This window comes from Carnobacterium gallinarum DSM 4847 (genome assembly GCF_000744375.1).
GTDB lineage: Bacteria > Bacillota > Bacilli > Lactobacillales > Carnobacteriaceae > Carnobacterium > Carnobacterium gallinarum.
On sequence record NZ_JQLU01000005.1, the window covers coordinates 1 to 57,671 of the forward strand.

At 35.1% G+C, this 57,671-nt stretch carries 52 protein-coding genes, 3 tRNA genes, 3 rRNA genes and 1 pseudogene (1 of these 59 running past the window's edge); 21 read left to right on the top strand and 38 right to left on the bottom strand.

All coding sequences use genetic code 11. From position 1 onward, the window contains the following. Positions 1-70: 70 nt before the first annotated feature. From BR43_RS04885 to BR43_RS04935, 10 genes are all read right to left on the bottom strand, one after another. A tRNA-Thr gene (locus tag BR43_RS04885) sits at positions 71-146 on the bottom strand. A gap of 12 nt (positions 147-158) precedes the next feature. After that, a tRNA-Leu gene (locus BR43_RS04890) sits at positions 159-243 on the bottom strand. Positions 244-283: 40 nt separating this feature from the next. Further along, positions 284-356: transfer RNA gene (locus BR43_RS04895), tRNA-Lys, on the bottom strand. Between the two features lie 110 nt (positions 357-466). Then, positions 467-582: ribosomal RNA gene (rrf, locus tag BR43_RS04905) — 5S ribosomal RNA — on the bottom strand. A gap of 225 nt (positions 583-807) precedes the next feature. Next, positions 808-3,728, bottom strand: a 23S ribosomal RNA gene (locus BR43_RS04910). Positions 3,729-4,090: 362 nt separating this feature from the next. Continuing rightward, positions 4,091-5,645 (bottom strand): 16S ribosomal RNA (locus BR43_RS04915). Together the 16S, 23S and 5S rRNA genes with 3 tRNA genes alongside form the textbook arrangement of a ribosomal RNA operon. A 543-nt stretch (positions 5,646-6,188) precedes the next feature. Further along, positions 6,189-6,719, bottom strand: a complete 531-nt coding sequence (locus tag BR43_RS04920; RefSeq protein ID WP_034560041.1) for a GNAT family N-acetyltransferase — start codon at positions 6,717-6,719, stop codon at positions 6,189-6,191. Positions 6,720-6,847: 128 nt separating this feature from the next. Continuing rightward, positions 6,848-8,194, bottom strand: coding sequence for a glucose-6-phosphate isomerase (locus BR43_RS04925; protein ID WP_034560042.1), 1,347 nt, complete (start codon positions 8,192-8,194; stop codon positions 6,848-6,850). Positions 8,195-8,329: 135 nt separating this feature from the next. Next, positions 8,330-8,722 carry a hypothetical protein gene (locus BR43_RS04930; protein WP_034560043.1) on the bottom strand — a complete coding sequence of 131 codons (393 nt, stop codon included), beginning with the start codon at positions 8,720-8,722 and terminating at the stop codon, positions 8,330-8,332. Between the two features lie 93 nt (positions 8,723-8,815). Continuing rightward, positions 8,816-9,193 carry a CvfD/Ygs/GSP13 family RNA-binding post-transcriptional regulator gene (locus tag BR43_RS04935; RefSeq protein ID WP_034560044.1) on the bottom strand — a complete coding sequence of 126 codons (378 nt, stop codon included), beginning with the start codon at positions 9,191-9,193 and terminating at the stop codon, positions 8,816-8,818. Between the two features lie 209 nt (positions 9,194-9,402). On the opposite strand from BR43_RS04935, the gene BR43_RS04940 reads away from it, so the two are divergent. Beyond that, positions 9,403-10,584 carry a MalY/PatB family protein gene (locus BR43_RS04940; RefSeq protein ID WP_034560045.1) on the top strand — a complete coding sequence of 394 codons (1,182 nt, stop codon included), beginning with the start codon at positions 9,403-9,405 and terminating at the stop codon, positions 10,582-10,584. A gap of 60 nt (positions 10,585-10,644) precedes the next feature. On the opposite strand, the gene BR43_RS04945 is transcribed toward BR43_RS04940, so the two are convergent. Together BR43_RS04945 and BR43_RS04950 are read right to left on the bottom strand one after the other, a co-directional pair. Next, a complete protein-coding gene (locus BR43_RS04945) occupies positions 10,645-11,508 on the bottom strand; it encodes an ROK family protein (RefSeq protein ID WP_034560046.1) in 864 nt (287 codons plus the stop codon). 195 nt (positions 11,509-11,703) lie between these two features. After that, positions 11,704-12,297, bottom strand: coding sequence for a peptidylprolyl isomerase (locus BR43_RS04950; RefSeq protein WP_034560047.1), 594 nt, complete (start codon positions 12,295-12,297; stop codon positions 11,704-11,706). Between the two features lie 190 nt (positions 12,298-12,487). On the opposite strand from BR43_RS04950, the gene BR43_RS04955 reads away from it, so the two are divergent. Both BR43_RS04955 and BR43_RS04960 read left to right on the top strand, forming a co-directional pair. After that, the gene (locus tag BR43_RS04955) at positions 12,488-12,988 is read left to right on the top strand and encodes a divergent PAP2 family protein (protein ID WP_034560048.1); all 501 of its coding nucleotides are present in this window, start codon (positions 12,488-12,490) and stop codon (positions 12,986-12,988) included. A 168-nt stretch (positions 12,989-13,156) separates the two neighbouring features. After that, a complete protein-coding gene (locus BR43_RS04960) occupies positions 13,157-14,149 on the top strand; it encodes an NAD(P)/FAD-dependent oxidoreductase (protein ID WP_034560049.1) in 993 nt (330 codons plus the stop codon). 168 nt (positions 14,150-14,317) lie between these two features. Here BR43_RS04960 and BR43_RS20675 read toward each other — a convergent pair whose 3' ends face one another. Continuing rightward, entirely contained in the window at positions 14,318-14,422 is a 105-nt protein-coding gene (locus BR43_RS20675; RefSeq protein WP_084679764.1) for a beta-galactosidase, read from the bottom strand. A gap of 146 nt (positions 14,423-14,568) precedes the next feature. Next, positions 14,569-14,808, bottom strand: coding sequence for a YuzB family protein (locus BR43_RS04965; RefSeq protein ID WP_034560050.1), 240 nt, complete (start codon positions 14,806-14,808; stop codon positions 14,569-14,571). A gap of 153 nt (positions 14,809-14,961) precedes the next feature. Here BR43_RS04965 and BR43_RS04970 point away from each other — a divergent pair, with 153 nt between their 5' ends. Continuing rightward, on the top strand, positions 14,962-15,465 hold the full coding sequence (locus BR43_RS04970; RefSeq protein WP_034560051.1) for a phosphatidylglycerophosphatase A family protein: 504 nt from the start codon (positions 14,962-14,964) through the stop codon (positions 15,463-15,465). Between the two features lie 98 nt (positions 15,466-15,563). Here BR43_RS04970 and BR43_RS04975 read toward each other — a convergent pair whose 3' ends face one another. The 4 genes from BR43_RS04975 to BR43_RS04990 form a co-directional block, all read right to left on the bottom strand. Continuing rightward, complete coding sequence (locus BR43_RS04975; protein ID WP_034560052.1) at positions 15,564-16,193, bottom strand: TIGR01906 family membrane protein; 630 nt, start codon at positions 16,191-16,193, stop codon at positions 15,564-15,566. Further along, positions 16,190-16,957, bottom strand: a complete 768-nt coding sequence (locus BR43_RS04980) for a TIGR01457 family HAD-type hydrolase (protein WP_034560053.1) — start codon at positions 16,955-16,957, stop codon at positions 16,190-16,192. Before BR43_RS04980 ends, BR43_RS04975 begins: the two co-directional genes overlap by 4 nt. Before the next feature lie 10 nt (positions 16,958-16,967). Continuing rightward, positions 16,968-17,783, bottom strand: a complete 816-nt coding sequence (locus BR43_RS04985; protein WP_034560054.1) for a YutD family protein — start codon at positions 17,781-17,783, stop codon at positions 16,968-16,970. A 92-nt stretch (positions 17,784-17,875) separates the two neighbouring features. Next, positions 17,876-19,255 (bottom strand): bifunctional metallophosphatase/5'-nucleotidase, encoded by a 1,380-nt coding sequence (locus BR43_RS04990; protein ID WP_034560055.1) that lies wholly within the window; start codon positions 19,253-19,255, stop codon positions 17,876-17,878. A gap of 228 nt (positions 19,256-19,483) precedes the next feature. Between BR43_RS04990 and BR43_RS04995 the strand changes: the two genes are divergently transcribed. Next, the gene (locus BR43_RS04995) at positions 19,484-19,963 is read left to right on the top strand and encodes a methylated-DNA--[protein]-cysteine S-methyltransferase (RefSeq protein WP_034560056.1); all 480 of its coding nucleotides are present in this window, start codon (positions 19,484-19,486) and stop codon (positions 19,961-19,963) included. A 44-nt stretch (positions 19,964-20,007) separates the two neighbouring features. Here BR43_RS04995 and BR43_RS05000 read toward each other — a convergent pair whose 3' ends face one another. Together BR43_RS05000 and BR43_RS19820 are read right to left on the bottom strand one after the other, a co-directional pair. Beyond that, positions 20,008-21,867, bottom strand: a complete 1,860-nt coding sequence (locus tag BR43_RS05000; protein WP_034560057.1) for an ABC-F family ATP-binding cassette domain-containing protein — start codon at positions 21,865-21,867, stop codon at positions 20,008-20,010. 128 nt (positions 21,868-21,995) lie between these two features. Continuing rightward, a complete protein-coding gene (locus tag BR43_RS19820; RefSeq protein ID WP_157463948.1) occupies positions 21,996-22,154 on the bottom strand; it encodes a hypothetical protein in 159 nt (52 codons plus the stop codon). Between the two features lie 393 nt (positions 22,155-22,547). On the opposite strand from BR43_RS19820, the gene BR43_RS05005 reads away from it, so the two are divergent. From BR43_RS05005 to BR43_RS05030, 6 genes are all read left to right on the top strand, one after another. Next, the gene (locus BR43_RS05005) at positions 22,548-23,276 is read left to right on the top strand and encodes an amino acid ABC transporter ATP-binding protein (RefSeq protein ID WP_034560058.1); all 729 of its coding nucleotides are present in this window, start codon (positions 22,548-22,550) and stop codon (positions 23,274-23,276) included. Between the two features lie 22 nt (positions 23,277-23,298). Continuing rightward, a complete protein-coding gene (locus BR43_RS05010) occupies positions 23,299-24,105 on the top strand; it encodes a transporter substrate-binding domain-containing protein (protein ID WP_034564841.1) in 807 nt (268 codons plus the stop codon). A gap of 39 nt (positions 24,106-24,144) precedes the next feature. Continuing rightward, the gene (locus BR43_RS05015) at positions 24,145-24,792 is read left to right on the top strand and encodes an amino acid ABC transporter permease (protein WP_034560059.1); all 648 of its coding nucleotides are present in this window, start codon (positions 24,145-24,147) and stop codon (positions 24,790-24,792) included. A 14-nt stretch (positions 24,793-24,806) separates the two neighbouring features. After that, a complete protein-coding gene (locus BR43_RS05020) occupies positions 24,807-25,460 on the top strand; it encodes an amino acid ABC transporter permease (RefSeq protein WP_034560060.1) in 654 nt (217 codons plus the stop codon). Between the two features lie 424 nt (positions 25,461-25,884). Then, positions 25,885-26,874 (top strand): ABC transporter ATP-binding protein, encoded by a 990-nt coding sequence (locus tag BR43_RS05025; RefSeq protein WP_034560061.1) that lies wholly within the window; start codon positions 25,885-25,887, stop codon positions 26,872-26,874. Further along, positions 26,871-28,388, top strand: coding sequence for an ABC transporter permease/substrate-binding protein (locus BR43_RS05030; RefSeq protein WP_034560062.1), 1,518 nt, complete (start codon positions 26,871-26,873; stop codon positions 28,386-28,388). Before BR43_RS05025 ends, BR43_RS05030 begins: the two co-directional genes overlap by 4 nt. 45 nt (positions 28,389-28,433) lie before the next feature. Here BR43_RS05030 and BR43_RS05035 read toward each other — a convergent pair whose 3' ends face one another. The 10 genes from BR43_RS05035 to BR43_RS20140 all read right to left on the bottom strand — a co-directional run bounded on the left by BR43_RS05035 (position 28,434) and on the right by BR43_RS20140 (position 39,843). Next, the gene (locus tag BR43_RS05035) at positions 28,434-29,405 is read right to left on the bottom strand and encodes a diaminopimelate dehydrogenase (RefSeq protein ID WP_034560063.1); all 972 of its coding nucleotides are present in this window, start codon (positions 29,403-29,405) and stop codon (positions 28,434-28,436) included. Between the two features lie 210 nt (positions 29,406-29,615). Further along, positions 29,616-30,626, bottom strand: coding sequence for a hypothetical protein (locus BR43_RS05040; RefSeq protein WP_034560064.1), 1,011 nt, complete (start codon positions 30,624-30,626; stop codon positions 29,616-29,618). Between the two features lie 354 nt (positions 30,627-30,980). Continuing rightward, a complete protein-coding gene (locus BR43_RS05045; RefSeq protein ID WP_034560065.1) occupies positions 30,981-31,727 on the bottom strand; it encodes a DeoR/GlpR family DNA-binding transcription regulator in 747 nt (248 codons plus the stop codon). A 107-nt stretch (positions 31,728-31,834) separates the two neighbouring features. Further along, positions 31,835-33,208, bottom strand: a complete 1,374-nt coding sequence (locus BR43_RS05050) for a PTS transporter subunit EIIC (protein ID WP_034560066.1) — start codon at positions 33,206-33,208, stop codon at positions 31,835-31,837. A 48-nt stretch (positions 33,209-33,256) separates the two neighbouring features. Beyond that, positions 33,257-34,183, bottom strand: a complete 927-nt coding sequence (locus tag BR43_RS05055; RefSeq protein ID WP_034560067.1) for a sugar phosphate isomerase/epimerase family protein — start codon at positions 34,181-34,183, stop codon at positions 33,257-33,259. A 390-nt stretch (positions 34,184-34,573) separates the two neighbouring features. Continuing rightward, positions 34,574-35,404: a GNAT family N-acetyltransferase gene (locus BR43_RS05060; RefSeq protein WP_034560068.1), complete on the bottom strand. Its 831-nt coding sequence runs from the start codon at positions 35,402-35,404 to the stop codon at positions 34,574-34,576. A 158-nt stretch (positions 35,405-35,562) separates the two neighbouring features. Next, positions 35,563-37,239, bottom strand: a complete 1,677-nt coding sequence (locus BR43_RS05065; RefSeq protein WP_034560069.1) for an FAD-dependent oxidoreductase — start codon at positions 37,237-37,239, stop codon at positions 35,563-35,565. Positions 37,240-37,322: 83 nt separating this feature from the next. Next, positions 37,323-38,384: an ACR3 family arsenite efflux transporter gene (gene arsB / locus BR43_RS05070; protein WP_034560070.1), complete on the bottom strand. Its 1,062-nt coding sequence runs from the start codon at positions 38,382-38,384 to the stop codon at positions 37,323-37,325. Positions 38,385-38,508: 124 nt separating this feature from the next. Then, a complete protein-coding gene (locus BR43_RS05075) occupies positions 38,509-38,814 on the bottom strand; it encodes an ArsR/SmtB family transcription factor (RefSeq protein ID WP_034560071.1) in 306 nt (101 codons plus the stop codon). Positions 38,815-39,618: 804 nt separating this feature from the next. After that, positions 39,619-39,843 carry a hypothetical protein gene (locus BR43_RS20140; RefSeq protein ID WP_034560072.1) on the bottom strand — a complete coding sequence of 75 codons (225 nt, stop codon included), beginning with the start codon at positions 39,841-39,843 and terminating at the stop codon, positions 39,619-39,621. Positions 39,844-40,367: 524 nt separating this feature from the next. Between BR43_RS20140 and BR43_RS05085 the strand changes: the two genes are divergently transcribed. Next, positions 40,368-42,920 (top strand): DUF5978 domain-containing protein, encoded by a 2,553-nt coding sequence (locus BR43_RS05085; protein WP_169741023.1) that lies wholly within the window; start codon positions 40,368-40,370, stop codon positions 42,918-42,920. A gap of 624 nt (positions 42,921-43,544) precedes the next feature. Here the strand turns inward: BR43_RS05085 and BR43_RS05090 are convergent. The 3 genes and pseudogenes from BR43_RS05090 to BR43_RS05100 all read right to left on the bottom strand — a co-directional run bounded on the left by BR43_RS05090 (position 43,545) and on the right by BR43_RS05100 (position 46,240). Further along, positions 43,545-43,925, bottom strand: coding sequence for a MerR family transcriptional regulator (locus BR43_RS05090; RefSeq protein WP_034560074.1), 381 nt, complete (start codon positions 43,923-43,925; stop codon positions 43,545-43,547). 64 nt (positions 43,926-43,989) lie between these two features. Continuing rightward, entirely contained in the window at positions 43,990-45,309 is a 1,320-nt protein-coding gene (locus tag BR43_RS05095) for an MFS transporter (RefSeq protein WP_034560075.1), read from the bottom strand. Positions 45,310-45,386: 77 nt separating this feature from the next. Continuing rightward, a pseudogene (locus tag BR43_RS05100) lies at positions 45,387-46,240 on the bottom strand (aldo/keto reductase). Between the two features lie 156 nt (positions 46,241-46,396). Between BR43_RS05100 and BR43_RS05105 the strand changes: the two are divergent. Next, positions 46,397-46,912 (top strand): GNAT family N-acetyltransferase, encoded by a 516-nt coding sequence (locus BR43_RS05105; protein WP_034560076.1) that lies wholly within the window; start codon positions 46,397-46,399, stop codon positions 46,910-46,912. Positions 46,913-46,959: 47 nt separating this feature from the next. On the opposite strand, the gene BR43_RS20580 is transcribed toward BR43_RS05105, so the two are convergent. The 4 genes from BR43_RS20580 to BR43_RS18975 all read right to left on the bottom strand — a co-directional run bounded on the left by BR43_RS20580 (position 46,960) and on the right by BR43_RS18975 (position 49,748). Then, positions 46,960-47,085, bottom strand: a complete 126-nt coding sequence (locus tag BR43_RS20580) for a hypothetical protein (RefSeq protein ID WP_281173952.1) — start codon at positions 47,083-47,085, stop codon at positions 46,960-46,962. Beyond that, positions 47,085-47,360 (bottom strand): SDR family NAD(P)-dependent oxidoreductase, encoded by a 276-nt coding sequence (locus BR43_RS05110; RefSeq protein WP_084679766.1) that lies wholly within the window; start codon positions 47,358-47,360, stop codon positions 47,085-47,087. The genes BR43_RS20580 and BR43_RS05110 overlap by 1 nt, the downstream gene beginning before the upstream one ends. Then, positions 47,338-48,078 (bottom strand): dihydrofolate reductase family protein, encoded by a 741-nt coding sequence (locus BR43_RS05115; RefSeq protein ID WP_034560077.1) that lies wholly within the window; start codon positions 48,076-48,078, stop codon positions 47,338-47,340. Before BR43_RS05115 ends, BR43_RS05110 begins: the two co-directional genes overlap by 23 nt. 590 nt (positions 48,079-48,668) lie before the next feature. Beyond that, the gene (locus tag BR43_RS18975; protein ID WP_051933819.1) at positions 48,669-49,748 is read right to left on the bottom strand and encodes a DUF4062 domain-containing protein; all 1,080 of its coding nucleotides are present in this window, start codon (positions 49,746-49,748) and stop codon (positions 48,669-48,671) included. 196 nt (positions 49,749-49,944) lie between these two features. Here BR43_RS18975 and BR43_RS05125 point away from each other — a divergent pair, with 196 nt between their 5' ends. The 3 genes from BR43_RS05125 (at position 49,945) to BR43_RS05135 (ending at position 53,377) form a co-directional block, all read left to right on the top strand. Further along, a complete protein-coding gene (locus BR43_RS05125; protein ID WP_034560078.1) occupies positions 49,945-52,560 on the top strand; it encodes a SpaA isopeptide-forming pilin-related protein in 2,616 nt (871 codons plus the stop codon). 98 nt (positions 52,561-52,658) lie between these two features. Continuing rightward, a complete protein-coding gene (locus BR43_RS05130) occupies positions 52,659-52,973 on the top strand; it encodes a YdcP family protein (protein WP_034560079.1) in 315 nt (104 codons plus the stop codon). A gap of 20 nt (positions 52,974-52,993) precedes the next feature. Further along, complete coding sequence (locus BR43_RS05135) at positions 52,994-53,377, top strand: YdcP family protein (RefSeq protein WP_034560080.1); 384 nt, start codon at positions 52,994-52,996, stop codon at positions 53,375-53,377. A 21-nt stretch (positions 53,378-53,398) separates the two neighbouring features. Here BR43_RS05135 and BR43_RS05140 read toward each other — a convergent pair whose 3' ends face one another. Beyond that, positions 53,399-53,770, bottom strand: a complete 372-nt coding sequence (locus tag BR43_RS05140) for a hypothetical protein (RefSeq protein WP_211252906.1) — start codon at positions 53,768-53,770, stop codon at positions 53,399-53,401. 128 nt (positions 53,771-53,898) lie between these two features. Between BR43_RS05140 and BR43_RS05145 the strand changes: the two genes are divergently transcribed. The 5 genes from BR43_RS05145 to BR43_RS05165 form a co-directional block, all read left to right on the top strand. Beyond that, positions 53,899-55,296, top strand: coding sequence for an FtsK/SpoIIIE domain-containing protein (locus tag BR43_RS05145; RefSeq protein ID WP_034564845.1), 1,398 nt, complete (start codon positions 53,899-53,901; stop codon positions 55,294-55,296). A 175-nt stretch (positions 55,297-55,471) separates the two neighbouring features. Then, entirely contained in the window at positions 55,472-56,674 is a 1,203-nt protein-coding gene (locus tag BR43_RS05150; RefSeq protein ID WP_051933820.1) for an XRE family transcriptional regulator, read from the top strand. Then, entirely contained in the window at positions 56,667-57,002 is a 336-nt protein-coding gene (locus tag BR43_RS05155) for a hypothetical protein (protein WP_051933821.1), read from the top strand. The genes BR43_RS05150 and BR43_RS05155 overlap by 8 nt, the downstream gene beginning before the upstream one ends. Positions 57,003-57,023: 21 nt before the next feature. Beyond that, positions 57,024-57,245: a hypothetical protein gene (locus BR43_RS05160; protein WP_034560081.1), complete on the top strand. Its 222-nt coding sequence runs from the start codon at positions 57,024-57,026 to the stop codon at positions 57,243-57,245. 12 nt (positions 57,246-57,257) lie between these two features. Further along, positions 57,258-57,671, top strand: partial view of a DNA cytosine methyltransferase gene (locus BR43_RS05165; protein ID WP_034560082.1) — the 5' portion only. The gene runs 510 nt beyond the window's last position; only the first 414 of its 924 coding nucleotides appear in the window; its start codon is at positions 57,258-57,260; the stop codon falls past the right edge of the window.

Genomic DNA, 57,671 nt, shown 5'->3' on the forward strand with positions numbered 1-57,671 from the left:
CCTTGGCAAGGTGATGTTCTACCACTGAACTACTTTCGCATGGTTATTTTGTTTATTTATTTTAAAAAAATGGTGCCGGCTAAAGGAGTTGAACCCTCGACCCTCTGATTACAAATCAGATGCTCTACCAACTGAGCTAAGCCGGCTAAAAATTTTAATGGTGCGGGTGAAGGGACTTGAACCCCCACGTCTTGCGACGCTAGATCCTAAATCTAGTGCGTCTGCCAATTCCGCCACACCCGCAAATATGGCAGTTAACTGCTCATTTTAAAATGAATAGTTATGAGACATGCTGGGCTCGAACCAGCGACCCTCTGATTAAAAGTCAGATGCTCTACCAACTGAGCTAATGTCTCATGGTGGGGGTTAACGGGTTCGAACGCTGACCCTCTGCTTGTAAGGCAGATGCTCTCCCAGCTGAGCTAAACCCAAAATAAATGTTTTTATAAATAAATGAATCAATCTCGCGTGGCAACGTCCTACCCTCACAGGGGGAAACCCCCAACTACTCTCGGCGCTGAAAAGCTTAACTGCTGTGTTCGGCATGGGAACAGGTGTATCCTTCTCGCTATCGCCACCACACTTTTTTTCCGCCAACTTACGTTGCGACTCTTCGGCTGTTTCTTTCACTTTGCTCCTCATGTACATTAGTACATTCCGATGCTCGCTCAGTTACATCCTCGATTCACTTGCAATTTGTTGAAAAAATGCTTTGCTGATTCATTATTTAATTGAAAGAAATTGTTCTCTCAAAACTGGTACTGTATTAAAGTAAGTTGTTCTGTTGCCTTCTTCACCGTTTCTTTCTTGGTTAAGTCCTCGACCGATTAGTATTGGTCCGCTCCATACATCGCTGTACTTCCACTTCCAACCTATCTACCTGATCATCTCTCAGGGGTCTTACTTGCCGAAGCAATGGGAAATCTCATCTCGAGGGGGGCTTCACGCTTAGATGCTTTCAGCGTTTATCCCTTCCACACATAGCTACCCAGCGATGCTCCTGGCGGAACAACTGGTACACCAGCGGTGTGTCCATCCCGGTCCTCTCGTACTAAGGACAGCTCCTCTCAAATTTCCTGCGCCCGCGACGGATAGGGACCGAACTGTCTCACGACGTTCTGAACCCAGCTCGCGTACCGCTTTAATGGGCGAACAGCCCAACCCTTGGGACCGACTACAGCCCCAGGATGCGATGAGCCGACATCGAGGTGCCAAACCTCCCCGTCGATGTGGACTCTTGGGGGAGATAAGCCTGTTATCCCCAGGGTAGCTTTTATCCGTTGAGCGATGGCCCTTCCATGCGGAACCACCGGATCACTAAGCCCGACTTTCGTCCCTGCTCGACTTGTAGGTCTCGCAGTCAAGCTCCCTTCTGCCTTTACACTCTACGAATGATTTCCAACCATTCTGAGGGAACCTTTGGGCGCCTCCGTTACTCTTTAGGAGGCGACCGCCCCAGTCAAACTGCCCGTCTGACACTGTCTCCCGCCACGATCAGTGGCGAGGGTTAGAGTGGTCATACAGCAAGGGTAGTATCCCACCAATGCCTCCATCAAAACTGGCGTCCTGATTTCTATGGCTCCTACCTATCCTGTACAAGCTGTACAAACACTCAATATCAAACTGCAGTAAAGCTCCATGGGGTCTTTCCGTCCTGTCGCGGGTAACCTGCATCTTCACAGGTACTATAATTTCACCGAGTCTCTCGTTGAGACAGTGCCCAGATCGTTACGCCTTTCGTGCGGGTCGGAACTTACCCGACAAGGAATTTCGCTACCTTAGGACCGTTATAGTTACGGCCGCCGTTTACTGGGGCTTCAATTCTGAGCTTCGCCGAAGCTAACCCATCCTCTTAACCTTCCAGCACCGGGCAGGCGTCAGCCCCTATACGTCATCTTACGATTTTGCAGAGACCTGTGTTTTTGATAAACAGTCGCCTGGGCCTATTCACTGCGGCTGACCAATTGGTCAGCACCCCTTCTCCCGAAGTTACGGGGTCATTTTGCCGAGTTCCTTAACGAGAGTTCTCTCGCACACCTTAGGATACTCTCCTCGACTACCTGTGTCGGTTTGCGGTACGGGCAATTTCTTTCTAACTAGAAGCTTTTCTTGGCAGTGTGACATCAGAAACTTCGGTACTTAAATTTCCCTCCCCATCACAACTTGTCCTTATAGTCGCAAGCATTTAACTCACGTCAAGACTTGTTGCTTAGACGCGCATATCCATCAGCGCGCTTTTCTTAGCCTACTGCGTCCCTCCATTGTTCAAACAAAAGAAACTGGTACAGGAATATCAACCTGTTGTCCATCGCCTACGCCTATCGGCCTCGGCTTAGGTCCCGACTAACCCTGGGAGGACGAGCCTTCCCCAGGAAACCTTAGTCATACGGTGGACGGGATTCTCACCCGTCTTTCGCTACTCATACCGGCATTCTCACTTCTAAGCGCTCCACCAGTCCTCACGGTCTAGCTTCGACGCCCTTAGAACGCTCTCCTACCATAGAACCAATGGTTCTATCCACAGCTTCGGTGTACTATTTAGCCCCGGTAAATTTTCGGCGCAGGGTCACTCGACTAGTGAGCTATTACGCACTCTTTAAATGATGGCTGCTTCTGAGCCAACATCCTAGTTGTCTAAGCAACCCCACATCCTTTTCCACTTAATAGTAACTTTGGGACCTTAGCTGGTGGTCTGGGCTGTTTCCCTTTCGACTACGGATCTTATCACTCGCAGTCTGACTCCCGGATATAAATCAATGGCATTCGGAGTTTATCTGAATTCGGTAACCCTAGAAGGGCCCCTAGTCCAAACAGTGGCTCTACCTCCATGATTCTTAATTCCGAGGCTAGCCCTAAAGCTATTTCGGAGAGAACCAGCTATCTCCAAGTTCGATTGGAATTTCTCCGCTACCCACACCTCATCCCCGCATTTTTCAACATACGTGGGTTCGGTCCTCCAGTGCGTATTACCGCACCTTCAACCTGGACATGGGTAGGTCACTTGGTTTCGGGTCTACGACCACATACTCATTCGCCCTATTCAGACTCGCTTTCGCTACGGCTCCGTCTTCTCAACTTAACCTCGCATGTAATCGTAACTCGCCGGTTCATTCTACAAAAGGCACGCTATCACCCATTAACGGGCTCTAACTATTTGTAAGCACACGGTTTCAGGTACTCTTTCACTCCCCTTCCGGGGTTCTTTTCACCTTTCCCTCACGGTACTGGTTCACTATCGGTCACTAAGGAGTATTTAGCCTTGCGGGATGGTCCCCGCGGATTCCGACGGAATTTCTCGTGTTCCGCCGTACTCAGGATACACAACAGAGTGAACTTTGTTTCAAATACGGGGCTTTTACCCTCTTCGGCAGACCTTTCCAGGTCATTTCTTCTACAAAACTCATTTATGACTCTTAATGTCGTGTCCTACAACCCCAACAAGCAAGCTTGTTGGTTTGGGCTCTTCCCGTTTCGCTCGCCGCTACTCAGGGAATCGAATTTTCTTTCTCTTCCTGCAGGTACTTAGATGTTTCAGTTCTCTGCGTCTACCTCTACTAGCCTATGTATTCAGCTAGCAGTAACATTCTATAAAAAATGCTGGGTTCCCCCATTCGGAAATCTTTGGATCAAAGCTTACTTACAGCTCCCCAAAGCATATCGGAGTTAGTCCCGTCCTTCATCGGCTCTTAGTGCCAAGGCATCCACCGTGCGCCCTTATTAACTTAACCTTATTTGTTGGTACTGCTTCAGTCTTCATCGTCTTGTTCTTTCATTCACTTCTTACGTACGTTAGTACGCTTCGAGGCTCATTGCAGTTCAATCCTAGAATTCTGTTGCATTCCTGCACAAATAGTTTATGTGGAAGGTTTTATTGCTAAAACAATCCTGTTAGTTAATGTTTATTCATTATCTTACGATAAGAACTAATTAAAAAACTCATTTAAAACGCGGTGTTTCTCGGTTTCTTACTTAACTTACTTTTTTAATACAGTATCCAGTTTTCAAAGAACAAGTTTCTATCTTGAGAAGTTAGACCTCTCAAAACTGAACAAAATAAAGACGAATGTGTTGGGTTCCGTTAATTCCTTAGAAAGGAGGTGATCCAGCCGCACCTTCCGATACGGCTACCTTGTTACGACTTCACCCCAATTATCTATCCCACCTTAGACGGCTGGCTCCTAAAAGGTTACCTCACCGGCTTCGGGTGTTACAAACTCTCGTGGTGTGACGGGCGGTGTGTACAAGACCCGGGAACGTATTCACCGCGGCGTTCTGATCCGCGATTACTAGCGATTCCGGCTTCATGTAGGCGAGTTGCAGCCTACAATCCGAACTGAGAATGGCTTTAAGAGATTAGCTTGGCCTCGCGACCTTGCGACTCGTTGTACCATCCATTGTAGCACGTGTGTAGCCCAGGTCATAAGGGGCATGATGATTTGACGTCATCCCCACCTTCCTCCGGTTTGTCACCGGCAGTCTTGCTAGAGTGCCCAACTGAATGCTGGCAACTAACAATAAGGGTTGCGCTCGTTGCGGGACTTAACCCAACATCTCACGACACGAGCTGACGACAACCATGCACCACCTGTCACTTTGTCCCCGAAGGGAAAGTTCTGTCTCCAGAATGGTCAAAGGATGTCAAGACCTGGTAAGGTTCTTCGCGTTGCTTCGAATTAAACCACATGCTCCACCGCTTGTGCGGGTCCCCGTCAATTCCTTTGAGTTTCAACCTTGCGGTCGTACTCCCCAGGCGGAGTGCTTAATGCGTTAGCTGCAGCACTGAAGGGCGGAAACCCTCCAACACTTAGCACTCATCGTTTACGGCGTGGACTACCAGGGTATCTAATCCTGTTTGCTCCCCACGCTTTCGAGCCTCAGCGTCAGTTACAGACCAGAGAGTCGCCTTCGCCACTGGTGTTCCTCCACATATCTACGCATTTCACCGCTACACGTGGAATTCCACTCTCCTCTTCTGCACTCAAGTTCTCCAGTTTCCAATGACCCTCCCCGGTTGAGCCGGGGGCTTTCACATCAGACTTAAAGAACCGCCTGCGCTCGCTTTACGCCCAATAAATCCGGACAACGCTTGCCACCTACGTATTACCGCGGCTGCTGGCACGTAGTTAGCCGTGGCTTTCTGGTTAAATACCGTCAGGGGATGAGCAGTTACTCTCATCCTTATTCTTCTTTAACAACAGAGTTTTACGATCCGAAAACCTTCTTCACTCACGCGGCGTTGCTCCGTCAGACTTTCGTCCATTGCGGAAGATTCCCTACTGCTGCCTCCCGTAGGAGTCTGGGCCGTGTCTCAGTCCCAGTGTGGCCGATCACCCTCTCAGGTCGGCTACGTATCATTGCCTTGGTGAGCCATTACCTCACCAACTAGCTAATACGCCGCGGGTCCATCCATAAGTGGTAGCCGAAGCCACCTTTCCTTCAAGAATCATGCGATTCCTGAAACTATGCGGTATTAGCATCCGTTTCCGAATGTTATCCCCCTCTTATGGGCAGGTTACCCACGTGTTACTCACCCGTCCGCCACTCACTTGGTTAGAAAGCAAGCTTTCCAACTTCGTGCGTTCGACTTGCATGTATTAGGCACGCCGCCAGCGTTCGTCCTGAGCCAGGATCAAACTCTCATATAAAAGTATGATTAAGACCGAAGTCTTATGCTCATTATTTTGACTTGCTAGCGAATATTTATTCACTTTTTTGTTTGTTCGCTTCAACCTTGTTGAAGCTCCCTACACATTTGGTTCGTCTTACTTTGTTCAGTTTTCAAAGGTCTAATTTGTTTCGTTTGTTGTTTTGACAACTTCTAAATATTAACACGTGGTCAATTCGTTGTCAACAACTTTTTCAAACTTTTTTTGAATATTTGTTAATCAGATGAATATTTATTCATCTGCGTCACCCGTTTATTCAAGGCGACTCCAAAATATTATCACATAAGCTGACTTGTTGTCAACACTTAATTTAAAAAGTTTTTCAATTGTTTTGTAAGAGTTAGTCGCTCTTAACGACATCAACTACTATACCAAGTTTCTATATATTGGTCAATAGAAAAATGTTATTTTTATACATTTTTTTTACAATCCGTACATTAATTCTTTACACAACTATATCAATTCGCTTTTCTTTCAAAAAACTCTCATATTCTTTCTAAAAATCACAATGATTGTTCGTTTTTATTTATACAAATATTCATAGAGATTAAAGTCTGAAATTTGCTCTCCAGCATCATGATTATAAATTGTCTTCAAAAAATTAAAGTTCGCCTTCTTGTACATCTGATTTAGCGGTTCATTACTTGCTAAACAATCCAAACGAATTCCTGTTTTTTGATTTACTTTCCCGTATTCTTTAATCCGTTCTAACATGTCCAGTGCAATTCCTTTACCAGCAAATTCTCGAACTAAATTTAAACGATGTAAATAGAAATAGGCTTCACTATCCTCTGTTCCCCATAACTCTTGATCCCATTCACTTTGATTTTGCCACAAAATAAACATTCCCACTGGTTTATTTTCTAATGTACAGTAAAAAACTTCCCCTTTTTCAATTGCATTTGCAGTATTATGATTGTCTTTTCCTTCAAGAATTCCATTCCATTGTTTTGAACCTATTGATTTTAGCCATTTAGCCGTATCTGTCAGCATTCCTTCTATTAACTGTAATTCTTCTAGTTTTGCTTGATGTAATTTGATTTTGTTCTCCATTATCTCATCTCCATATTTTAAATTCTTCTATAATAAAACAAAAAACACCCTAAACCTTCCAAAAGAAACACATGCCAATAAGAGCATGAATTCTTTTGGTTGGATTTAGGGTATTTATTTACAATGAATTATAGGCGTTCATTAAGCTCTTTTGCTAACTCTTCAAAGCCAGGTTTGCCTAGTAGAGCAAACATATTTTTCTTATACGCTTCAACTCCTGGTTGATCAAATGGATTCACACCATTTAAATAGCCAGAAATTCCAACTGCGATTTCAAAGAAATACATCAAATAACCTAAAGTATATGCATCTGTTTCAGGAATAGTTACCAATAAGTTTGGTACTTCTCCATCTGTATGAGCTAATAACGTTCCTTGGAAAGCTTTTGTGTTTACAAAATCAATTTCTTTCCCTTGTAAATAACCTAAACCATCTAAGTCTGCTTCAGTTACTGGAATTTTAATATCATGACGCGCTTTATCTACTTTAATTACTGTTTCAAAGATATTACGTCGTCCTTCTTGAATATATTGACCCAATGAATGCAAATCTGTAGAGAAGTTTGCACTTGATGGGTAAATTCCTTTTTGATCTTTCCCTTCAGACTCGCCGAATAATTGTTTCCACCATTCAGAGAAGTATTGTAGGCTTGGTTCATAGTTAATTAATAATTCAGTTACTTTTCCTTTACGGTATAAAGCATTACGTACTGCTGCATACTGATAAGCCTCATTTTCTTCTAGTTTATCACTAGAATAAGCCTCACTTGCATCAGCTGCACCTTTCATTAGAGCATCGATATCTGCTCCACTTGCTGCGATTGGCAGCAATCCAACTGGTGTTAAAACAGAGAAACGTCCGCCAACATCATCAGGAATAATAAATGATTCATAACCTTCAGCATTAGCTTCATTTTTCAACGCGCCTTGTGCTTTATCAGTTGTTGCATAGATACGTTTTTTAGCTTCGTCTACACCATATTTTTTAACTAATAATTCTTTAAATACACGGAAGGCAATAGCTGGCTCTGTTGTTGTTCCAGATTTTGAAATGATATTAACTGAGAAATCACGCTCTCCGATAACTTCAATTAAATCATGTAAATAGCTTGAACTAATACTATTTCCAGCGAAAAAGATTTGTGGAGCTTTACGATCTTCTTTACCTAATAAATTATAGAACGAGTGATTTAAGAAATCCAATGCAGCTTTAGCACCTAGATATGAACCACCAATTCCGATAACAATTAAAATCTCAGAATCAGATTGGATTTTTTTAGCTGCTGCTTTAATTCGTGCAAATTCGTCTTTGTCATAATTTTTTGGTAAGTCAATCCAACCAAGAAAATCATTTCCTTGACCTGTTCCCTTACGTAACATATCGTCGGCTGTTGTTACTTGTTGTTGTAGATAAGCGACTTCATGTGGTTGTAAAAATTGGTCAATCTTTGAATAATCAAACTGAATGTGTGGCATTGCAAACCCTCCGAATAGTAATTTTTTGTAAAAATTTTAACTCGTTACTTCTTCTCTACTTTATTAGTTTTCCATGAAAATTGCAAGAAAAAACAGCAATTCTTTTCAGAAATTGCTGCTTTAAAAATATATTGATTAAAATTGTGGTACTCCGGAAATTTCCCAAGTAGCTAGTGCTCCACGAATCTCCTCTGTACGCTGCCATGATAAGATGTCATGATTAGGAAGTTTAAGGAGACTTTCTAAATCAGTCAGACTCTCCGTTAGCTCAAATACAAATAGGGGAATACGTGTTTCTTCAACAACTGCATTGGTTAATTCAAATAAATTTAATGAAGAGACATCAATGGTTAACTTATGTTTTAAGTCTTCTAAAATACTAGCAAGTCCAGTTCTATCTTCTACTATTTTTGCTGCTGGAAAGGTGAAGTTATTCGCTTCTCCAGATTTATTTGACACTAAAAATACTGATTTCCCATTTTCATCCATTGTCATAATTGTTCCAGCAACCCATTGTTTCTCTGTCATTTTTGTATACACCCCACACTATAATTTTGAAATATTTACATTCTGTATCATAACATATTTTTTTAAAATTAAAAGATGTTCTCTCAAAAATTCTTAATTCTGCCTTTTTTTCTCATCAGACTTCGCTTCTTCAATCCATTTAGGCATCATTTGACGTAATGACTCAAAGCCTAATTTTGCTGCTTTATCTGGACGGTTTTTTCTTTTTTTATAATGATACTGAATCACTGATTTTTGCTCTAATGAACGCATGGATAAACTTATTTTTTTGGTATACTCATCAATATCAATTACCATTACTTTAATTTCTTCACCAACTTGCAAGACTTCGTTCAAATTTTTTACAAATCCATGCTTACATTCAGAGATGTGAACAAGACCTTGTGTGTCTTTATCTAATGAAACAAAAGCACCGTAGGGTTGAATTCCGGTTACCTTGCCTTTTACAGTCATACCAATTTTATAGTTCATTTTTTCACCTCAGCTTTCCTAATCCATTCATTAACTATTCTCTCCACCATTATACCATCACTTTTTTACAAATGGTTATTTTTTATTTCTAACTTTAAATATTAATAATAAAATGAACTCCCAACTTTATTCGTTATTTTTTTGTGAAAAGCCTTTCTTTAAAGTATAATAAAAATAGATTGGCAATTTAATGAAAAGGATGTGGCGCTATGCAAGCAAATTTTGATAAGATCATTAATCGTAAAGGAACTAATTCAGTCAAATGGGACACTTTAAAGAACAATGTTAGTTCCAAGGATATTTTACCTATGTGGATTGCTGATATGGATTTTGAAACGCCAAAACCAATTCTTTCTGCTATTAAAAAAAATCTAGATGATTGCCCTGTTTTGGGTTACAGCAATCCAAGTGATTCTTTATTAGAAGCAATTATTGATTGGCAAGCAACTCATCATCAGCTAAATCTAACGAAAGATGAAATTTTATTTTCACCTGGTGTCGTTCCTAGTCTTGCCTTAATAATTACTGCATTAACCAATGCTGACGATGCCGTACTGATTCATGATCCGGTTTATGGACCATTTACAAATATGATTACCTTAAATCAACGTAAATTAATTCGCTCGGATTTAAGTATTCATGATAAGCAGTTTAAAATGGACTTTACAGATATTGAAGAAAAAATCATTGCTGAAAATGTGAAACTTTTTATCTTATGTAATCCGCACAATCCTGGTGGACGTGTTTGGACTCCAGCTGAATTAAAACAACTCGCGACAATTTGTCAAAAACATCAAGTTTTGATTATTAGCGATGAAATTCACGGAGATTTAGTTTATGCACCACACGAGTTTACCTCTTTAGCTACACTTGATCCAAGTTATCGAAAATTCGTTATTACATTAACCGCTGCAACAAAGACATTTAATATGGCAGGAATTAAAAATTCAATGATTTTTGTTCAGGATTCAGCTTTACGAACTAAAATTAGCAATGAGCAACATAAAAGTGAGCAAAATGGCATTAACACACTAGGCTATGTAGCAACTGAAGCTGCATATGTCCATGGAGAAGTCTGGCTTGAAGAATTATTGGAGTATCTTGCGGAAAATTTATCCTTAGTCACCGATTTCTTTACTAAAGAATTGCCACAAATAAAATTTTTAACACCTGAAGCAACTTATTTAATTTGGTTTGATTGTTCTTCATTAGGTTTAAGTGACGAGGAGTTAACACATTATCTAGTTTCAGTTGGTGGATTAGAGTTAAGTCCAGGAATTAGCTTTGGACCTGCTGGAAGTCAGTTTATGCGCATGAATATTGCTACACCAAGAGAGACGCTTCGTGAAGGATTACGTCGTCTCAATAATTGCTTTTGTCAAAATTCCTAAACAAAAAGCGAGTAGTTCAATTAAGCTAAATGGCCTAATTAGAATACTCGCTTTTTTAATTTATTTTTTTAATTCAGCTTCTGCCAATAATAAACATCCAGTAATACCAGCATTATCACCTAATCCTGGAGCGACGATATACTCTTCTAACGATGGAACTGCAACATAACCGGCCATTAATTTTTCAAATTCTTTCCGGATCAATGGATAAAGTTGTTCTTGCTTCATAACTCCTCCACCTAATACAATTCGTTCTGGACTTAAAATAAGGGTATAGTTCACTAATGCTTGAGCTAAATAATAGGCTTCCATCTCCCAAACATGCGCTTGATCTGCAAGTTCATGTCCTTTTTTACCATAACGCCCTTCAATAGCTGGTCCAGCTGCAATTCCCTCTAAGCAATTTCCATGATAAGGACAAAAGCCTTTATATGTTTCATCGGGATGAAGACGAACTAATAAATGTCCCATTTCTGGATGCCCATATCCTTCAAGTAATTTACCATTAATAACAGCTCCCCCACCAACTCCAGTTCCAACTGTTAAATAAATACAACTTTCTAAACCTTGTGCTGCACCCTTTTTTAATTCACCTAGTGCTGCAGCGTTTACATCTGTTGTCCAACCAACAGGTATTGGATAACGTTCCTTAACAGCACCTAAAAAGTTATAATTTGTCCATGCTACTTTTGGTGTTGTTGTAACGTAACCATAGGTATTCGATTTTTTATTTACATCAATCGGACCAAATGATCCAATCCCAATAGAAGTTAATTCAAATTGATCAAAAAACTCAAATACTTTTGCTAAAGTTTCTTCTGGAGTTGTTGTAGGTAGACTAACACGTTCTTTAATTTCAAAGTTCTCATCACTAACTGCACAAACAAATTTCGTTCCGCCAGCTTCAATTGCACCATACATCATCGTTTTAAATTCCTTTCTACTTACCTTTTATTTTCTTTCTTATTGTAGCATAAATTGAATACGATTTGATTGCGTTTTCAGAAAAAATAAAAATCTGTGCATACTGCTGAATTATTCCTACTATTTATGTAAATTAAGATAAAATAAAAAACACTTTTAGTTATTAATATAACCAAAAGTGTTTTTCTAATTAGATTAATCAGCAATTTCAATTGTTTCAATGCGAACGCCATGCACAGGTTTATCTTGCGCTCCACGTTTAACATTTTGAATATCATAAACAATGTCCATGCCTTCAATAACTTGACCGAAAACACTGTGACGGAAATCTAACCAAGGAGTTCCACCTTTTTCAGCATATGCTTCAATTACTTCTTTAGGATAACCGGAACCTTCTAATTGATCTAGCATATTCTTTGGTACTTCTGTATTTGATACAATAAAGAATTGGCTACCATTTGTATTAGGACCAGCATTCGCCATTGATAAAGCTCCATTTAGATTGAAGGCTTCTTTTGAAAATTCATCATTAAACGAATCGCCCCAAAGACTTTCGCCCCCCATACCTGTTCCAGTAGGATCGCCACCTTGAATCATGAAATCTGGAATTACACGGTGGAAGATGATACCATCATAATAACCTTTTGCAGCTAAACCTAAAAAGTTTTCTACTGTTTTTGGTGCTACTTCAGGGAAAAGTTTAATTTTAATATCTCCCATTGTTGTTTTCATTGTTACTAACTTTTCGTTTGGTGCTACTTCTGTTGTTAATTGTGAAAATTGAGTCATTTCAACAGTCCTCCTAATATTTTTGCATTTTTCTACTTTACTATCATAACTAAAACTGTTAGGATTTGCCAACTTTTTTATTTTTATTTCTTAAATCATAAAAAAATAAATCTATTTAGTGAAGTTTGAACGGTATTCGTGCTATGATAGAAGTAACAAATCTTAAGTTTTCCTAAAGGTGGCGGTTTAAATGATTTTATTTTCTAATTTCCCTTTAATTGCAGCTTTAATTGCAATTATATTTTCACAATTTATTAAAGTTCCAGTAGCCTTTTTGTTTAGAAAAAAAACTACTTGGGCACTTTCAGTTTCTACTGGTGGGATGCCTAGTTCCCATTCAGCTGGTGTAACAGCTTTGATTACTGCACTTATTCTAACTTACGGCTGGGATTCACCTTATGTTGCAATTGCGATCACATTTGGAGTGATTGTAATGTTTGATGCAATGGGCGTTCGTCGTCAGAGTGGCGAGCAAGGTTTAGTCCTTAATCAATTAATTATTGATTTGCAAAATTTGAAAATCAATTTTAATGAGAATGAGGAAAGCCCCAAACGTGAACAACAACGAGATAAACATATTAAAGAATATCTAGGTCATAAACCATTAGAAGTCTTTTTCGGTAGTTTAACGGGAATCGCTGTGGCCTATATCACCCAGATAATCTTACTTCACTTTGGCTATATTGGTTAAAAATAACTGCTAACTTTTTACAAGTTCTTATTGTTCTTGTAAAAAGTTCTTTTTATTTTATTCTTCACTTTACAATGATTTTACTTAAAAATTGAAGAATTCTTTAACTTTTTATGCTATACTGATAATCATTCTCAATGAATGATCCTAACACTGGAGGAATGAATCGTGGAATCTATAGATACTATTTTTGACATTACGATTATCGGCGGTGGCCCTGTCGGTATGTTTGCTGCTTTTTACGGTGGTATGCGCAATGCAAAAGTTAAAATAATCGAAAGTCTGCCTAAATTAGGTGGACAACTTGCAACTTTATATCCTGAAAAAAAAATTTATGATATCGCTGGTTTTCCAGAAGTGAAAGCACAGGATTTAGTTAATAATTTAGAACAGCAAATGTCTCGTTTTGAGACAACAATATGTTTAGAAGAAGAAGTTCTTACAATTGTAAAAAATACAGATAATATATTTGTTATAAAGACAGGAAAGCAAACTCATTATTCTAAAACAGTTATTGTGACAGCTGGAAACGGTGCGTTTCAACCTCGTAGATTAGAATTGGAAGACAGCTTACGCTATGAAGGTACTTCCCTTCACTACTATATCAATAATCTAAATAAGTTCAAAGATCGCCGAGTTGCGATTAGTGGTGGTGGTGATTCCGCAGTAGATTGGGCTTTAATGTTAGAGCCCATTGCTTCTGAAGTCTTTTTAATTCATCGCCGTAATCAGTTTAGGGCTCATGAACATAGTGTTTCGTTACTTGAACAATCAAAAGTACAGTTAAAAACACCCTTTATCCCAACTAAAATTAATGGAACTGATCGTAATTTGGATAGCATTACATTAAAAGAAGTTCGTGGCGATCAAACAGAAGATTTAAAAATTGATGATTTACTCGTTAATTATGGGTTTATCTCTTCTATTGCTACTATTAAAAATTGGGGGTTGTCCATTGAACGAAATGCACTTGTTGTGAATAGCAAAATGGAAACCTCACTTCCAGGAATTTATGCAGCTGGAGATATTTGTACCTATAGTGGCAAGGTGAAATTAATTGCTGCTGGTTTTGGTGAAGCTCCTACTGCCATAAATAATGCCATGAGCTACATCTATCCTGATTCTCGAGTTCAACCGATGCATAGTACTAGCTTATTCTAAAAAGCAGATCCTTCAAGGACCTGCTTTTTTTTCATTCTGTATTGATTTTAATTAGATTATCCTTCCTCTTAACACCAATTTTGTTGCAAGAATTAGCTTTTCAGCAATTTTACGGTCATATTACAGAAAATCTATTAAAAGGTCTACACCAGTTTCCCTATAATTTCACTATAAACTTTGATTAAACTCTGCTAAGCCAAAAAAATTAAATTGTTCTTTTTTAGGTTTATGCAAATTCCAAGGAATATAAGTTTCGACTGTATTACATCCCATTGTTTTTAAGTTGAATTAAGTAACAATTTTTATATCTTGTTCTAGCTACATTTCTTATATACATCATAAAAAGTATAAAACAACACTAAACTATTAGGTTTGTTTCATACTCTAAATCTTACTTATTCGATTAAATTATTTTTATATTATTCTAACCAACCATCTTCTTCCAAAGAATTGTAGATTTTAGTCACTAATTCTGTTGGAGTTGCAGCACGAACTAGCTTCCCTTCTACTAATGCAAAAAAATCCTTTGCACATACAACACATTCATTTAAACAATCATAAGTAACAACTTCAACCTTGCCTTCATGTTCTAATTGATCAATAATCGGTTGAGTTCCATTTGCTGCATTATTTACACAAAATTCAACGATTGGATTCATTTACAATTTCGCTCCTTCTCATTCGTTTGATTTATTGTACCACGTAATCCACTTAAATAAATAGAATTCTAATTACTTTTTTTTAAAATAAGGTATACTTAAGATAGAGTATCTCTTTACTAAATATAAAAAGCGAAATGGAGTGACCCATAAATGAAGAATTCTGAAATTGTTTATCAAAAAGCCCTTGAATTACTAAAAGAAAGAGGCGTAGAATTAGTTGAAATTGCTGATTTAGTCATGTTTTTACAACAATCTTACATTGAAGATTTAACAGTAGATAGTTGCTTAGAACATGTTGAAGCTGTTTTGAAAAAACGTGAAGTTCAAAATGCCATTATTACTGGAATTCAGTTAGATATTTTAGCAGAACAAAAACAGTTAATGCAACCTCTACAAGATATTATTAGCGAAGACGAAGGTTTATATGGAATGGATGAAATTTTAGCCTTATCTATTGTAAATGTCTATGGATCAATTGGTCTAACTAATTTCGGCTATATTGATAAGGTAAAGCCTGGCATTCTAAAAAAATTAAATAGTCATGATAACGGGCAAGTTCATACATTTCTAGATGACATTGTTGGTGCAATCGCCGCATCTGCTGCTAGTCGCTTAGCCCATTCTGATCCTACTAAAAGTACCATTACTCAATAAGTCAAATTTATAGCTTCATTGCTCATGAATAAGAGTTTCTAAAAAATTAAAGCTTTGTGAAATCAACATTTATTATTAAATGGATTTCACAAAGCTTTTTATATTTTTATCGTACGTTTTGAAAAGAAATAGCCCATCAAAAACTGAATTTCAATTAAAACAACTGCTAAAATAAAGCAATGCATAAAGAATTCTTGAGGCAAGGCATTGATAATCGGATCCGTTACATAATCAAACTGCCATGCATCATTATTAAAAAAGACCTCATGAAAAAGTACAAATAATTGATCAAAGCTAACTGCAATAAAAAAAGTTATAACTACTGGCACAATTGAGGCAATTTGGAATGGGCGAATTAAAATCCAGTACATTTTTTTCAATTTTAAATAACGTAAAAAGAAAAATGATCCTATGCCACTAATCACTAAAATACCATAATCTAATAAAAATAAACGCTTTACCTCATAAAAATGTAGTAGACCTTTATCTGAACTAACAAAATCAGGCATATTCAAACTAGTTACCCAAGGAAAATTCAAATAACTCATTAATACTCCATAATTTTTAATCAAAGTTTCTTTAGAAACAGATACATAATCCGTAATACCTAAATAATCAATATCAAACCAATATAATGGAAACATATTAATCGTTAGAGCAATGGATAGTGATATCATAAATAAAAACAAGCAAGTTATCCCGAAAAAATGCGTTATTTTTAATTTCATTTAAACTCCCATTCCGCCAATGAATCTACACAATATGTTGGCTGTTGGCTAACCTTATTTAAATCTTCTCGTTTCGTAAATCCAGAGAATACTAACAAGCTATCAATATCATTTTGGATACCTGCCATAATATCTGTTTCATAATTATCTCCAACCATAATAACCTCTTCTTTAGTTAAACCAATTACTTTTAAGGCTTCATTCATAATAATAGCTTCTGGCTTGCCAATATAGGTTGGTTGTTGTTTAGTAGCAGCAATCACCAACGCTGTTAATGCTCCCGCACCAGGAATTAACCCCTGTTCACTTGGTAAGTTAGAATCTTTGTTGGTGGAAATAAAACGTGCGCCACGATGAATCGCTAAAGTGGCTAATTCAAAATCATGATAACGTGCTTCCCGGTCTAACGCAACAACCACATAATCAGGATTCACCTGTTCTTCTACAAAACCAGCTGTAGACAAAGCTTCTTTCAAACCTGCTTCACCAATAGCAAAAACTTTATTCCCTGCATTTTGCTCTTTTAAATAGGCAGCTGTAGCAACTGAGCCTGTATAAACTTCTGCTTCGCTTACATGAATATCAAAATTTTGGCTTAAATTCGCGACTACATCAGCTTGAGATTTTGTTGTATTGTTTGTTACAAATAAAAAAGGTATTTCTGCTTGTTGCAAACGTTGAACAAATGCAGTTGCTTCTGGAATCGCTTCTTTTCCACGATACATCGTTCCATCTAAATCAATTAAATAACCTTTATATTTCATATGCCACAACCTATTCTTTATTTTTTACTTTTTCAACATCATTTCGGCGAATATTAAAGTGACGTTGACCATTTTTTTCTTTTACTGATTCAACTGCCGGCTTTTCTACTTGTATAACCGGTTTCTTTTCTGTTTTTGCTGGAACCTTCTTCGTTACAAATGGTTTCTTTGTCGGTTTTGTTGTATTTCGTTGATTCTCTGATTTTTGCTTAGCCGGCTGATTCGATTTAGTCGAATGACTTTTCTTATTTTTAGTTGAAGAGGTAGTATCTTTTGGTGTTACTTTCGTCGCTTTACCCGTTTCTTTGTTCCCTTGATTCGGATTAGCTGTATTTCGATTTCTTGAACGTTTTGGTCGTTCAAACTTCTCTTTGCGCCCGCCCATTCTTTGTAAAACAAAATAAGCACAACCAAAATTACAAAATTCATATAAATAATCCTGTAGTGAACCAATTCGTTGTTCTTGAGGAACTTTACGATTTTTATCATCATAAAAACCTTTTAAACGTAGCTGTTCAAACCCCCAATCTGCAACGATATAATCATATTTACTTAAAATGTCGCTATAGCGTTCCGTTAACTTTTCAATGGAAAAACCATCACGATAATTCATTACTATTTCATATTTACGTCCTTCTATGACTAGATTTTTGCTATCAATTACTCGAATTAATTGGTTCTCTTCTTCAAGTTCATCCTCTACTGCCATTTCTGATCCGCTATCAACTGTCGTTTTTACCGTCTCTGTTTCATCTCTTGAACCATGAACTTCCTCAACTAACGCCTCAGCCACATTCGTTAATTTTTCTTCTTTTTTCTCTGACAAATAAAGTCACCGCCTCTATCTTGATTTTTATTTATACTTACTTATTTAAAATTAAGTTTATGAAAGCCAACTATTTCCATTATACTGAAATTTTACTGGATTGGATAGTTCCTAGTTAAATATTGTCCAAGAACATTGCGAATAAAATAAGGAAAAATCACTTGGTTTTGACTGATAATTTCAATTGTTGGGAAAAACGGAATATACAGAAAATGATCCACCGTAGCAAATGTATACTGTTTCTCAAAATCAATAGGCTCACCTAACCATAAAACCCGATCTAACTCTGGTTGATAAGACACACCATCATAACAAATTTCACCAAATACTTCACCACGAAATCCCATTCCCTTAATCGCAAAATTGCGTAAATAACCTCGATTTTTTTCCATCTCACGAATGACTCGATAAAGATTGGCTCCGTCCATTGTACATGTCATTCCTCGCATTGGGTGAGGCAATATATTATGCAGATTATCATTAGAAATTATACCTTTTGGTAAAGGTTCCATAAATAAACCCGCATTTAAAATAGCAACGTCTGTATTTGCATAATCTTTCAACGCCTTTAATCCTAACTCTACCAATGGAGAAGAGCCAATCCAACGTACTGAAAAATCATGTGGTATTTCAGCAATTTTTTGTTGAGCCAGTAAACGATGACCTTCTACCTGATAACTCGTAATTTGTTGCTCTTCATTTGGAGCAACCGGTAATGTAGCTGTTTCGACTACGCTGGCGCTAACCTTACTTAATTGTGAATCTTTAATTTCTAAAATAATGTGCCCTACATACAACCCAAATTTCCCAGCAGCAGTAATAAATGTTTGTCGCACTTGTTCACCAACTGGCAATAAATGATGCGTATGTGACCCAATAATTAAATCAATCATTGGATACATCTCTGCAATTCGTCGATCCTCAATAATTCCTAAATGAGATAATAAAATAATCGTGTCTGCCAAAGGTGATAATAGCTCTAGTATTTCAGGAAGACAATCATCTGGTTCTTGGACTTTCCAGCCTAAAGGTCCATAACTTGTTGGAAAAGGAGCTGTTAAACCAAAAACACCAATCCGATGTCCAGCATTCGTTTCATATAATTGAAAAGGCAAAGCCCAGTCTGGCGCTTCTCCTGTTTGATGATCTAATAGATTAGCCAATAAAACGGAAAAATTTGCTTCTTGATAAAGTTGATTCAATTGTTTTTTTGAATTTCCAATTCCTTCATTATTTCCAATCGTAACTGCTTCATAGTGCCCTTCATTTAACATCTGAATATTTGCTTTACCATCAGTTGCTTCAGTTAAAGGATGAACACGATCACATGCATCACCAATATCAAAAGTGAGTACATTATCATTTAATAGTTGATGACGTTTTTGTTCAGTTGTTAGATAAGCCTGAATTCTTGGCCAGTTTTCAAAATGTGAATGGATATCATTTGTATGATAAATATGCACCTGTTCCATAACAATCATCCCTCTTTATCTACTAGTTTCGTTTCCTTTCTATTATAACAATCTTTTTCAAATAATTCTCATAAAAGATGAAGCAAAAAATAAAATCTACTATAATATAGTTGAATTTCTACAAATTTAAACTATTTCTATAATTATGCTATACTAATTTAATCTTCTAAATAGTCCTTCAAGATTTTCTATTGTTTAAGATACTAAATAAAATAATGAGGTGAAAAGATGATTTTAGATACACCTGTCGGTTGGTTAAATATCCTTGAAGATTCAAAAGGAATTACCAATATTATTTTTTTAACTAAAGATGAGGCAAAACTTATACCAAAAACAGAACCCTTAGAGAATCCGTTTGCAACCCAATTAGCCCTAGAACTAGCAGATTATTTTGCTGGAGCGCGTCAAATCTTTTCTGTTCCATTATCTATACAAACTGGAACAGCTTTTCAACGACAAGTTTGGCAAGCACTTACTGAAATTCCATTTGGCGAAATTAAAAGCTACAGTGATGTCGCATTAGCAATCGATAATCCTAAAGCTGTTCGTGCAATTGGCCAAGCAAATCGCAATAATCCAATTCCAATCGTGATTCCTTGTCACCGTGTTATTGGGAAAAATGGTTCAATGACCGGTTACAGTGGTTCTTCTGAAGAAGGACTCAATAAAAAGCGCTATTTATTGAATTTAGAACAAGCAATTTCATAAGAAAAAAGCTAAATCAAATTTTATGATTTAGCTTTTTTCGCTTGTTAGTCCATTGACTCAAGCCACACTGTCTCCAATTGACTGATTTTTTTACTCAATTGATCACGTTCTTGCACTAAATCAGCTAAAATAACAAATTCTGTTTCATTATTTAATTTTTGCTCGATTTGATTAAACTCTATGGTTGCTTGTTCTATCTCTAACTCAATATCAGCAATTGTAGGCACTAATGCTTTCTTTGTTGTTCTCTTCTTTTTCAGTTTCTGGCTAACCTTGCTTTCTTCTAGCAACTGTTCTTCATTTGCTAATTGTTTTTCACGTGCCCATTGAAAATCCCCAGGATAAACAGTCGCATTTTTTGATGTTAGCCAAAGAATCTCACTAAAAAGTTTATCTAAAAAATATCGATCATGAGAAACAGCCAGTATCGTTCCTGAATATCCCATCAACACCTCTTCAACAACTTCTCTTGTTGAAATATCTAAGTGATTTGTCGGTTCATCTAAAACTAAAAAATTCGTATCTTGCTTCATTAATATAGCAAGCTTTAAGCGCATTCGTTCGCCACCACTTAAATTTTTAACTAAACGAAAAACCTCATAACTATAAAATAAAAAACGAGCTAAAAAATGACGTGCCTCCCCTTCTTCCATTCCTACTTCTATACGAAAAGTTTCAAGAATAGAAAGATTTTCATCTCTAAATTCAACCTTTTGTGGTAAATACCCAATCTTTACTTGTTCACCTAATTCAACTTTACCAGAATCTGGTTGACTATTTTTTAAAATTAAATTGATTAAGGTAGACTTGCCAACACCATTTTCTCCAACAACCCCAACATGTTTTGACCATAATAATTGAAAATCCATATTTTTAAACAATACTTTAGAACCATAACATTTAGTCATATTTTCAATTCTGACAACTTTTTTGCCACTTCGTTCAGCCACTGCTAGTTTCAATTTAATTTGATCCTTTTCCATAATTGGATGCTTTAATTGTTCAATGCGAGCTAACCGTTTTTCCATATTTTTAGCTTTTTTAAACATATCTTCATTGCCACTCTCATTGCCCCATTGACGATAGCGGCGAATCGCTGTTTCTAGTTTTTTTATTTTTTTCTGTTGTTCTTGAAAATTCAACATTTCTTGTGCTAAATGCTGTTTTTTTAGTTCTACATATACAGAATAATTCCCTTGATATACTTGAATTTGATTGTCTTCTAATTCATAAATCTCCGTTACAACCTCATCTAGGAAACGTCGATCATGAGAAATCACCACCATAGTTCCTTGATAATCCTTTAAATAACTTTCAAGCCATTCAATCGATTTCAAGTCTAGATGATTGGTAGGTTCGTCCAATAAAAGTAATGTTGGTTCTTGTAGTAAAACTTGCACCAATCCAACTTTGGTTTGTTCGCCACCACTTAATTGATTGAATGGCTGATTTAATAGATGATGGATGCCTAAACCAGATGTCATTTTTTCAATCCGAAACTCTAATTCATAACCGCCAAATTGAATAAATTGTTCTTGTAAACGTCCATACCTATCTATAAGCTCTTCTTGATTTGAGCTAGCCATTTCCTGTTCGATACGTTTTAACTCTTGTCCTAGTTGAATTAGTTCTTTAAATGTTGCTTCAATAACCGCTTGAACCGTAATTCCATCCGAAACTTGAGGCAACTGCTCTAAATACCCAATAGTTAAACCCTTTTTCCGAATAATCACTCCTTTTGAAACAGGTTCACAACCAATAATCAGCTTGAATAAACTCGATTTTCCACTACCATTATCCCCAACTAAACCAATCTTATGACCTGTCGGAATTTTCATTGATAACTCCTCAAATAGAGTTAAACTTCCATAACTTTTTGTAATTGCTTCTACATATACTAACATTTTATAGACTCCCTTTACGCCAAACAGGAGTTTTCATCTGCTTTATATAAAATGAATAGAAAAAGACAAATAGCTACTATATCGTAGACTATTTGCCCTTGTTGATTTTCATAAGTTAATTTCTAACTTTAAGCATAGAAAAGACAAGTTGGCTGTTTATTTTTAATTTTATTTTTACTATTTTGGACAAACTCATCCCTTGTAAATACATGATTAAAAATAATCATATGACAAATCGCTACAAATAAAAGTATAAAATTAGTTTTCTCATTTTTTAGTCTACTCATCTTTTCCACACCTCCATCTCTTTGTATTCTTAATTCTTTAAATCATAACAGATGAAATGCTTTTCGACAACTATTTTTTTCTGACGAACCTATTTGTTACATTTTCTAACATAATGAAAGCGTGTAACTCTTTTTTTTTAAATCAAAAGCTTTACAAATGAAAGTTAATACGATTATAATGAGAAAAGAATGGCAGATTACCTAATCTTTTTTTAATTTTACTAACTTAAGAAACAGTGAAATTAAATTGAGCAAAAGCACTCTTAACTTGTTATTTTAAACAGTCTAAGATGCGCTATATTGGTATTTTTTAATACACCAGTAATCAAACTTCGCTACTTGGGATTTATTAAGTAGTGGAGCTTTTCTAATTTTACAGAGGAGAGTGAAAACATGATTGAATTTAAACAAGTGGAAAAATACTATGGTCAATTTCATGCATTAAAAACAATTAATTTATCAATAAAAAAAGGCGAAGTTGTGGTTGTAATTGGCCCTTCTGGCTCCGGAAAAAGTACAATGTTACGCTGTATTAATGGATTAGAAGAAATTACTGAAGGCTCTTTACTCATTAATGATATTGATCTACACAGTAAAACAACGAATATTAATGAAGTCCGTAAAAATATGGGAATGGTTTTTCAACACTTTAATCTTTATCCTCATAAAACGGTGTTAGAAAATATTACATTAGCACCTATCAAAGTGTTAAAAAAATCAAAAGAAGAGGCAATTACGTTAGCAGAATCTCTATTAGAGAAAGTCGGAATGTTAGACAAAAAAGATTCTTTTCCTTCTCAATTATCTGGTGGACAACAACAACGAATTGCTATTGCTAGAGGGTTAGCGATGCAACCAGAAGTTATGCTTTTTGATGAACCTACTTCTGCTTTAGATCCCGAAATGATTGGTGAAGTATTAGAAGTAATGAAAAACTTAGCTCGTGAAGGAATGTCGATGGTTGTTGTTACTCATGAAATGGGCTTTGCCCGTGAAGTAGCTGATCGTGTTATCTTTATGGCAGATGGTCAAATTCTAGAAGATGCTGAAGCACAGGCTTTCTATGATGCTCCACAAGAAATTAGAGCACAACAGTTCTTAAGCAAAATTATCAATCATTAAAAAAGGAGGGCATCAAATGAAAATGGCCTTAAAATGGAAAACTAGCGGATTTTTATTCGTGCTCTTTCTTCTATTATTTTTAGCAGCTTGCGGCAAGCAAAGTGTTGCTGGAGAAGATATTTTAAATCGAATCGAAAACGAAAAAAAACCCACGATTGAATGGGGAGTTAAAATTGATACACGTTTGTTTGGGCTTATTAATGTTAAAACAAACGAGATTGAAGGCTTTGATATTGATATGGCTAAAGCTATTACGAAAGAAATTCTTGGAGAAGATGGGCAAGCCAATTTTGTTGAAGTTACATCTAAAACTCGAATTCCACTTTTGAAAAATGGAAATATTGATGCGATTATTGCAACAATGACTATTTCTGAAGAACGGAAAAAAGTTGTTGATTTTTCAGATAGTTATTTTGATGCTGGACAATCTCTATTAGTAAAAAAAGGCAGTCCAATTAAAAGCATCGAAAACCTTGACGAAAAAACGACAGTCTTAGCTGTTAAAGGCTCAACTTCTGCAATCAATATCCGTAAAAAGGCACCAAAAGCGAAAGTGCTTGAACTAGAAAATTACGCTGAAGCCTTTACTGCCTTAAAATCAGGACAAGGCGACGCAATGACAACTGATAATAGTATTCTATTGGGTATTGCTGAAGAAAATCCTGATTATCAATTAGCTGGAGATATTTTTACCGATGAACCTTATGGCATCGCCATTAATAAAGGACAAGAACCTTTCTTAAAAGCTGTTAATAAAGCTTTAGAAACATTACATGCCAATGGAACCTATGATAAAATCTATAAAAAATGGTTTCCTAACCAAAACTAACAGACCTGATTCCAATTATTTAGAAAGCGAGGTGGGCTAATGCTCTCAATTTTTTCAACTTATTCTAGTCCTCTAATGGAGGGCTTCAAATATACACTTTACTCTAGCGTTCTAGCATTAATCTTTAGTCTGATTATTGGAACCTTAATGGCCATCTTTCAGCTATCTCATCACAAAGTAATTAAAAATTTAGCTAAAGCTTATGTTGAATTTTTTAGAAACATTCCATTATTAATTATTGTGATGTTTTTCTATGTTGTTGTTCCTTTGTACTGGATTCAATTAGATGGTTTTACAGCTGGAACAATCGGCTTAACTATCTATACGTCAGCCTTTATTGCTGAAACAGTTCGTGCAGGAATTGAATCTGTACCTCGTGGGCAAATGGAAGCTGGTTTATCTTCTGGTTTCAATTATGTTCAAGTCATGTGGTATATTATTTTGCCACAAGCTTTTAAGATTGTGATTCCACCGCTAGGCAATCAATTTATTAACCTAGTAAAGAATTCATCTGTTTTAGCTATGGTTGCTGGCTTGGATTTAATGTATCAAGGAGATCTCATTGCTAGTGAAACATTTAATACCTTTGAAACGTATATTGTTGTTGCAGGTTTTTATTTAATTTTAACGTTACCGTTGTCTTATTTTATGAACTATGTCGAACGTCGTTTAGAGGTTCAAGCCTAAAGGAGGAGATTTGATTGCAATTTTTTAATTCATTTTCATGGATTAATATCCGTTTTTTATTAGATGGCTTGTTAGTAACCGTTGAAGTTGCGCTATTCTCAATTCTCTTTAGTTTTGTGATTGGCGGCTTGATTGGACTCGTTCGTTTTATGAAAGTTCCCTATTTATCAAAAATAGTAGGAATTTTAACGGATATTATCCGAAATTTACCATTACTATTAATTATCTTTTTCACCTATTTTGCTTTACCACAAGTTGGAATTCGATTGCCTATTTTTTGGGCATCTGTAGCGGCCTTAACTATTTTTGAATCAGCTATGTTATCTGAAATTATCCGTGCTGGCTTAAATGCAGTTCCTAAAGGACAAATGGAAGCTGGTCGTTCAACAGGGTTAAGCTATGGACAAACGTTAGCAAATATTATTTTGCCTCAGGCACTTAAACAAATGTTGCCTCCGATTGTCAGTCAGTTTATCGCCTTAATCAAAGACACTTCGTTAGCGGTAATTATTTCCCTACCTGAGCTAACCCATAATGCACGAATTATTTATGGTCAAGATACAAATGCTGTTTTACCAATGTTTGCTGCTATGACATTCTTATACTTTATTGTTTGTTATGCTTTATCAATCGTATCAAAACGCTTAGAAGTTCGATTAGCAAATTAACTCAAAAAAGGATGAATTCTTATGAATTCATCCTTTTTTAGTTTACCCATTTTTAGTAGCTTCATAAAGTTTATTCATAGCTATCCATACTGTTTTAACTACTTTTTCACTCTCTTCATTACGATTATGATAACTAATTCCTCCTATTGCTTGGTTACCTCTACCCTTTGATTCATTTACCTCTTAAGACGTATTGTTTTTTCATACGTAATTCATTCTGTTAAAAAAATCTAAGCCTATTTTAATTGAATTACTAAACATTTTCTATGTCTTAAAGGCAAATTATTTAAGATATAGCTTTAAAACTGATATACTCATTTGTATAAACTTTTTAATTAGTTTGTTACTTAAATTTCATATTATGTTCGCTTCACAATTGAACGTACGTTCGTTATACTAATTAAATAAACAAGGAGGGGTTGCAGTGATTAAGTTTGAAAATGTATCAAAAGAATATAAAGAACACAACTCAGTTGTTTCCAATCTTAACTTAGAAATTAAAGCAGGTGAATTTTTTGTATTAATTGGTCCAAGTGGGAGCGGAAAAACAACTACTTTAAAAATGATTAATCGCTTAATCTCTCTGACTACAGGTACCATTTGGATTCAAGGAAAACGAATTAGTGAATATCATTTAAACGAACTAAGATGGAATATTGGTTATGTTTTACAACAAATCGCTCTGTTCCCTAATATGACAATTGAAGAAAATATTACAATTGTTCCAGAAATGAAAAAATGGTCTAAAGTAGAGATGAAAGAACGGGTCACCGAATTACTGAATAGTGTTGGACTTGATGCAGAGAGCTATCGTAATCGTAAACCTGATGAATTATCTGGTGGAGAACAACAACGAGTTGGGGTGATTCGTGCATTAGCTGCCAACCCTGATATTATTTTAATGGATGAACCATTTAGTGCTCTCGATCCAATTAGCCGCAAAAAATTACAAGAAGATGTTGCTGAATTACAGAAAAAAGTAAAAAAAACAATTGTCTTCGTCACACACGATATGCAAGAAGCCCTAGCGCTCGGCGATCGTATTTGCATTATGCGTGATGGTGAGATTGTCCAGATTGGGACGCCTGATGAAATCTGTCAATCACCTAAAGATGATTTCGTTCGAGAATTTTTGCAATCAGGACATATTTCGATTGAAAAAGAAACTCAAACTATCCGTGAATTACTACTAACCCAGCAATATGAACCTTATGTGCAACAATTTAATACCGAACATACCCCTTTATATTTAACATCAGAGGCCAGTATTGATGACTTAATTTTAAAGTTAGCTGATCTTCCTGAAGTTCTAATTTACGATTCTCAAAAAGGGCTGATTATTGGAAAAATTACCTCACAAAATTTAGTGGCATTTTTTGCAAATGAAGTGAAGAAAGCGGGGAATACGCTATGAAGCTCTTTCTAGAAACCTTTAATGATCGTAAGGGCGAATTAGGAACTGCTCTAATACAACATATCCAGATTTCCTTTATCGCTCTTTTAATTGCAACAATTATTGCTTTGACCTTAGGAATTTATTTAACTAATCATCGCAAATTTGCTGAACCAATCATCCAAATTACAGCAATCTTTCAAACAATCCCTTCTTTAGCATTACTAGGATTAATGATTCCATTAGTCGGAATTGGAACACTGCCTGCCGTTATTGCTCTTGTCATCTATGCCTTGCTACCAATCTTACGTAATACGTATACTGGGATTGTTGAAGTCGATCCTTCATTGATTGAAGCTAGTCGTGCTATGGGAATGAATCGTTGGCGTCGACTTTATAAGGTTCAGATTCCATTAGCAATGCCTATGATTATGGCTGGGATTCGGAATGCCATGGTTTTGATTATTGGAACAGCTACTCTTGCAGCTTTAATTGGAGCTGGTGGTTTAGGTAGTTTAATTCTTCTAGGCATCGATCGGAATAATAATCAGTTAATTCTTTTAGGAGCTATTCCTGCAGCATTACTGGCTATTCTATTTGATTATATCTTGCGTTTATTTGAACGTCTGTCTTTAAAAACGACCTTTATTACTCTTGGAAGTATTTCAATTGTGATGTTAGGCTTTATCTTGCTTCCTTTAGTGAATCAACCACAAAATGAAATTACGATTGCTGGAAAACTTGGAGCAGAACCGGATATTTTAATCAATATGTATAAAGAATTAATTGAAGATGACTCTGATTTGAAAGTAACTTTAAAGCCAAATATGGGAAAAACAAGCTTTTTATTTAATGCATTAAAATCAGGAGATATTGATATTTATCCTGAATTTACTGGGACTGTTCTAGAAACTTTTTTAAATGAACCTTCCAAAACTCATGATGCCAAACAAGTTTATCAGCAAGCAAAAGATGGGGTTACAAAACAATTCCAAATGAGCTATTTAGAGCCTATGGCCTATAATAACACTTATGCCTTGGCTGTATCAGAACAATTAGCAAAAGATTATCAACTTAAAACTATTTCTGATTTAGTTCCATTAGCAAGCACTGTAAAAGCTGGATTTACACTTGAATTTGTTGATCGAGATGACGGCTATAAAGGCTTACAAAAAGTGTACAATTTAAATTTTACTAATTTGCAAACAATGGAACCTAAACTTCGGTATACAACGATTGAATCTGGTAATATCAATGTACTGGATGCCTACTCAACCGACAGTGAACTAGCTCAATACAATTTAACGGTTTTAGAAGATGATAAGCAGCTATTTCCACCCTATCAAGGAGCACCACTAATGTTAACAAAAACTTTGGAAAAATATCCAGAATTAGAAAAAATTCTAAACAAATTAGCTGGAAAAATCACAGATGATGAAATGCGAAAAATGAACTATGAAGTAAACAGCCAAAACAAGTCACCTGAGGCTGTTGCTCATAACTTTTTAGTCAAAGAAAAACTCATTAAAGAGTAGAAAAGCCTATGAGCAGATAACTGCTCATAGGCTTTTCTGCCTTTACTATAATAATTCTTTTCTTAGTTGGGCATCTGTTTGAGGAGATAGATACTTTGGAGCAATATCTAACACCGTATATGCACCAAATTGTTGTTCATTTGACAGACGAACACAAGCACGCGCGTATGCAACTAATACACTTGCTGTAAATTCAGGATTGCTATCTAAGTGTAACGTATACTCAATCACTTGCTTAGTATCTTCATGGGTTTTACCTGTATGCAGCACAGTTCCTCCATGTGGCATGTCTTTATGTTTAAGATTCAGCTCATCTTGAGAAATAAAATGTACTTCTGTATCATAATCAGCAAAATAGTTAGGCATTGAGATAATTTCTTGACGAATCTTTTCTGAATCTACTCCACTTTCAATAACAACAAAGCATTCTCTAAAGTGTTTGTCGCGTGTACTTAAGATTAATTTTTCACCAGATTTAAGTTTCTCAATGATTTCAGTGTTAGGAATCGTATATTGCGTCGCATCAACTACGCCTTCAAGTCGTCTTAATGCATCCGAATGACCTTGACTAACTCCTTTCCCCCAGAAAGTTGTCGTTTCACCAACAGGCAAGATGCTTTGGGCATATAAGCGATTTAAGCTGAATAAACCTGGATCCCAGCCAGTCGAAATAATTGACGTTTTCTGATTTTCTTTTGCAACTATATCTACTTTTGCAAAATGCTCAGGAATTTTGGCATGCGTATCAAAACTATCAATGGTATTGAATAATTGTGTTAATTCTGGAGTTTGAGTTGGCAAATCCGTTGCTGAACCACCACATAAAATACATATATCAATCTCATTCTTTTTAGCTATCAAAGCTTCCATTGTATAAGTACTTGCCCCTTCTGTTACAACTGTTTCAGGTAATCTTCTTGTAAATACTCCAACTAACTCCATATCTGGATTTTGTTTTAAAGACCGTTCAACACCACGCCCTAAGTTTCCATAACCTACAATTGCAACTCTTATCATCATTTCCACTCCTCTCATTTTCTATATCTATTATAACAAATGAAAAACTGATTCGATAGATAAAAAACAGTTTATATTTTTCTCTGCTTCATTAATAAAAAAAGAGCATGAAATAAAACTAACATTCTGTTTTATTTTACTCCCTATAGTTGTATCAATACTTTATATTATTCTCTTTTAATATCTATAGCAAAAATTTTTAGACTCGGTTTACTTTATTAATTTAGTCATTTCAGTTACAAATAAGTCATAATTTTTACTATAAGCCTTGTCCCCATCATAAGCACTTAAATCTTGTTTTTCAAGCACAGACTTTTTCAAATTATCAACATCTTCTCTAAAATTTTCTGCTGTTTCCGATGAATAATCTTTAGAGTAATACTTTGATTGGCGATAGTATTTTCTCAACTCTTTGTCTTTAATTTCATCTTCTGTATCGGCAAAATATTCATCATAACGAACATCTGTAATCGTATCATCTTCCTTAATAATAATTAATCGAGCAAATAATCCATCTTTTAGATTTTTCGTAATTCCATAATATTTTTGTTTAGAGGAAGTTTTTATCGTATCTGCTAATTCACTAGCTACTGGTAAAAATCCTTCGTTTGCACTATTTGAAGAACCTTTAATTGTAGAAAATTCTCCATCTAAACGATTTTCATTCATCATTTGTGATTCTAAGTAAGTCATTGTATTAACAATTGTTACCAGTGTTACGTCAGTTCTAGGTTTAGTCGCTTGGAAAAATGCATATCCCGATAAACGTTTGTTCTTACCCGCCCAATCCCCATCATAATAATCTCCAGGTCCAATTTCATCAAATTCGACTAATGCTACTTTATCATTATCAGTTACAACATCAACAATCGCAGTGTATCCTTCATTAAAAACGATTTCATTATGATAGTAATCTCCAACAATCTCGCCGACTACTGGTCTACCAGACCAAAACATTTTTGCATCTTTTTCTTTTTGATCTAAAGGCGCTTTACTTTCATCTACTTCCACTTCTTTCGTTGCACCTGTTACGACATCATACTCGTAAGTATGTCCATTAATTGTGATTGCAGTCTTCTCTTCCTGGCTTTCCACCATAGAACTTGACTCAGTAATCGATTCTTTTATTTCAGTTTTCTTTTGTTCAGATGTACACGCAACCAATAACATTGTAACAACGGATACTACCCCTAATAAAATAATTATTTTTCTTGTTTTCATTCTCCATCTCCTTTTTATTACTGTAGTTATTATACTGATTTAGTATAATATAACAGATTAACTAAGTCAATCTTATTTGTGATTTATTGAACAAATAATTTTATATCCCATAAATTATACCAAATTAATTTTAAATAAAATCCAGTATCAAGTGTTCTATACCTCACTTGATACTCGTTCAAATTTGAGTAAAAAATACTGGAAATAATACATGGTTTTCACTCTCAGATAGAATTCATTGCTGGTTGGAATAACGAACTTATATAGAATTTCTTTTTCAATTTCATGTTTAACGAGCTTAATAAAAAATGAATCGACTAGTCAGCAAGGATACAGCATCAACTAGTCGATTCATTAACTTTTATTTGGATAAATCATTTCAGTAATTTCGCTAATCTGCTGATCGAATTTATCTGTGACTAAGGTTACTTCCTTCAAATCAAATGCCTTAATTGTTGATAGTTTATGAAATTTAGAACTGTCACAAAGTAAATAAGACTTCTGTGAATTGTTAATGATTGTTTGTTTCTTATTGGCTTCAACTAAATCGGGTGTGCTCACGCCTTTTACTATATCGATCCCATTTGCGCCCAAAAAGGCTTTATCGAAATTAAAATAGTGAATGTTGTTATCTGATAAGGTTCCATTCAATGAAGAGGTTGCAGGATTATAACGACCACCTAACACAATAATTTCTGCTTGAATAGTACTAGTAATCCCAAAAACACTCGCATTTGTAGTGACAATACTGATTTTTTTATTGATTATTTTATTAAGCAAAGTCGTACAAGTAGAGCCTGAATCTAAATAGATAACATCTCCATCATTTATTCTAGTTGCTGCTAGTTCGGCAATGGCTTCCTTTTCTTTAGAGCATAATGTCCTTTTAGCAGATATTGGCAGCTCCACGGTGGCAGAAGTTATCTTTACTGCTCCTCCTGTCAGCATAACAACTTTGCCAAGCTTTTCTAGTTCCTTTAAATCCCTTCTTAACGTTGATATCGAAACACTTGGAATCAATTCCTGTAGTGTTTCGATTTTTAGCAACTCCACTTTACTAAGCTCATTTAATATTTTTTCCTGTCTAACATAAGGAATCATAAATTACCTCCGTATTTACATTACTACCTATTATTTTACCATTTTTTTAGTTTGATTGTCAGTTAAAAAAAGAAAAGCCCATACTAGACTTTTCTTTCCTAACAGTTTTATGCAAGCTTTTCATCTTTTTTCGTAAAAATATACGCTAGAATTGCTGATATTGCCATTGAAATCAACAACCCCACCATTGCATTAATAAAGTTGGCGTTGTCTTTTTCAACAAATGCAGGAAATGTTGTGACACTACCGAACACAAAGGCATTCGTAACAACTTTAGTTAGTCCCATATAAGCTCCACCAACAGCTCCTCCAATTATTTGGGCAAGAAACAATTTCCTATTCTTAACTAATAAACCAAATAGAGTGGCTTCAATAATTGCCGATAATGCTACCGTAATCAATCCAGTTAATGCAAAACTGCGTAATTTTTTATCCTGAGCTTTGAAATAAATACCAATAGTTGTCCCAATAACAGCAAAATTACAGGCAAATGTAAAGGGGACAATATAATCAAAACCATGAGTTGAAATATTATTAATCATAATCGGGTTAATGGCCCAGTGTATTCCAAGACTCACTAGCACACTCCAACCTCCACCAATTACTACACCTGTTAAAATACTGCTTCGTCCAATTAACCAACTGACTACATTTGCAACTGCTTCACCACTGTACACACCAATCGGACCAATTACAATAACTGTCAAAGGAATCATAATCAATAATGAAATTAACGGAATAATGACTAGTTTTAAAGTTTCTGGAACTTTTTTATCAAGGAATTTGTATAAGTAAGAAAAAGCCCAGATTGAGAGAATAATGGGAACTACGGTTGAATTATAATTCATCAATACAACTGGAATTCCAAAGAATTCTGTTGTTGTCCCATTTCCAGCATTTCCCATTAAGTCAATAAAAAACGGATGGATGAGAGAAGCCCCTATCAATGCTGAAATATATGGGCTTGCACCAAATCTTCTGGCTGAAGTGAACGCTAACAAAACTGGTAAGAAATAAAAAACACTCATTGAAGCCACAAATAAAATTGAATAAGTTCCACTATTTTCTGTGATAAGTCCCATTTGGACACTTAAAATTAATAAGCCTCGTAAAATTCCTGAGCCTGCTAATGCTGGTAATAACGGAGCAAAAATAGCTGACACAGCTGAAAAGATATTGCTCATAACGCTACCAGAATTTTCATTAGTTATTTGCTGAATCGTAGTAGTTGTATCCCCTTTCACTAATACTTCAAATTCATCATACAGCTTAGGAACCTCCGTACCAATCAATAATTGATATTGACCAGCCTTATCTAAAACATTAATCACACCATCGATCGCTTCTACATCCTGATCATCTGCCATAGAAGAATCTCTCAAATTAAGTCTTAAACGAGTCGCACAATGAGACATATTCGCAACATTCTTAACTCCCCCAACATGTTCTAGAATTTCTTTTGCCATTTGTTTATAATCCATCTTTTTCTCCGCCTCCTATATATTGATTATAGTAGTAGAAACCTTAGCTTAGCCTAAGATTTCTACTATTAATTCACTTACCTTTGTCCCCTTATTTTGTGCAATAATTTCACCAATCTTTTTCATACCAATCTGATCAATCCTTGAATCAATTTTTTTAATCATCTTCAAGTTAGCTTCACACTCTGCTACAGGATCTTCAATGATTGGAAAAGTATCAAAATAAATAGCATACTCATAATTGTGTAATTTTGTATAATATAAAAATTCAAATGTTTTTACTAAACTACTTGTACCAATCATTAAGCCATCATCATTTAATCCATAACCATCATTTAAATGAACACCAAACAATTTCTGACGACTTCCTAAAATAGCCGCTCCATAAGCTGGATTTTCATGTTTCATTAACATATGACAATAATCTAAAGTAATTCCAACATTTTCACGATCAATCTCATTCATCATAGTCATTGTAATTCCAAGGCTATCTAGAAATGCATATGCCCGAGGTTGGAATGGCTTATATTCAATACTTAGCTTAATATCTGAGCCATAATCTGCAATCTCAATCAGACATTCTTTAATTTGATTCCAAACCTTCACGTAATCAATTTGAAATGAATAATCAAAGCCATCAAATCCTAACCAAATGGTGACAACCTCCCCATTAATCTCACGACAATAATCAATCGCTTCCTTACAAAGTTGAACAGCCTCTTTAGAAATGGCTAGATTACTATTGCCTAACTCACCATTAATAAAATCATTCCGAAATCTTAATGCAACGCCATTCGCCTTCAATTGATGCTTTTTTAAGAGGTCTTTCATATCCGTTCCAGAATATTGACTAACATGTTCTGGATAATTCAAATCAACATGACTTAAACCAATTCGATTGAACTCACTAAAAACTTTCTCTAACTCTTGATTGAATTTTGGTAAAAATGAATTAATTCGTGTTGCTACTTTCATTTATATCTTCCTCCTTGATTTCTTGATGGTTTCATCATATCACCATATTTATTCATTTACAACCATTTATTTCCATTTTATTCCAAATTATATCAACAACAACAATTTTTTCTTTTTATAAATCAGCTAAAAATATCCTATTCTCTCGCTTACATAGCTATTATAATAAGGATTATTTAACAAGATGACCTTTCATATTTTTTCATTTTTTATCAAAAAAATCCGTTTCAGCAAAAAAAATAGATAAGAAAATTTAATTTCTCACCTATTTAATAGAGATCTATGTTATTTAGTTTATTTTAATCGTAAAATTTTCAACTCTTTTTCTTTAATAAATTACATCTAAACAGTTAGATAAATCAGTCTTTCTCCAACATCATAAAAATTAAGTTAAGCTTTAATTATTTTACTATATTGATGCTGTGATACAATCTCACTAAAACCATTGTCTATCAAGCTTTGAGTTGTAGCGTTATCTGCCACTAAATTACTTCCTCGCCATTTTATTGGATTATAAAGCTGTTGCAGTGAACTTAAAACACTTTCTATTTGTATACTTGGTTGTTGAAGTTCTAATTGATGAATAATTACAGAATCTCCTTGACTACTAAAAACACCATAACCAACTAAAGTTGTGTCTTGATAAATTCCCAGACAATCATATCCATGAATTGACTTATTTTGCCACAAACTCTCTCTATTTTCACTGATACCAATCGTTTCTAGACCCACTACTTTTTTTAGCTGAAACTCTATTTCTCGACTGTAAATTGTAGTAGAATCTAGTACAACTACTTTCTGTATTGATGAGAAACCAAACTTTTTATAAATAGAAATAGCTCGTTCGTTTCCATCAATTGCCTCAAGATACAAGATATCCGTTTTTCGTTCTTTAGCACTACGCTCAAATTCTCTTAACAATTTGATTGCAACTTGCTGATTCCGGAATGCTGGATCAACAGCCATACCACCTAGCCAAGCAATCTTTTTATTCGCAAACGTACCTTCAGCATGGAGATAAATCCCTGCAGCCTGATTCTCAATAAAAAATATTTTTGAAAGTTCTTGAGAAATTGATAAACTAGCTAGTCGATTGTCTAATTGAACTTCTGTCATATTAATTGGTACTAAATAATCTGAAAAACCATTATTCCAAACTCTGGTTCTCTCGTTTGGTGAAACATCTCTATAACGCTTGAACACATCATCATTCCTTTCCATTAATCATTCTCTAAAAAAACATACCGTATTCTCCAACTATAGTCAATTAGTTCCTTTGAAAATAATTCACTTCTCTATTTCCACTGATTATATCAACTACATCTTAGCTGACGGTCAAAAAAGAACTCAATTTAACTATGAAATTGAGTTCGCTCTTGTTATTTATTTTTATGGGCTAAGTCAAAAATGAGTTGATACATTTTATTTCCTCCAGATAAATTATACACATCCTTAAAACCTTTGTTCAACAATAAATTCTGAGCTGCATTTCCGGTTACGCCCTTGTTGCAATAGGTAATAGTCAGTATATTCTTATCCAATTCAGACTGTTTCTCACGTAATTCTGCTAATGGAATATGGATGGCACCCTCAACTTTTGATTTTTCATATTGCTTTTTAGAGCGTGTGTCAATAATTTGAAGTCTTTCTCCATTCCCTTGTCTTTCAATTAATTCAGTTGGTGTCATTAAAGGTCTTCCCATATTAATCGCGTTATCTAATGCCATCCCCGTATACAAAATGGGATCTTTTGTCGTTGCAAATGGTGGTGCATAGGCTAAATCTAAATGGAATAAATCTTCTGCAACTCCACCAAATGAAATTGCGGTTGCTAAAACATCAATTCGTTTATCGACTCCTTGTTTGCCAATAATTTGCGCACCTAGAATTCTTCCTGTCTTTTTATCAGCTAGTGCTTTAATAATTAATTCTTGCCCACCAAGATAATCTGCATGATTGGGCTTGATATTATAGAGAATGCCTGTTTCGATTTCAGCTATTAAAGCGTCCGCTTCAGTTAATCCAGTGTGGGCAATTGTCAGATCAAAAACTCGAACAATACCTGTTCCTAAAATACCACGATGTTCTAAGGTCCCTCCTGTAACTACATCACCAGCAATTCTCCCCATTTTATTCGCAGTTGATCCAAGTGGACGATACATCGGCTTATTAGTAATCAGAGAATAACTTTCTGCAACATCACCAACTGCATATATATGTGGAACTGACGTCTGCATTTTTTTATTCACTTCAATAGCTCCAGATGCTCCTACTTTGATTTGTGCTGACTGGGCTAAGGATGTATTTGGTATCACACCGGCTGCTAAAATGACTAAATCAGCAACAAAAGATTGTCCATTATTTGTTATTAATTCAGTCACATAGCCATTTTGACTAACCGCTTGACTAATTGTTGTATTTAATAAAACATGAATCTGATTTTTTTCAAGTTCTTGCTGCACTCGATATGCCATATCAGAATCCAACTGTTTCAATACCTGATGATTACGTTGAACAATTGTGACTTCTATTCCTATACGAGCTAACTGCTCCGCCATTTCTAATCCAATAAACCCCGCTCCAATAATCATTGCTGTTTTTGGTTTTTCATGCTTAATAAATTCATGAATCCTCACTGCATCTTGAATTCGTCGAACTTGAAATATATTTTTAGTCAATTGATGTTCTAAAAATGCTTCTGGCACAATTGGCTTTGCTCCTGTTGCTAGAATTAATTCATCATACGCATCTAATTTCTTCTCACCTGTTTGAAGGTTCTCCACTTCAATTGTTTGATTTTCAGCATTAATTTTTGTTACTCGATGTTGAGTGAAAATATCTACATTATAGCGCTTCTTAAACCATGCAGCATTTCGTGGCGTCAGCTGATCCAATTCAACAACTTCTTCTCCAATATAATAAGGAATACCACAAATTGAATAAGAAATATCCTGATCCTGATCATAAATTCTAATTTCTGCCTCTTCAGTATTACGTCTTGCTTTAGCGGCGACACTTGTCCCAGCAGCTACCGATCCAATAATGACAATCTTCATAAAAAAACTCCTTTTTTATCTAATTTCCAGTATTATTTCTGCTAGCAGAAACTTAATTTTCTTCAAAACTAAAACTTATTTAATTAATTTGATAACTCCTTTTTTTCAAACCAGCTAGTTGTACCATTCGCTACTTTAACTAATAATAACATAACTGGTACTTCAACTAAGACACCAACAACCGTTGCCAAGGTTGCACCAGATTGTAAACCAAACAATGATATTGATACAGCAACTGACAATTCAAAAAAGTTACTAGCCCCTACCATCCCAGCTGGAGCAGCAATTGAATGAGGTAATTTCCAAAAATATGCCCAACTATAGGCAATCGCAAAAATGAGGAATGTTTGAATAGTTAGTGGAATCGCAATCAATAGGATATGCAGTGGATTATTTAAAATCCGTTCTCCTTGAAAAGAAAAGATAATAACCAAAGTCAACAGTAAACCAATAATCGTAATTCGATCAAATTTTTTCAAAAAAACTGTTTCAAAATAAACTAATCCCTTATTTTTTACAATCAATGTTCGTGTAATAACACCCAATAATAACGGAATCACTACAAATAACAGCGTTGATAGAATTAATGTATCAATCGGAACAATCACATCGCTGACTCCTAATAACAAAGCCACAATTGGCGCATATAACACTAATATAATTAAATCATTAATCGCAACTTGCACCAAAGTATAGGCTGGATCGCCTTTAGTTAAATAACTCCAAACAAAAACCATCGCAGTACAAGGAGCTGCACCTAATAAAACAGCACCAGCAACATACTCTTTTGCTAAATCATAGGGAATAAGCCCTTTAAATACTACGAAAAAGAAAAAAGTAGAAATAGCATACATTGTAAATGGTTTAATCACCCAGTTAACAGTACATGTCACAATTAACCCTTTAGGCTTTTTAGCAGCACTTACAATACTTGTAAAATCTATCTTCAACATCATTGGATAAATCATTAACCAGATTAAAATAGCTGTTGGAATCGATACTTGATAGTAATCAAATTTCCCTAAAACAGTTGGAATAATAGGTACAAATTTTCCAATTAAAACACCTAGCATCATACATAATATAACCCATAATGTTAAATATTTTTCAAAAATACTTAAACCTTTATTTTGTTCGTTTTCCATTAGTGTCTTCCTCCATTTTTTAATTCTAGAAATCTATATACTATATAGAAAAACTTCTATCTATTAACTAAGACTATTCAACTATTTCATAGAATACTTGAACAAATTCTAAAAATAGTTGATCCTAGTTTTCAACTTTATGACAAATACAGGCTTTTGAATTTTGAACCAAGTTTGGAATAATCTCTGAAAGGGAGATCATATTTTGCTCATTTAATGAATAATAGTGCCATGTACCTGATTTTCTTGTTTGAACAATTCCAGCATTGATAAGCACTTTCATATGATGTGATAGTGTCGGCTGAGTAAAATCAAAATGTTCTAATAAATCACAGGCACAAAGTTCACCACACGATAACATATCAATAATTTGAACTCTTTTAGAATCACCTAGTGCTTTAAATAGTTTGGCTGTTCTTTCATAATCCATTATTCTCTCTCCTTTACAAAACATAGATAATCATCTATGTAAAATATAGATGATTATCTATGTTTTGTCAACAGTTCTTGTAAAAGGAGAAGAACCGGTATCATAAAAGAACGACTACAATAACTACCACAATAGACACAGTTGTGGGGGACTTGAACCCACGATCCGCAGATTAAGAGTCACTAGAGGTATGCTTGTTGTGTATCAAACCGTTTGTTTACGTGGATTTTTTCATATAGTTGTCTATTCTCCATAGTATTTCAACCATTTTATGCAATTTTTCTGCAACAAAAATTCATGATTAAATAACTAAAAAAATATTATTAATTCCTCTTGTTGTTAATCGTTATTATCTCATCTTTACATGATTTGTAGGAATAGAATTCACACCCGCAAATTAAAAAACATCGGAACTAACATTTTTATGGGATAATTCCTACATCTATAGTTTTTATTTGCATAGCTTTAAATTATATTCTATTCAGTTTTAGGCAATACATTTTAATAAAATATTATTTCAAACAAAAAAATCACGAAAAACTATAAAGCAGATGTTTTATATAGTTCCATTTTATGAATAAATTAACGACAAACTATATTTATTCAACATTTCTTTAAAATAACTAACAGTTAATGTTTCCGAATTCAATTTCATGTAAGATAATTGCTCCAAGTTAATATTAATACCTGAATTTTGATGCTATAATAAATAATTTTCAAAAAATTTACATATTTGGTTTCTCTCTAATTTTTTTAAACTTTTTAATTCTAGATAATAGTCATAAACATTGCTATATTCCTTTTCTAGATTAAATATAACTTTATTATCATGTACTTCAGCAATTGACCAATTTTTTCTCTAGTAATTTTATTAAATAATCTTTTTTCCTTGTCTTCATTTAAACTTAATTCTAATTCAAAATTTTTTATATTTATTAATATTTCTTTAACCAAAAAAGGATATTCAAGTATTTTTTTAATTTCTGATAGCTTATAATTCAAAGATTTAAGAAATAAAATTTCATTCATTTCTTTTTCAATTAATTCAATTACAAAATATCTTATCCCATTTTTTCTTGTACCTACAGTTATTAATCCAACGTATCAATAATACCTTATAGCTCTTATTGATACGTTGAATTTATTTGCTACATCTGTAATTGAATACAAAATCATCCCCCTTTTATAATATTATTCAAAATGTATTATAATATATTACTTATAGTAATCATCTATATATATTTAAATTTGTTGACAGTTACTTAACGTAATAGAGTAGTATTAGTTTTGGATATTTTATTATTCAGAAAGGAGGATACTTTTAGCATGAAAGGTAGTAAAAAAAATAATCTATATAAAAAGGAGAATGGAAAATGAAGAACAAAAATATTAAAAAAAATATTAAACAGCTTTCAAAAAAATTATTTATATCTGGAGTCATAGCTACAACATTATCCCCCTGCATATTTCCTGTTGTAAATGTTTATGCTTTTAATAGTAGCATTCCTAGTCCCCCTATAGCTTACAAGAATAATTGGTCCTCTAAAATATTAATGGAAAGAGAACAAACATCTGACTCATATATTTTTAAAGTCGATTATAGATGGGAAAACAATTCCGATATAGGAATTGGTGATTATATTGATTATCCCAAAATTGATGGGTACGAACCCGAAGATACAAATGGACAATGGAAAGAATTTTGGGATTCGAACGCAAACGGAACTGGTCAAGTCCTTTATGGATATTATTATGGAGATTCTAAAAATAATATCTATAGATATTTAGTTGGCACAGAATCGTATGAAAATAGTAATCCAGGATGGTCATATTGGCAAACAGCATTTTCAAAATCTGAAACACCTAAAGAAGTTACGGTTCCGTTCGTTCCGGTTGATCCTGATAACAACCCTATTCCAGGGTACACTATTCCTAGCGTTCCAGGTAAACCCGGTGATACAGTTACACCTAACTTGCCTACTATTCCAGGATACGTAACGCCTACTCCTCCGTCTGTTATTGTTCCAGATGTACCTGGAGAACCTATTAAGGTTGTTTATACTCCTGAAACACCTAAAGACGTTACGGTTCCATTCGTTCCGGTTGATCCTGATAACAACCCTATTCCAGGATACACTATTCCTAGTGTTCCAGGTAAACCCGGTGATACAGTTACACCTGACTTGCCTACTATTCCAGGATACGTAACGCCTACTCCTCCATCTGTTATTGTTCCAGATGTACCTGGAGAACCTATTAATGTTGTTTATACTCCTGAAACACCTAAAGACGTTACGGTTCCGTTCGTTCCGGTTGATCCTGATAATAATCCTATTCCAGGGTACACTATTCCTAGCGTTCCAGGTAAACCCGGTGATACAGTTACACCTAACTTGCCTACTATTCCAGGATACGTAACGCCTACTCCTCCATCTGTTACTGTTCCAGATGTACCTGGAGAACCTATTAAAGTTGTTTATGTTCCTGAAACACCTAAAGAAGTTACAGTTCCATTCGTTCCGGTTGATCCTGATAACAACCCTATTCCAGGATACACTATTCCTAGCGTTCCAGGTAAACCCGGTGATACAGTTACACCTAACTTGCCTACTATTCCAGGATACGTAACGCCTACTCCTCCATCTGTTATTGTTCCAGATGTACCCGGAGAACCTATTAAAGTTGTTTATACTCCTGAAACACCTAAAGAAGTTACGGTTCCGTTCGTTCCGGTTGATCCTGATAACAACCCTATTCCAGGATACACTATTCCTAGTGTTCCAGGTAAACCTGGTGATACAGTTACACCTGACTTGCCTACTATTCCAGGATACGTAACGCCTACTCCTCCATCTGTTATTGTTCCAGATGTACCTGGAGAACCTATTAAAGTTGTTTATACTCCTGAAACACCTAAAGAAGTTACGGTTCCATTTGTTCCGGTTGATCCTGATAACAACCCTATTCCAGGGTACACTATTCCTAGTGTTCCAGGTAAACCCGGTGATACAGTTACACCTAACTTGCCTACTATTCCAGGATACGTAACGCCTACTCCTCCATCTGTTATTGTTCCAGATGTACCCGGAGAACCTATTAAAGTTGTTTATACTCCTGAAACACCTAAAGAAGTTACGGTTCCGTTCGTTCCGGTTGATCCTGATAACAACCCTATTCCAGGATACACTATTCCTAGTGTTCCAGGTAAACCTGGTGATACAGTTACACCTGACTTGCCTACTATTCCAGGATACGTAACGCCTACTCCTCCATCTGTTATTGTTCCAGATGTACCTGGAGAACCTATTAAAGTTGTTTATACTCCTGAAACACCTAAAGAAGTTACGGTTCCATTTGTTCCGGTTGATCCTGATAACAACCCTATTCCAGGGTACACTATTCCTAGTGTTCCAGGTAAACCCGGTGATACAGTTACACCTAACTTGCCTACTATTCCAGGATACGTAACGCCTACTCCTCCATCTGTTACTGTTCCAGATGTACCTGGAGAACCTATTAAAGTTGTTTATACTCCTGAAACACCTAAAGAAGTTACGGTTACGGTTCCGTTCGTTCCTGTTGATCCTGATAACAACCCTATTCCAGGATACACTATTCCTAGCGTTCCAGGTAAACCTGGTGATACAGTTACACCTAACTTGCCTACTATTCCAGGATACGTAACGCCTACTCCTCCGTCTGTTACTGTTCCAGATGTACCTGGAGAACCTATTAAAGTTGTTTATGTTCCTGAAACACCTAAAGACGTTACGGTTCCATTTGTTCCGGTTGATCCTGATAACAACCCTATTCCAGGGTACACTATTCCTAGTGTTCCAGGTAAACCCGGTGATACAGTTACACCTAACTTGCCTACTATTCCAGGATACGTAACTACTCCTCCGTCTGTTACTGTTCCAGACGTACCTGGAGAACCTATTAAAGTTGTTTATACTCCTGAAACACCTAAAGAAGTTAAAGATAAAATATTTCCACAAACTGGAGAAAATAATAAAATAACCAATGAGATAACAGTAATTGGTTTAATTAGTATTTTATTAGGGCTACTGGGAATAAAGCTAAAATATAAAAAACTCAATAAATAAAGAAAGTGCCTCAATGAAATGAAGTGATACCCAATAGTTATAACATAACTCGACCAAAGAAATTTGGTCGGGTTTTTATGCGGTTATCCGTTCGCGATATTGAATGGAACTGCAACCTATTCTCAGTAATTTTTTTATTATAGCTTAATGATTCATCCTATTTTTCACCTAAAGTACTTATGTTATCAGCTGTGACACCATCTTTTAATGTATCATTTTTATAATTCCATCAATAATAAAAATTAAAGAAAGGTATGTTGGATATAATAAAAAAACTAAGACTGCATTCATTACAAGAAAAATCACCATAAGTAATTAAACATTCCACTATTTATAATTATTTGCAGGGATGAAAACTAAAAAATGTACCCTTTTTAGTTTCTGCAACAAAATACCTCTAAAATGGATCTTTATAAGTAAGTAATTATTTTTTCACTTACTGTTTTAAAATTTGGTTTCATTTTCAACTCTTTTTATTCTTCTTAATATAATAATCTCTTAGTCATAACTATTCGTCCTATCTTCTTTTTTATCATTATATACAAAAATACCCTATAGTATGGACTTTTTTCAAAGGGTCTATCTTATAGGGTACATTTTAGTAAGTGAATTAAGCTTTCTTTTTTATTTAGATAAACGTTTTTCTGCTACTCGCATATGATCTTCATAGTTATCCACTTTGTGAACTAAGTAGTCAAGTGCCGCTTGCATTTCATTAATTTTTTCTTGCATCAATTCAGCTTGTTCTGTTAAAAGGATTTTACGTGCAGGCACTGTGGCATCATCGTTTTCGTAAATCATTGATAAATATTCACGTAAAATTTCCACACCCATCCCTGCTTTACGCATGATTTTGGCAAATTTCAATTGATTCAGACTACGTTCATCAAAATCACGTAATCCATTTGCTCGGCGTGGTACTGGCAGTATAATACCAATCCGCTCATAGTAACGAATAGTGTCATTCGTTAATTCTGTTATTTCTGCTGCTTCTTTTATGTTCAATTGATTCACCTCGTACTTTATTTCTTTTCTTCTATTATACATCAATCTCTTATTTTTCATGTTTTTAAACTGTTTTTTTACTTGCCCGACCTAATCCTAAAATCATCACCGCTACTACTAGACTTGCTAATAAAGTAAAGCCAGCCATCATTTTAAATTGTACATGGAAGTTACTTGTTGTTGCGACAATAATTGATAAACCAATCGGTCCACCAATTTGGTGCATCATGTTTGTTACACCGCTTGCAATTCCAGCTAGTTCTTGAGGAGCTTCATGAATACCAGCTGATGTCACTGGAGCTAAGATCATCCCTTGACCAAAACCAATCACTATCATCGGTAAGGCAACAGCTAACCAATAGCCATTTGAAAAATCACTTAGACCTGTCCAAGCTAAGCCGACTAATAATATGACTTCCCCAATCATTAATAACTGATCATTCCCCAATTTATTAGCCCAACGTGGCAACTGCAACGCCACCATAAAGTTCACTAACGTTAATGGTAAGAAACCTATACCTGCTTCAAATGGTGAAAATCCGTACTGACTTTGCATCACTTGTGGCATATAAAACCAATAAGGTAACATACTCATCATAAAGAGTAACCGAGCCACATAAGCGCCAGATCGAATGTTATTTTTGACTAATTCTAAGGGTAACAATGGGTAATCAATTCTTGTTTGACGAAAAATAAAGAGTCCTAAAATAACGATACTGCCTAAAATTAACCAAACATTCGTTGATGTTAGTCCGTAAATCAATGCCACTAAACCAATGACTGATAGCAAACAGCCTAAGTAGTCAATTTTAAGTTTAATAACTGGACTGTCTTTCACATGACGTAAAGTTAATAGGATTAAAATAACAGCAATAGGTACATTGATTAAAAAACCTGCTCGCCATGAAATCCAACTTGTTAATCCGCCACCTATTAATAAACCTAAACTAGAACCAATCCCTGCTGTGGCACCATAATATGAAATGGCTTTTTTACGCATCTCGCCTTCGTAGGCATCCATCATTAAAGCTAGGGTTGTAGGGGCAATTATTGAACTACCAATCCCTTGAATCCCCCGCATAATAATCAACATTGTACCACTAGGAGCAATGCCAATCATTAAAGAACTTAAACAAAAGATTGTTAAGCCTATGATGAAAATACGTTTACGGCCTAATAAATCTGATAGACGACCACTTAGTAGTAAAAAGCCACCAAAGGTTAAGGTATAGGCATTTGATACCCATGATAAAGCTGTATCAGAGAGCCGTAAACTTTCACCAATCTGAATCGAGCTTGTAAAGACAATGGAATTATCCATTAAAATTAAAAAATAGGCTAATAAGGTAATGGGTAAAATCATCCCAAATGTTTCTTTTTTCATTATATACTTGCACTTCCATTCTATTATTTGCCTTTAGTAAAATGACTTTACTCATAGACATGACTCCAGATACTTTATCATAATAATCTCATAAACCATTCCATTCTTTCTGGATTATCATGGTCAAAGAAGGCAGATTCTTGCTTGTCTAAGTCCGCAATAGTTGCCAAGTCTTCCGTTGTTAATTCAAAATCAAATATATCAATATTTTTAGCCATTCGTTCTGGTCTCACTGATTTTGCAAGTGCCACAATACCACGTTGCGTCAACCATCTTAAAACGACTTGACCAACTGATTTACCCTATTGTGCACCTATTTTTGATAATGTTTCATTTTTAAATAAGTCTAATCGGCCTTCAGCAAAAGATGCCCGGGCTTCCATTTGAATGTCTAATTTTTCATGATAAGTTCCATCAATTAAACGTTGATGCCATAGGTTCACTTCTATTTGATTGACTTGAACTTTAGCCACACCATTCCTATGAGAGAATGCCATTAATTTTCCAGCATCAAAGTTAGATACATCAATGGTACGAATTTTGCCAGCGGATTGCACAGCAGCTAAAGCACGCCACGCCCCATAAACATCCCATATAGTTGGTGATTCAGGACTAAATCTAGATAATCTAGCTTCATTCTCTCTAATGCTTCCTCAATTGCTTTTGTCGCCTTTTCTTCCCCAACATGTTGAATGAACAATTTTGTTGTAACAAATAACTCTTCTCGTGTCACTAATCCTTCACTAATCGCTCTTTGGATTGCTTCTCCAGTTTCGACTTCGTTGCCATAGGCAATCGCTGTATCGAATATACGATAATCTACTTTAATTGCTTGATAAACTGCCTCTGCAGTTTCTTCTAAAGGGATTTGGTACACGCCAAAACCTAGTTTCGGCATTTTTATTCCGTTATTTAATGTAACTGTATTCATTTCAATTGCTCCCTTTTCATTTGATATACTAAGTAAAACACTTGGAGTGCGCTCACAGTCAAGGGTTAAATTGTATTATTTTAATATTTGTTTTTTTTTCAGTTTTAAGCTACTATTACTATACGTATTTTAGATAACACATAAGGAGAAAAAACGATGACACCTATTATCACACCTTGCACGATTAATGACTTAGAAACATTACAAAAGATTAGCATTGAAACTTTTATCGATACTTTCGCTGCATATAACGATCCAAAAGACTTACAAGATTTTTTAGATACCGCTTATGCTCTGCTACAATTAACGAGTGAATTAAATAATCCAAATACATTCTTTTACTTTGTCCATGTTAAGGATGAGTTAGCTGGTTATTTAAAATTAAATAGTAACGACGCACAGACTGAAGATGACTTTCAAAATGGCTTAGAAATCCAACGCATTTACATTCGTAAAAATCATAAAAAAATGGGATTAGGTCAACTTCTATTCGAAAAATCTAAAAAAGTTGCCAAAGAATTAAATAAAGACCAACTTTGGTTAGGGGTTTGGGAACATAATAAACCTGCCCTAGCCTTTTATGAAAAACAGGGCTTAGCAAAACATAGCCAACATGATTTTATTTTAGGCGATGACGTCCAAACCGATTTCATTTTCGTTCTAGACTTATAATAAAAAACTATTTTCCATCACTGGAAAATAGTTTTTTTAATTTAAACTTATTGACTTGCCGGATGAATAATCATTTCATTTATTGCTGTATCTACTGGCATGTCCATGGCAAAAGCAACGCTCTCCGCAATTCGTTCAACTGGAATCGCCACTTCGTCATAAATGGCTTCCATTACGGTAATCCAGCAGCCATTCCATATAAGACACCTTTACCTATCACATTAATCATTTTAATCATTTGGTCCCATTTAGCGACCTTTTTCTTATTGTAAGTTGAACGAGGTATTAGACCAGCATGGTTAATCCATACATCAATACGACAAGAAACAACAATGGCTGCTGAAGCTAAGGCTTCCACTTCTTCCAACTTAATCACATCTGCCTGTTGAATGGTTACTTGACCTTCTGCTTTTTCACTATCTTTATCAATCTCTTCTAAACGGTTCAGTTTTTACTGCATAACGGTACCAGACTGCACCTTCCTCATTCGCTTCAACGTTTAATAAATCAAATGCGATAGGATGATCTTCTGTTAGTGCTTCTTTCACTTCAAATAACGTTTGTGTATCCGTAGAACCATCGGCAACTGGTGCCATAACAACACTTAGCTCATCGCATAATCCTTGTTGCAATAATGACCAGTTTAACACACCACCGCCACCTAGCATCAGCGTCTCAATACTAAACTTTTCTTTTAATCTGGTTAACGTTTCAGACATATTAATCTCTGTTTCACCAACTACTATATATGAAATCCCCAATTGTCTTAAATGCGCTTTATAAGCTTCTGAGACTTTATTTGTCAGGACTTCAATAATGTGAGCTGTGGTATTTTTATACGTAATCGTATTTTCCACCCAACCTAAATGGCCTGAACCATCGATTGAAACATAGTATTTATCTGCTTGATGTTCAGCCATAAAATCCCCAGCTGGAACTGGTTGACTTGGTTCAGCTAATTTTAATTTTCGGTGTTGCGTAAAATTATCTTCTGAAGTCCTTCGACCTGATAACCATCCTTGGTGCTGATAATATCCCGTATCAGTAAAAGCTAAGTCATAAAAAAACTCACTGGCTTTTTTACCTTCTGGTGTACTCATGTAATTTCCCATGATTTTGCCATCTAAAGATGTTAACATGTGACAAAAAACAAATGGTCTTGTCATATCAATCACCCGTCTTTCTAATTTGATATTCTTAGTATACTACTTAGAGTTAACTCTAAGTCAAATAGAAAGGAAGATTATTTTTTATTTCGGTCAAAAGATTCTACGGCATCTTCTGCAACAACTATAGGAAACTTTTGGAGACGTTTATTTTAAAAATGAATAAAAAAAGAACACCAACATAGGAAATATGCTAGTGTTCTAAGTATACCGGCGGCCGGGGTCGAACCGGCACGCCCTTGCGGGCACAGGATTTTGAGCTTGGCTAGGGTAAAATCGGTTCGCTTTGGTTAGCGTTAATTAACACCTTTTAAGCCTTGGTATATATGAGTTTTAAAGTAGTTTTGTGCGTAGTTACTAGCTTTGTGAAATAGGGCTAATTTGCACGTTTTCTGGATATTCGCGGGACATTGGGTAGACATTTTTTATAAAAATAAATTGACAGTTAGTTCATATCCTCCTATATTTATTGACTGATATATTTTTTTATTCATGATTAAGCATTCATCAAAAGCCCTTGTTGTCTTGTTGCCAAGAAAAGATTTCATAGCAAGGAAAGCAAAGGAACTAAGATTCTATATTTAAACTATTTATCTATATATTTTTTCAAGGTTACTATTTATATCATTCAAAAAATTTTTAATCCAACGTAGTAATTCATTCTTATTTAAGGGGCTATCTTCTTTATTCTTATATATGTTGTTTTTACGTAAATGATATGCTGATAAATATTCATGATGGACATTGCCTAATTCATCTCTCAAAAACTGAGATATTTCTATTCTATTAATTTGATAGTCAGCCCTAATATCCAAGATATTTTTCCCAATAGTTAATGAAGCTCCCCCATATTTACCGTCTGAATTACCAATTACTTCATTGTCTGGATTAGGATTAACGAGTTTATTTTGATTTCCAAAGTTTACTATATACTCTGTAATCCATTTCATTTCATTTCGTAAAATTTTATATTCATCTTTTTCAGCGGTAATCTCTTTTATTAATTGAGAGAATTCATCCGGTATATTATCTAATTCTCTATTTATCGTATCTGTTTGAATTGAAATTAATTTATCCGACTTTTCAATGACTTCTCTTCTGGAATTATCTAATTTTTCTCTCAAATCAAATATCTCTTTCTGAGCACTTTCTAAATCATCTAGAACTGTTCCTCTAATCCAACCAAGCATTCTATCTTTATTTTTCTTTATAATATCATTTAGTTGAAAGGACACTTCGCCTTTGATTTGCTGACTATTGGACACAAATGCTACTATTTCATTTTCAAAAATATCTTTTCTAAATTTGTCAAACTTTGGATTAGATAATTCTGATTCTATAGCACCGTATTTAGCATTGATGTATGTATCATCTAATGCGATAACAAAATGGGGGATGTTAAACTCTTTAGCAAGATTAAACTCCCATTCCGTATAGCTCATATCCCCTTTAGATCTTAAAGAACCATATCTAGCTCCTAATAGTAATATATAGATATCCGAATCAGTAAGCCACTCTTTTATTATTTCATCTTGAGATCTCCCACCTTTAAATACTTCCATTCCAGCTGGGATATGATCAGCTTTTAAAATTGCTTGAACTATTTCTTGCCTTTCAGATTCTAGATCTTTGAACGTAGACGAAATAAATACTTGAAATTTCTTTTCCATTATTAGCACCTCGTATAGTTAATATATAAAGTATACCATTCTAGTAAAATAAAGGCATTCACTAAAAACGAATTAAAAACTCTAAGTGAAAAAGAAAACATTTCTGGTGTAAAGTGAAGACTCTCAAAAAAGACACTAAATAAAAATTGCCTCAACTCAAGACACACTGATGTTTACAGACAGGAGAAAACTAAAAATGAATAAAACACACCTCAAAGTAACGACTCTGATTGGGTTACTAACCATCATCGTTGCTTTTTTTATTGCCCCAATAACAAGTTTTGCAGCTACCGTAAACTACGATAAAATCGCTGATTATGTTTCCACTTGGCATGTAAAATCATTAGGTGGCTTACATTGGACCGATGACGGCATATATATGATTAAAGCCGATAACCAACCTGCTTTCTGTATTGACCACGGAACACTTTTAAACGGTGGCTCTGGGTTTAATCCTTCTGAACTGACCATTCCTGAAAAGGAAGCATTATCTTTAATTGCTTATTACGGCTACCAAATGAACCCCACTACTGAAAATTACGGGATTACTCAAAATATCATTTGGGAAACATTAGGTGATGAATTACTCACAACAAACTTACCTGATTATGATAGTAGAAAAACTGAAATTATGAATCAAGTTACCAGTCATCAAACAAAGCCCTCTTTTAACGATAACTCCATTACGCTTAATGTTGGAGAATCTATTACTTTAACTGACAATAACAATGTCTTAGAAAAATACACCAATCAAGTAGCCAACACGGCTAACTTAACAGTTGATAAAAATGGAAACACCTTAAAATTAACTGCTACAGATGCCTCCAAAGAAACAGGTACCCTTCAATATTCCATTGCCAAAGATGATTCTGTTGGACAAAGTTTTGTCTATGCTAAACCCGGTGAACAGAATATTGCCACATTCAAACTAGCAGATGCGGGCTCATTTAATCTAGATATCAAAGTCAATCTAAATGGAAATATCCAAGCTAAGAAAGTGGATGCTGATACTGGGAAACCTTTGGCGAATGCTAAGTTAAAATTTGAATACAGTGGCTTAACTAAAGTCTACGATACTGGAAAAGATGGATTAGCTACGATTACAGATATTAAAGCAGGTACCGAAGTCAAAATCACCGAAATAACTGCTCCAAATGGTTATGTAAATGCTGGTGAGTTAAAAACCGTTATCGTTAAACCAAATCAAACCATTGAAGTTGTACTCAATAATCAAGCACAATTAGGAACTGCTCACCTTTCTAAAACAGGTCAAGTTCCCATTGATGCCACTAAAACTGGCTCTGATTTTGGCGACTTGTATTCTTTTGTTTACGACTACAAACCTCTAGCTGATGTCACCTATGATATTAAAGCTACCGAAAATATCCTTACTCCCGATGGCACAGTCCGAGTGAAAAAAGGAGAAACTGCAGCCACCGTTACGACCAATGAAAATGGCGAATGGCTATCTCCAAATCTATTTCTAGGTAAATATGAAGCCATTGAAACCAAAGCTCCTAATGGCTATATTCTCAATTCTACACCAATTCCTTTTGAACTAACCTATGCCGGGCAAGATATTCCTCTAACCTCTACTTCCCTTCCTACTGCCACAAATGATTTTCAAAAAATTAAACTACAAGTCTTTAAGAATCAAGAATCATTAATTGATTGGAAAGATAATCAACCTGTTCTTGAAACAATTAAAGGAAACAACAAAATATTTGGACTATTCATACGAGATGAGTATAAGTTGTCTGAAACGGTGAAGATTCCTAAAGATAGCTTGCTAGGTTTGTCTACTGTTAAAGATGGAATTGCTAGCTTTGATTTGAAAATTCCTAATGGCAAATACTACCTAAAAGAACTTGATTCTGGAATCATTCATGAACCAAGTGATAAAGAATATGACTTTGAATTTAAAGCAATGGATAATAGCGAAATCTTCCCCATTGATGTTTATCAAAATATCATTGCACAAGGAAAACAAACACTAACTAAAATAGTGAAAACACCTATTTTGAACAAACTTCATCTTAATAAATTTACAATCAAAAAGCTCAATGAAACAGCTACCTTAAAAGAAAAAGATGGCTATCAATTTGCATTTGATGGTTCTGGGAAAGAGGCTACATTTACCCTTGAAGATGAAAATAAGACCGTCATTCAGACTGTTAAAATTGATGAGCATTCATTAGGAACTTTTGAAAATATCCCAGTTGGCACCTATTATTTGAAAGAAAAAGCAACTTCCTCTGATGACTTTATTTTGAATACAGAAACAATCAGAATTGAATCTACTTTGGAGGACATTAAAGCCTATGATGAAAAAGATAAGTTGTTAGGTGAATCTTCTGCAACAAACAAAGAACCTACAATTTTATTTGAACTAAATAATCAGTTGAAAAAAGGAACAGCCGAATTAACTAAGAAAGATATTTCTACAGGTGAATTATTGCCAAATACTGGAATTCAAATTTTGGATAAAGATAAAAAGATTATTGTTGAAGGTAAAACAAATCATTCAGGTATTTTCACTTTTAAACAATTGCCTAAAGGAACTTATTATTTCCAAGAATATCAAGCACCTCAAGGATATGAATTAAATGAAACACCAATTCAATTTGAAATTAAAGAAGATGGTCAAATTGTAAAATCTGAAATGACAAATCAAAAAGTTGCCGTTCCCAAAGAAGTCGCTAGTTTTCCACAAACTGGTGAATCTAAAACTACTCTTCTATCGATTCTAGGGATGTTACTGATTGGACTTGTGTTAGCTGTCACATTTTATTACCGAAAGAAAAAAAGCTAAACTCATTCCTTTGCTTCATGAAAGAAGGTGAATCATTATGTAGAAACTCTATAAACTAAGACAACTATCAAACTAATTCAAAGAAATGAGGAATTTAAATGGAATTAAATTATGTTGTACCCAATGCTGAAAAGACTTTTGGCAATTTAGAATATGGTGGATCTGGAGAAGTAAAAACCAAACGAATCAATGGCGTTCCTAAAGTAATGAGTCGAGCGTATAAACTCTTCTCTAGTGTCCAAAAGGCAGATGAAATCTTAGTCGTTCTTCCACCAGAAGCAACTGAAAAAAACTTTGATTTCATGGAATCTGTTCAACTCGTTAACCCACGAATTACCGCAGAAGGTTATAAGATTGGTGAACGAGGATTTACGAATTACATTTGCCTTGCAGATGATATTATCAAACTATAAAACGAAATGAGGATATCCTAATGAGATTACCCGAAGGCATTACCGTATTAAATAAAGAAACATTTGGCACCTTACTTTTTTCAGATTTGCGTAGAGAAGTTTTTGTTTATGGCGAAGATGGAAATGTGACTGCCGAGGTAAAAGAACGAACTTACGACTTAAAATCTAGTAACCAAGGTGCCATGATTCAAGTCGGAATTCCCGCCACTGTTCCATTACGAGCCTTTCCCTATAACACTAAAGTACAGCTCGTCAATCCAGTTGTTGATACTGTAGCGAACGCAACTTTTATGGGTGCAACGGTTGATTGGTATATTAAAGCGGATGATATTGTTGAACAAACGAACGAAAAAGCAACAAACAGTTCTACAATTCCAAAAGAAAAATCATCTTCGACAAAATAAGGAAAATTCACTAGCTGCACTCTATTCTTCTTGATTCATGGTTAATAAATAATCAATATCTGACTTCAATTTCAGTTCTATTTTATCTAGATTTTCTTCAATAATAGAAAATGGTGGCCACGCATAGTTTTCCAATAATTGAATACACGCTTCTTTTACAGCTAAGGAATTTTTTTGAACAATTAATTCTTGTAGCATCTCTTCAATTTCACTCGTGTAAGACAAATTATAACCAAACCAAGGGTCAAGATATCTATCTAAACAAAGTAATAATTGCTCTTTTTCTTGATTCGTTCCATCAAATAGAACTGATTTTATAGCATGCACACCCTCTCGAACTATCTGCATTTCTTTTTCTGAATAAGACACATAGGTTACTTTTTCTTCATCCATGTAAATTCCTCCCAACTAGTTAATTTAAGTATAAGTCATTTCATACCACACGTCTTTAACAAAAAGTTACGAACAAACAATATTTTCCAAAAAGAGAGGTGTATCTCATTCAAAACTTCAAAAAGCTAATCACCTATAGAGGAAGTCTCATTCGCTATAAACATAAGCGATTAGTGGCTTCCTTTTTTAGTAGACTACTTCTTCCATCTATTTTTATATTGCTTTTCCTTTTTCACCACCACTCTATTAAACAGATTCATTGGTCCGAACTCAGTTTAGTAAATTTAGCACCTTTAACTAATTTTCATGTAAACATTCCGTATTTTCTACTCTCCTTAACTGTATCTTTATTATTATGCCTTCTTATCTGTTATGCGTTTATTGAATTTCGAATGGATTCTTTTAAGCAACTCCAACACCGTCAAAAAATTGCACGAATGATTATTGACAATAACTGGTATGAGTCTGAAACGGTCACTCAGGATTCTTTTTTCAAAGACCTTTCCTCCTCTAAAACAAAAGAAAAACTCACTCATTTCCCCAGAATCTATTATCGTATGAAAACTGGTTATCTCCATATTTCGGTTGAAATTACGATGGGACAAAACCAAGAACAGTTACTCCGATTAGAAAAGAAACTTGAAACAGGACTGTACTGTGATTTAGTGGATAAAGAGCTTCAAGATGGCTTTGTGGAGTATATTCTACTCTATGACACCATTGGTAGTCGTATTTCTATTGAGGAAGTAAAAGCTTCTGATGGTCGATTACAGTTGATGAAAAATGCGTATTGGGAATACGATTCCTTGCCACATATGTTGTTGGCTGGCGGAACAGGTGGCGGAAAGTCGTATTTTATTTTGACATTGATTAAGTCGCTACTAGAAACAGATGCTATTCTCTATATTCTTGATCCAAAGAATTATGATTTAGCAGACTTAGCTTCGGTCATTCCAAATGTCTATTTCAAAAAAGAAGACATGATTGCTTGTTTGAACCAATTTTATGAACTAATGATGCAACGAACAACTGAAATGAAACAAATGGATAGCTACCAAACTGGGCAAAACTATGCTGCTTTAGGTTTACCCGCCCATTTTCTGATTTTTGATGAATATATTGCCTTTATGGATATGATTGGGCGTGAAAGTACCGAAGTTATGAGTAAAATTAAGCAGATTGTTATGCTTGGAAGACAAATGGGGTTCTTTATCATTCTGGCTTGCCAACGACCAGATGCCAAACATTTAGGTGATGGGATTCGTAATCAATTTATGTTTCGGGTGACTTTAGGGCGCATGTCCCCTCTTGGCTATTCCATGATGTATGGCGATATTGAAAAGGACTTCTTTAACAAACGAATCGAAGGACGTGGCTATGCGGATTCTGGTTATAGTGTTGTTTCTGAATTTTATAGTCCCCTTGTTCCTAAACACTATGATTTTCTAAAAGAAATTGGTGCCGTCTATCAAAAGCGAGAAAACAACGGGGCGCCGAGCGAAGCTCTGGGCGCATCCGATTGTTGATCTCGCCTTTTGCCGTCTTTTAGGCAAAAGCAGAACCCCCATACTGTAACACGGGGGTAGTAAAACACGAAATAAAAAACATAAATCACAAATCAGCCTTAGAATCGCAAGGCTTCTAAGCTTAAAAAAAGTTGTCACATTCTACTAACGGAATGTGACTATTTGAGGTGAATAAGTGAAGATTCTCCCTCCAATCCACTATACAGGCATTCAACTAAAGAACAGCCGCTTAATGGCGGGCATTACCCAACAAGAATTATCCATACGTTCCAATGTTTCTCGTTCCTATATTTCCAAAATGGAGCAATGCAAACGTATCCCTAACTCCTTAAACTTAGAAAAACTCAACCAAGTGTTAAATCAATTAAATCCAGAACAGCCCCTCTATTGTCTTTTTGATTATGTACGTATTCGATTAGATACACATGATTCAGCTATGGTCATTGAACAATTACTCGGCTTGAAAAAGGACTATATGTTGTATGAAGACCGGGGATTTTATGGATATGTAGCCATGTATTCCTTTGACACGATTAAGGTGATGCTATCTCCTGATGGCGATAATAAAGGCACACTGATTGAGTTATCTGGTCAAGGCTGTCGCTCTTTTGAAAGCTTTCTAACAGCTCAATCTTGTACATGGTTTGACTTTTTCCGCAAATGCAAACAAGCTGATGGACATTTTACTCGTTTAGATATTGCGATTAATGATCGACAAGGCATTTTATCCATTGAAACATTGTTAGAAAAAGTCATGAACAGTGAATGTGTAACTCGTTTTAAAACCTGTGATTTTAATGGTTCTAGACGATTTTTAACTGGGGAATCCCAAGGAACTACTCTTTACCTTGGTTCAAAAAAAGGTGAGGTTTATTTTTGTTTTTACCAAAAGAATTATGAAGAACTTCGTAAAAAAGGTGTTGCTTTAGAAGATGCAAAAATTATCAACCGTTATGAACTACGCTTCAAAAATAAACGTGCGGAATCCGTTGTTGCTGATTTATTAAATCGAAATCGAATTGATAATACAGTCTTTGAAACCATTAATCACTATTTACGTTTTGTCGATTCAGATGGTACAAAGCGTCGAACCAATTTAAGTGAAAATAAAGAGTGGGCTTTATTTATCGGAAACTATCATGGAAATCTTCGGTTAGTTACAGAACCAAATGAAGTTTTCTATGAAAAATCGGTTAATTGGTGGCGAAAAAGTATTGCCCCCACCACTAAAATGTTGCTGATTATAGATGATAATCTAAAAACAGAAGTTGTAAACAATATGATTGATGAAGCTACATTAAACGAAAAACAAAAACATATCATCCGAGTTCTAACTACCCCAATTACAGATGTTTTAAGTGTAAATCAGGATGGATAAATACTCTGAATATCCCATTGCTCATCTAACAATTTCTGATAACTTGATTTGGAATGTCTATATTTACGACTACAAATTACTTGGAATTATGGAAGATACTCATTATTTACAACTTTATGAAATGCGTGACTACGGTTTACCTGCTAGTTATTTTGACTGGCGAAATACGTTAACTCATTTTGGCTACCGTTTAAATGTAAGAGGCTATCCTCTGTATGTCACTCGAGCTAGTAGCAAAGAAGAACATGAACTCGTTCGAAAAATTGATAGCTTCATGAAAGAACTAAAACAAACAACAGGTATTCCACTTCGACAACTAGATGACTAAATAAAGAAAGTGAGGAAACACATGAATTTTGGACAGAACCTTTATACTTGGTTTTTATCCAATGCGCAATCTCTCGTCTTAATGGCGATTGTTGTCATTGGGTTATTTTTAGGCTTCAAACGAGAATTTTCCAAATTAATTGGCTTTCTTGTAATTGCTTTAATTGCGGTCGGACTTGTGTTTAACGCTGCGGGTGTTAAGGATGTCCTACTCAATGTATTCAATAAAATTATGGGCGCTTAAGGAGCTACACATATGAAATTTTTAGATTTATTTTCTGGAATTGGTGGCTTTCGATTAGGAATGGAAGCCGCTGGGCATCAATGTATTGGCTTTTGTGAAATCGATAAATTTGCCAGAAAAAGTTATAAAGCAATTTTTGATACAAGAAATGAGGTTGAAATGCATGACATTACCACCATTTCAGATGACTTTATTAGACAACTTGGATCCATTGATATTTTCTGTGGCGGATTTCCGTGCCAAGCTTTCAGTATTGCCGGAAACAGAAGAGGTTTTTCAGACACTCGAGGAACTCTCTTTTTTGAGATTGCACGCTTCGCATCTATTCTCAGACCTCGGATTCTATTCCTTGAAAATGTCAAAGGACTCCTCAGTCACGAAAGAGGGACTACGTTTGAAACAATCCTCCGAGCGTTGGATGAACTT

Excerpts from the sequence above, each read along its gene's own strand:
- BR43_RS05015 (WP_034560059.1), top strand. The coding sequence starts at position 24,145 with ATGCTCTCAATTTTTTCAACTTATTCTAGTCCTCTAATGGAGGGCTTC.
- BR43_RS19820 (WP_157463948.1), bottom strand. The coding sequence starts at position 22,154 with ATGAGTAGACTAAAAAATGAGAAAACTAATTTTATACTTTTATTTGTA.
- BR43_RS05085 (WP_169741023.1), top strand. The coding sequence starts at position 40,368 with ATGGAAAGAGAACAAACATCTGACTCATATATTTTTAAAGTCGATTAT.
- BR43_RS04970 (WP_034560051.1), top strand. The coding sequence starts at position 14,962 with ATGAAGAATTCTGAAATTGTTTATCAAAAAGCCCTTGAATTACTAAAA.
- BR43_RS05130 (WP_034560079.1), top strand. The coding sequence starts at position 52,659 with ATGGAATTAAATTATGTTGTACCCAATGCTGAAAAGACTTTTGGCAAT.
- BR43_RS05010 (WP_034564841.1), top strand. The coding sequence starts at position 23,299 with ATGGCCTTAAAATGGAAAACTAGCGGATTTTTATTCGTGCTCTTTCTT.
- BR43_RS04965 (WP_034560050.1), bottom strand. The coding sequence starts at position 14,808 with ATGAATCCAATCGTTGAATTTTGTGTAAATAATGCAGCAAATGGAACT.
- BR43_RS04935 (WP_034560044.1), bottom strand. The coding sequence starts at position 9,193 with ATGAACTATAAAATTGGTATGACTGTAAAAGGCAAGGTAACCGGAATT.
- BR43_RS04920 (WP_034560041.1), bottom strand. The coding sequence starts at position 6,719 with ATGGAGAACAAAATCAAATTACATCAAGCAAAACTAGAAGAATTACAG.
- BR43_RS05030 (WP_034560062.1), top strand. The coding sequence starts at position 26,871 with ATGAAGCTCTTTCTAGAAACCTTTAATGATCGTAAGGGCGAATTAGGA.
- BR43_RS05115 (WP_034560077.1), bottom strand. The coding sequence starts at position 48,078 with ATGACAAGACCATTTGTTTTTTGTCACATGTTAACATCTTTAGATGGC.
- BR43_RS20140 (WP_034560072.1), bottom strand. The coding sequence starts at position 39,843 with ATGAATGAAATTTTATTTCTTAAATCTTTGAATTATAAGCTATCAGAA.
- BR43_RS05135 (WP_034560080.1), top strand. The coding sequence starts at position 52,994 with ATGAGATTACCCGAAGGCATTACCGTATTAAATAAAGAAACATTTGGC.
- BR43_RS05040 (WP_034560064.1), bottom strand. The coding sequence starts at position 30,626 with ATGAAAACAAGAAAAATAATTATTTTATTAGGGGTAGTATCCGTTGTT.
- BR43_RS05050 (WP_034560066.1), bottom strand. The coding sequence starts at position 33,208 with ATGGATTATAAACAAATGGCAAAAGAAATTCTAGAACATGTTGGGGGA.
- BR43_RS05035 (WP_034560063.1), bottom strand. The coding sequence starts at position 29,405 with ATGATAAGAGTTGCAATTGTAGGTTATGGAAACTTAGGGCGTGGTGTT.
- BR43_RS05045 (WP_034560065.1), bottom strand. The coding sequence starts at position 31,727 with ATGATTCCTTATGTTAGACAGGAAAAAATATTAAATGAGCTTAGTAAA.
- BR43_RS05155 (WP_051933821.1), top strand. The coding sequence starts at position 56,667 with ATGGATAAATACTCTGAATATCCCATTGCTCATCTAACAATTTCTGAT.
- BR43_RS05140 (WP_211252906.1), bottom strand. The coding sequence starts at position 53,770 with ATGGATGAAGAAAAAGTAACCTATGTGTCTTATTCAGAAAAAGAAATG.
- BR43_RS18975 (WP_051933819.1), bottom strand. The coding sequence starts at position 49,748 with ATGGAAAAGAAATTTCAAGTATTTATTTCGTCTACGTTCAAAGATCTA.
- BR43_RS04980 (WP_034560053.1), bottom strand. The coding sequence starts at position 16,957 with ATGAAATATAAAGGTTATTTAATTGATTTAGATGGAACGATGTATCGT.
- BR43_RS20675 (WP_084679764.1), bottom strand. The coding sequence starts at position 14,422 with ATGGGATGTAATACAGTCGAAACTTATATTCCTTGGAATTTGCATAAA.
- BR43_RS04995 (WP_034560056.1), top strand. The coding sequence starts at position 19,484 with ATGATTTTAGATACACCTGTCGGTTGGTTAAATATCCTTGAAGATTCA.
- arsB (WP_034560070.1), bottom strand. The coding sequence starts at position 38,384 with ATGGAAAACGAACAAAATAAAGGTTTAAGTATTTTTGAAAAATATTTA.
- BR43_RS05055 (WP_034560067.1), bottom strand. The coding sequence starts at position 34,183 with ATGAAAGTAGCAACACGAATTAATTCATTTTTACCAAAATTCAATCAA.
- BR43_RS05075 (WP_034560071.1), bottom strand. The coding sequence starts at position 38,814 with ATGGATTATGAAAGAACAGCCAAACTATTTAAAGCACTAGGTGATTCT.
- BR43_RS04955 (WP_034560048.1), top strand. The coding sequence starts at position 12,488 with ATGATTTTATTTTCTAATTTCCCTTTAATTGCAGCTTTAATTGCAATT.
- BR43_RS05065 (WP_034560069.1), bottom strand. The coding sequence starts at position 37,239 with ATGAAGATTGTCATTATTGGATCGGTAGCTGCTGGGACAAGTGTCGCC.
- BR43_RS20580 (WP_281173952.1), bottom strand. The coding sequence starts at position 47,085 with ATGGAAGCCATTTATGACGAAGTGGCGATTCCAGTTGAACGAATTGCG.
- BR43_RS04975 (WP_034560052.1), bottom strand. The coding sequence starts at position 16,193 with ATGAAATTAAAAATAACGCATTTTTTCGGGATAACTTGCTTGTTTTTA.
- BR43_RS04990 (WP_034560055.1), bottom strand. The coding sequence starts at position 19,255 with ATGGAACAGGTGCATATTTATCATACAAATGATATCCATTCACATTTT.
- BR43_RS05160 (WP_034560081.1), top strand. The coding sequence starts at position 57,024 with ATGAATTTTGGACAGAACCTTTATACTTGGTTTTTATCCAATGCGCAA.
- BR43_RS04940 (WP_034560045.1), top strand. The coding sequence starts at position 9,403 with ATGCAAGCAAATTTTGATAAGATCATTAATCGTAAAGGAACTAATTCA.
- BR43_RS04950 (WP_034560047.1), bottom strand. The coding sequence starts at position 12,297 with ATGACTCAATTTTCACAATTAACAACAGAAGTAGCACCAAACGAAAAG.
- BR43_RS05060 (WP_034560068.1), bottom strand. The coding sequence starts at position 35,404 with ATGGAAAGGAATGATGATGTGTTCAAGCGTTATAGAGATGTTTCACCA.
- BR43_RS05000 (WP_034560057.1), bottom strand. The coding sequence starts at position 21,867 with ATGTTAGTATATGTAGAAGCAATTACAAAAAGTTATGGAAGTTTAACT.
- BR43_RS05095 (WP_034560075.1), bottom strand. The coding sequence starts at position 45,309 with ATGAAAAAAGAAACATTTGGGATGATTTTACCCATTACCTTATTAGCC.
- BR43_RS05105 (WP_034560076.1), top strand. The coding sequence starts at position 46,397 with ATGACACCTATTATCACACCTTGCACGATTAATGACTTAGAAACATTA.
- BR43_RS05005 (WP_034560058.1), top strand. The coding sequence starts at position 22,548 with ATGATTGAATTTAAACAAGTGGAAAAATACTATGGTCAATTTCATGCA.
- BR43_RS04945 (WP_034560046.1), bottom strand. The coding sequence starts at position 11,508 with ATGATGTATGGTGCAATTGAAGCTGGCGGAACGAAATTTGTTTGTGCA.
- BR43_RS04930 (WP_034560043.1), bottom strand. The coding sequence starts at position 8,722 with ATGACAGAGAAACAATGGGTTGCTGGAACAATTATGACAATGGATGAA.
- BR43_RS04925 (WP_034560042.1), bottom strand. The coding sequence starts at position 8,194 with ATGCCACACATTCAGTTTGATTATTCAAAGATTGACCAATTTTTACAA.
- BR43_RS05125 (WP_034560078.1), top strand. The coding sequence starts at position 49,945 with ATGAATAAAACACACCTCAAAGTAACGACTCTGATTGGGTTACTAACC.